Raw genomic sequence first — 57,671 nt, 5'->3', positions numbered from 1 at the left:
CGTTGGTTACCGATTTTAATTTTGTTCTTACGAAAGCAGGACCTTTTCCCGGCTTTACGTGAAGGAATTCGATTACTTTAAAAATGTCATTGCTGAATTCTATACACAGACCTTTTCTTATATCGTTACTTGTTGCCATTAATGTTGTATATGTTTTATTTTCTTTTTTTTATTTCGATACCCTGGCCCTGAGGCGTCATTCTGTTAAAGGTATTATTGTTAAATGTATTCACCTGATTCTGTAACCGGTTTACATTCATCTGAACTTCGGAATGATACGGATTGGTATTTCCCAAAACCGGACGGAAATTATCTTTCGGTTTAACAATATCATGAAGATTGCTTTTTGCAATACTGTCATTGGACCTCTCCGGAATTTTCCTTTCCAGGATGGAAGTATGGGTCGTTTTTTCAGTTTTCAACCCTTCCGTCTGCTGTCCGGATAAAAATGATGCCGCAAAAAGCATGACCGGTAAGAGTAAAATTCTCATGATTAATATTAATTATTGTCTTTTCCGGTTCCGTATCCTTTTACAATCCCTCTCGGTGAGTTCTGGATAAACTGAAGGATCTCATCTCTTTCAGCCGTCGGAAGCATTTCTTTTTCGATGTGTGAAATAGCCTGGGAAACGTTCATTTTCATCTGGAAGATCGCCCGGTAGATCTTCTGGATTTCAAAGATTTTTTCATTAGTAAATCCTCTTCTTCTCAGGCCGACCGAGTTGATCCCTGCATAGGACATCGGCTCTCTCGCCACTTTTACGTAAGGCGGAATGTCTTTTCTTACCAGAGTACCACCGGAAATCATCACATGCTTGCCGATCTTACCAAACTGGTGAACAGCAGACAGGCCTCCCATTACGGTATAGTCCCCTATTTCCACATGCCCTGCAATACCACAGCCGTTAACGATGATGACATGATCTCCGATAATACAGTCGTGGGCAATGTGCGTAGTGGCCATGATCAGGCAGTTTTTACCTATCCTTGTAAAGCCCAGGGCTTTGGTCCCCCTGTTTACGGTGACACACTCCCTTATGGTGGTTTCATCATCAATGATGACCTGGGTATCTTCACCGTCGAATTTCAGATCCTGGGGAATCGCCGAAATGACGGTGCCGGGGAAAATCCTGCAGTTCCTGCCGATTCTTGCGCCATCCATGATGGTCACATTAGGGCCGATCCACGTGCCTTCTCCGATTTCCACATCCCCTGCAATAGTCGTAAAAGGTTCTACGATTACATTTTTGCTTATTTTCGCACGCTTATCTACGGCTGCTAATTGATGAACCATTTAATCAACTTTATTTTTTGCAACTTGAGCCATTAACTCTGCTTCTACGGCTATACTGTCCCCTACATATCCGTATCCCTGCATATGTACGATCCCTCTCCTGATCGGTTCGATCAGTTCAATTTTGAAAATAAGGGTATCTCCGGGAACCACTTTCCTCTTGAATTTTACTTTATCAATCTTAATAAAATAGGTAGAATAGTTTTCAGGATCGGGAACACTTGCCAATACAAGGATACCGCCTGTCTGCGCCAGTGCTTCAACTTGTAAAACCCCCGGCATTACAGGTTCTTTCGGAAAATGCCCCACGAAGTACGGTTCGTTCATGGTTACATTTTTGAGACCCACTACATGGGAGTCCGAAAGTTCGAGAATTTTATCAATCAGTAAAAACGGCGGCCGGTGAGGCATGAGTTTCATGATTCCGTTGATATCGAAAACCGGCTCTTTTGTTAAATCAAAATCCGGAACGTTTTTCTTTTTCTGCAGTTTCCACTGGCGGTTCAGTTTTTTTGCAAACTGGGTATTGACATAATGCCCCGGTTTATTGGCAATCACCTTGCCTTTTATTTTCACGCCTGCCAAAGCCAGATCACCGATCACATCCAGTAATTTGTGCCTTGCCGCTTCGTTGGGATAGTTTAAGTTCAGGTTATCAAGAATACCGTTGGGTCTGATGGACACTTTGTCTTTCCCGAATGCCTTTTTCAGCTTTTCCGTCGTTTCCGGGGTAAGGTCCTTATCTACATAGACAATCGCGTTGGAAATATCTCCGCCTTTGATCAGGCCGTGGTCCAAAAGCATTTCCAATTCATGCAAAAAGCTGAAGGTTCTTGCAGAAGAAATCTCGTCTTTAAACTCAGAAATATGTTTAAGGGTAGCATTCTGGGTTCCTAAAACCTTGGTCCCAAAATCTACCATCGTCGTCACTTCGTAGGTATCTGAAGGAATAATGGTGATTTCCGACCCTGTAGCCGGATCGCTGTAGGTAAGCACTTCCTTGACCACCAGATATTCTCTGATCACGTTCTGTTCCACCACCCCTACGCTTTCGATAGCTTCCACGAAATATTTTGAAGACCCGTCCAGGATGGGAGGCTCGGAAGCATCCATTTCTAAAAAGGCATTGTCAATATCGCAGCCTACCAGTGCTGCCAAAAGATGCTCACAAGTGGTAATTTTTACACCCAGTTTCTCTAAGGTCGTTCCTCTTTCTGTAGCCGTAACATAATTTACATCAGCTTCCACCTGCGGATGTCCCTCCAGGTCTGTTCTTACGAATACAAAACCTGTATTTTCTTTGGCAGGTTTCATGGTTAGCTTTACTTCTCTACCAGTATGAAGTCCGATTCCGGAAAGTGTCACTTCCTGCTGAAGTGTTTTTTGCATATCACTCATTAGTTTTATCTTTTGAGGTATTCTCAAGATTATTTATTCTGTTCACAATTTCAGTGAAATTTCTGAAATGGACGTAGTTTCGAAGATAGTCATTATAACTGATAGCCGGCGAACCGTACAGCGTATCTTTATCATTAACGCTGGAATTCACACCGCTCTGGGCCTGGATTTTCACCTGGTTCCCTATTTTGATATGGCCTACAATCCCCACCTGGCCGCCGATCTGGTTCCAGTCGCCGATGGTAGTGGATCCCGCAATTCCGGCCTGGGCCGCAATAACGTTGTTTCTCCCGATCTTCACATTGTGGGCAATCTGGATGAGGTTATCAATCTTGGTCCCTTCACCGATAACGGTAGAACCGATCGTCGCCCTGTCTATACTGCAGTTGGAACCGATTTCCACATGGTCTTCAATGATGACGTTTCCTAATTGGGGAATCTTTTTGAATCCTTCGGGAGTAGGCTGGAAACCGAAGCCGTCTCCGCCGATAACGGTATTGGAATGAATAACGCAGTGATCACCGATGATACAGTAATCATAAATTCTCGCTCCGCTGTCGATTTTGCAGTTTTTCCCGATCTTCACCCCTTTGCCGATGTATACCTGCGGATAAATCTGGGATCCTCCCCCTATTTTTGCTTTTTCCGAAACATAGGTAAAAGCGCCGATATATACTTGATCGCCGATTAGAGCGGTCTCATGTATAGAAGAGCCGTCTTCCACCCCTTCTTTTCTTCCCTGCATCTCCTGGTACAGATTCATCAGTACCTGGAAGGAAAGATAGGCATCTTTTACCGAAATTACGGTAGGACCGTAATGATCTTTGGTGATAAGGTTCTCTGAAACAATGATGACCGAACATCTGGAAGTATCCAGATACTGTATGAACCGGTCTTGTGCGATGAAAGAAAGATGTCCTGTTTCCCCGCTTTCGATAGGTGAAACTCCCGTAATAAGTGCATTTCCGTCACCTATTATTTTTCCGTCAATAAAACTTGCAATTTGCGAAGCTGTAAATTCCATATTCTGCAAAGATAAGAAATTCTGTAATTCACAAACATTTTTTAGTTTTCGGATTTTGAATTTTATTATTCTTTAAGAAATAAAGCCCTCATTCTCTCTCGGAAAAGTAAGGATATACCGGGTGGTTTTGTTCACCATCAGGCCGGAAAGCAGCTGGTCTTCCGATTCCTCGAGCCTGATCTTTTTACCGTTTTTCTGCAGCAGGTAGATCGGCTGTTTCTGGGTATCATACGGGAGGAGCTTCCGTTTTATTTCATGGACCAGTTCATTGCCGTTCCCGATTCCGAAAAGGTCATTGGTGTATTGTATTTTCCCGGCAACAAATTCAGGGTCAAAAGGATGAGAGGAAATAACGGTTTTCGGAAGATTTCTCCGGATGACACACTGACACCAGTAAGACAGGATCATATCGTCTGCATTCTGCCAGCCTTTCATCGCCTGGATAATATCATTGTCATCGAGCTGCGTAAACCTTTCCACGTCTTCATCCGTGGCCGCACCCTTTTCCCTGTATAAAAAATAAGTTAGATTTTCAGTGGCCGGCAGGTTCATTCCCTGCGATACCAGATATTTTGCCCTTTCCAAAATTTTAACCAAAAGAAACTCCGCCAGGGCCGATGTTTTATGATAATATACCTGCCAGTACATAAACATCCTTGCGGTAAGGAAGTTTTCAATAGAATACACGCCTTTGGCATCGATCACCAGTTCTCCGTTTTCACAGACATTCATCATGGAAATAATCCGCTGGGTATTGATGCTTCCTTCGGAAACGCCTGTAAAGAAGCTGTCGCGTTTCAGGTAATCCAGGCGGTCAACGTCCAGCTGGGAAGAAATCAGCTGGTTGAAAAACTTCCGGTGGTATCGGCCCTGAAACATTTCAATGGCGCAGGACAATGCCCCGTTAAACTCTTCATTGAGGCGGTTCATCAGTAAAAGCGAGAGGTTTTCATGGTGCCAGTCATCCATCAGCATGCATTCCAGCGCATGGGAAAACGGGCCGTGCCCGATGTCATGCATCAGAATAGCCAGCATCGCGCCTTTTTCCTCATCTTCAGAAATTTTGATCCCTTTCTGCTTCAAAGTTTCCAACGCCGTAAACATCAGGTGCATCGCACCAAGTGCATGGTGGAATCTGGTATGGGTCGCACCGGGAAAAATCAGGTTCAGCAGTCCGGTCTGCCCTATCCTTCTCATTCTCTGGAAGTAAGGGTGCTCAATAATGTCGAATAAAATTTCATGGGGAATCTTTATAAAACCGTGAACCGGATCATTGATGATTTTTAGCTTGTTCTGCATGGAAATGTCAGTATTTGCAAACAAATTTAAGGATTTTAAATTTTAACTTAATGACGCGTGGATTAATGTTTTTAAATTATCTTTGATACCCAGTTGAACATCCTTTAATATAAACTTAACGGCAGACAATGCACATTCAGGTGAATACATTCAGGTCATAAAATCCGGATAAAAATCCGGTAAAAAAGGCCGTTTCCTGATATAAAGGCAGCGTTGTGTTTTCATTAACTAAGATTTAACTATTAAGCCCCTGTTTTTGGGAAGTTTTAAAAGGAGTTGGTCAGCAATTTGATACAATAATCATGTAAAAAATAAATTATGTCGGAAAAGATATTATGGATAGATGATGAAATAGATTTACTCAAACCTCATATCGTATTCTTAGAAAAAAAAGGCTATCACGTAACCGGTGTCAACAACGTGAATGAGGCATTGGAACTCATGGATTCTGAAAAATTCGCCCTGACCCTCATTGATGAAAATATGCCCGGAATTTCAGGCCTTGAAGCCATCCCGATGATCAAAGACAAAGACAGTTCACTGAAGATCGTTATGGTAACCAAGAGTGAAGAGGAGCATATCATGGAAGAGGCAATCGGGTCACAGATTGCCGATTATATTTTAAAGCCGGTCAATCCGAACCAGATCCTTTTATCATTAAAGAAAAACCTTCAGGAAGACAACCTGGTCGAGCAGAAAACAATCCTCCAGTACCAGCAGGAATTCAGAAATCTTTCGATGGAGCTGTCTTATTTGAGGACCTACCAGGAATGGGCTGAATATTACAAGAAGATCGTGAACTGGGAGATTAAATTTGACAAGGTAGCGGATAATGAATTTGCAGACCTCCTGCAGTCACAGAAAGAGGAAGCGAATATCCAGTTTGCCAAATTTATCGAAAACAATTATGAAGACTGGCTTCATGATTCCGACAAACCGATGATGAGCCACACGCTTTTCAAGGAAAAGATCAAAGCTGAAGTGGAAAAAGAAAAGGTTCTGCTTTTGATGGTGGACAACCTTCGTTATGACCAGTGGAAAATGATCGAGCCCCTGTTTACGAAATACTACAACAAAATTTCAGAAGATTATTATTACAGCATCCTCCCTACTGCGACACAGTATGCCAGAAACTCGTTCTTTGCCGGGCTGATGCCGTCTGAAATTGAGAAACGGTTCCCGAACAAATGGTTTAACGACAATGAGGAAGGGAATAAAAATGAATATGAACGCGATTTCCTTGAAGACCAGATGAAGAGGATCGGCCTGGGCTCAAAATCCATGAAATACCTGAAAGTCCTGAATGCTGATTTTGAGAGGAAAATCTATGATGATTTCAACCAGCATAAAAACAATGACTTATTGGTGATTGTTTACAATTTCATTGATATCCTGTCCCATGCCAAAACGGATAACCATATTGTGGACCAGCTGATCCGGGATGATAAAACCTTCCGGTCATTGACCCTGAACTGGTTTGAAAATTCATCATTGATCAAAATAATCAAACTTGCGGCTGAAAGCGGCTTTAAGCTGGTCATTACTACTGATCACGGAACGGTATATGTGAAGAAACCGAGTAAAGTGGTCGGAGACCGGGAAACCTCAACGAATATCCGTTACAAAACGGGTAAGAGTCTTACCTACGATTCCAGCGATGTCTGGGCCATTACCAATCCTGAAAAACTGTTCCTGCCGAAAGGCAACTTAAGTTCAAAGTATATTTTTGCAAAAAACAGTACGTTCCTGGCCTATCCCAAGAATTACAACCACTTTGTGAATTACTATAAAGAAACCTACCAGCACGGCGGAATTTCACTCGAAGAGTGTATTATTCCTATCAGCATCCTGGAGCCTAAATAGTTTTAAATTTTAGTTTAATATAAAAAGGAACGGAAAAAATCTATAGATTTTTTCCGTTCCTTTTTTAATGTTCCTATCTTCGCAGAAATGTAAATCTCGTTTGGTATCCGGCTTATCTGCAGCATTCTGATTCAGAATTTGTCATCAGGCCGCATATTTTAAAACTGTAGGATTTACTTCCAAATATCAGGATCAATTAAATTTTATAAAGAGCAATGAGATTAATTACATACAACGTCAACGGAATCAGAGCCGCTTTTACCAAGGATTTTTTAGGATGGCTGAAAACGGCTGACCCGGACATCATCTGTATCCAGGAGAGCAAAGCCGGCAACGACCAGATCGACATGGAAAGCCTTGAAAAACTGGGCTATCACAGTTACTGGCATTCGGCCGTAAAAAAGGGCTACAGCGGGGTCGGAATCGCTTCCAAAATAAAGCCCGGCCATGTGGAATTCGGCTGCGGGATAGAGAGCTACGATAATGAAGGCAGGATCATCCGCGCAGACTTCGACGGGTTTTCCGCGATCTCCGTCTATGTACCTTCCGCATCCAATATAGAAAGGCTGGATTTCAAGATGCAGTTCTGCAATGATTTCCTGGATTACATTAAAAATTTAAAGAAAGAAATCCCGAATCTTATCATTTCAGGTGATTTCAATATCTGCCATGAGGCCATAGATATACATAACCCGGTTGGCCTGAAAAATACATCCGGATTCCTGCCGATGGAAAGGGAATGGATGACCCGCTTTATCGAAGAATGTGAACTGATCGACAGTTTCAGGTTTTTTAATAACGAGCCCGATCATTACACCTGGTGGAGCTACAGGCAGAATGCCCGGGCCAACAATAAAGGCTGGAGGCTGGACTACAATTTTGCCTCCTACAGTTTAAAGGATCAGCTTACAAGAGCCGTTATCCTGAAAGAAGCGGCCCATTCTGACCATTGCCCTGCTCTGGTTGAGCTCAGTCTGTAAAACAGAAGCTGGCTTAAAGCCGGCTTCTGTTTATTTAAATCATAAGATTAATTGACAATTTCATATTCAACCGGAATGGTACCGCTGCCGGTATTCCCGATTTCATCGAACGCCGCTTTAGACATATCTAAAGCTCTTGATGAATGGTAAGGCCCCCTGTCGTTTATTTTCACGACTACTTCTTTACCATTTTTAAGGTTGGTGACCCTGATATTCGTTCCGAATGGGAGCGTCCTGTTGGCTGCGGTAAATTTCGAATTGCTGAAAATCTCCCCGCTTGCTGTTTTCTTACCGTTAAACTTATCGTGGTAGTACGATGCATAACTTGTTTTTTTTGCATCCGTAGCATTCATCCTGAAAGAATAAACACCAAAGGCTGAAATCATCATTATGATTACGAGAATGAATCTTTTCATCATGTTGAACTTTTATTGGTTTTAACTGGGCAAATGTATCAGGAATCTGTTATAAGGCCTATTCCAAATGTTAAAAACAGTTAAGGAAAATAAAAACAGATGTTAATAACCCTTGTAACTTACTGTTAACAGGAGTTTTAGAAAAGGGTGTTAAAAAATGTTAAAATAGATATAGAAAAGTTAACATAATTAACAACTGTATAATAACTTCGGATTCAGGAAAAATAAAATTAACTGGAAATCAATTATTTAGAATAAATTTAGCTTTAAATAACCAATAACCATTGCAATATGGTGCAGGCTATAAGCATAATTTAAGATGATAACAATAAACTATAATTAATTTTCTATATAAATTAAAAGCCAATGAGTAATCTCACCGGCTTTTTAGTATCATTGAAATTAATATTAAATCAGTTCACCGTACAGGTCAAATTCTTCTGCGGAAGTAATCATTACATCAGCAAATTCACCAATTGAAATGTAGGTGTTCTCTGCAGAAACCAAAACCGTATTATCTACATCCGGGGAATCATATTCCGTTCTTCCTACAAAGTAGTTCCCTTCTTTCCGGTCAAAAATACATTTATAAATCCTGCCTAATTTTTCTTGATTTTTCTCCCACGAAATCTGTGACTGCAATTCCATAATTTCTTCTACCCTGGCTTCTTTCACTTCCTGCGGAATATCGTCTTCCAGGACATAAGCTCCTGTATTTTCTTCATGTGAATAGGTAAAACATCCCAACCGGTCGAATTTCTGTTCCCTTACCCAGTCTTTCAGTTCCTGGAAAACTTCTTCCGTCTCTCCGGGATAGCCTACGATCAGCGTAGTCCTGATCGCCATATCAGGAACTTTCTCTCTGAACTTGCTGAGAAGGGCATTGGTTTTTTCATGGGTTGTCCCCCTTTTCATTGATTTAAGCAGATCGGAATTGATGTGCTGCAGAGGAATATCTATGTAATTGCATACTTTAGGCTCTTCCCGGATAATATCCAGGACATCTTCCGGAAAGCCGCTCGGGAAGGCATAGTGGAGACGGATCCATTCAATCCCGTCAATCTTAACCAGTTCCTTTAAAAGGTCCGCCAGCGCCCGTCTTTTGTAGATATCAAGACCGTAATAGGTAAGGTCCTGGGCAATTAAAATCAGTTCCCGGGTTCCTTTTTTGGCTAATTTCTGAGCCTCAAGCACCAGCTTTTCAATAGGCGTAGACATGTGCCCGCCCCGCATTAACGGAATGGCACAGAACGAACACGGCCTGTCACAGCCTTCCGAAATTTTCAGGTACGCATAGTGCTTAGGCGTAGTGGTCATTCTTTCCCCTACCAGCTCATGCTTGTAATCGGCGCCCAAATGCTTTAATAGAATCGGAAGGTCCCGGGTTCCGAAATACTGGTCCACATCCGGAATTTCCCTGATCAGATCCGGCTTATATCTTTCTGAAAGACACCCCGTTACGAATACTTTTTCTACTTCGCCCCTGTTTTTTGCCTCCACATAGTCCAGAATCGTATTGATCGATTCTTCTTTTGCATTATCTATAAATCCGCAGGTATTAATCACCACAATATCGCCCCTATCTTCATGAACCACTTCTTTTCCGTTGGCTTTCAGCTGGCTCATTAAAACTTCCGAGTCATATACATTTTTGGAACAGCCGAGCGTGACGATGTTAATTTTCTTTTTACCTACAGATTTTGTGCGCATCTTTTTGATTTTGAGTCTGCAAAGATACAAAATATTGAATAGTTTGAATTAAAAAATGAAAACCACTTTATCAAAGTAGTTTTCAGGAGACTGTTAAAAGTTTTTCTCGCGGAATAAGGAAGCGTTTCGATCTTTTTCTGAAAGGATCATATCTTTTTCTTCAAGTTTCCAGTCTACCTGAAGCTCGGGATCATTAAACATCACATTCCCTTCTGATTCCTTATGATAGAAATTATCGCATTTATAAGAAAAAACGGCATGATCGCTTAAAACGGAGAAGCCATGGCCGAATCCTCTGGGTACATATAATTGTAATTTATTCTCAGCGGTCAGCTCAATCCCAAACCATTTACCAAAGGTAGGCGAATCTTCTCTTAAATCTACGGCGACATCCCAGACTTTGCCCTCCAGACACGAAACCAGTTTTGCCTGGGCATGCTCTCCTTTTTGCAAATGTAAACCCCGAAGCACCCCGTAAGAAGATTTCGAAATATTATCCTGAACAAAATGCCCGTTCATTCCAGTTAATTCCTCAAACTTTTTTTCATTGAATTTTTCAAAGAAATAACCTCTGTCATCTTCAAAAACAGTAGGTTCGATAATATAGCAGTCTTTTAAAGGGGTTTGTTGTATTTTCATGAATTATTTATTCTTATAATGTGCAACATTCTACTATTATCTACTTCTTTAATACAATAGAATTCATCAACAGCTCATGAGACATGCGGTCTGTATACTTATCTTAATTAAACTTTATCAATAAATTGTAAGAACCGTTATTCAATAGAATTGCAGCATCTAAATTAAAAACATACTATAATAAATTTAATTTTCAACCTTAATTACTATTTAAAGTAAAAACGATTTTTATCGTCCTGAATACAATAAGTATGTCAAACAGAAGAGAATAATTTTTAATATAAAATAAATCGTATTCTAATTTTTCAAGATTATCCTCCGGTGTAGCCTTGGGAAGATTTACCTGTGCCCATCCTGTGACTCCGGGTTTAATTAAATGCCTGAGATCAAACATTGCATTTTCCTCATTGGAAATCTTAACGAAATGCGGCCTTTCAGGACGGGGACCAATAAGGCTCATATCACCTTTCAGAATGTTCCACAACTGGGGCAGTTCATCAATTTTGGTCATCCTTAGAAATTTCCCGATTCTGTTTACCCGGACATCATTATTGGTTGTGAAATCTCCGTTATGGCATGAAACCATGGTTCTTATTTTATAAATCGTAAAGGTTTTGGAATTTTTTCCTACCCGTTCCTGAGAAAATAATACATCTCCATTTGAGGACAGCTTTACTAAAATGAAACCTAAAATAACCAGAGGAATTACGATGGGCAACAACAGTATACTTATTGTGATATCAACCAGCCTTTTTATGTTAAATTTTTCCTGCTTTTGACCGATTGTAAAAATATCATCGGCAAGATATACATTTCTTTCAAGACGTACGAGAGGGATCCTTTTATTTACAATTTCATAAAATTCATGTGCTTCATATACCTCAATGCCATTTTTACGGGCCTTTACAATTTCATTAGCTAAATCCTTATGTAAATGACCAATATTTGATGTTTCCAAAACAATACATTTAATATTAAACTTCATTAAATACTCACTGACACTTATCCTGGAATGATTAGATTTGTATACAATGGGTTTATATTTACTCTTGAATTTTTTGTCGCTAAAAAGCTTTAATGAAATATCACTGATATTTATAAATAAACAGACTTTTAAGGATCCATTTACTTTAAAAATAGCTCTATCTCTTTTCATTTTTATGGCAATGTTATTCACTTTATTTCAATTCAAATGTGTCGATAAATATACAAAATAGATTTATTGTGTTATACAGTAAAAATACCTATAAATTTATTTTCGCGAAGCTAAGGAAGTTTTTTATAAAAGCAAAAATAAAATACTTATTTTTATTTAATTTATATTGTATTAAATATTATTAACATATATCTCGTAATTTTTTATAATAAAAATAATGAATAATAATTTGACATTACATCTATAATTACCTGTTTATCGTCATTTATTTCATCGATAGGCGAATTTTTATAAAAAATATGAAACATTCTTTTGAAAATAATTGACAGATGATTTATTCTAAAACAAGACCAATCTTATAAACAATAAAATATTTACATTATTGATTATATAGCTTAATTCCTTTACAAATATGTCTTCTGTATATGATGAAGCAATAGGCTCTGTCTGCCTTAAGGCATCAATTATTACAATCCGAACTGCTGCATAATTGCTATTAAATAATACAATCCGGAAGATCGGCATTCTTCAATACCATTTTATTGTAAGTAAAACTTTACCACTACAATACGCTTGGTAAATTGTCTCCTCCAATGGTTAACTGATTCCTATAAAAAGGCAGTGAGCTAATAGGGAGAAATAATCAGCACTGATTATTTTTTAATTTTGAGCAAACTCAATACTCACAAAATAATACTCTCTTTCAGTTACGGTATTTTTATAGTTGTATCTGTTTTAACCTTATAATGAAAATTCTATTTGCCCGGTAAAATCATCCTTTAGCAGGAAATTTATCACCTTTAAATTTCGGTCTAAGATTTAATTAATTTTTAATAACAGACCTAAACGTCTATAACAGCAACTTTTCATTTGCCTAATGCTTTCAATGTTTTCTTATTGATTCTTGCCCTTTCATGATCAAAAAACCAACCCCATTTATTAAAATAATAGATCGCTGACTGCATTCCAATTCTGGTAAGCCTCCAGGACTTATGAGATCCTTTTTCAAAATGATGGTAAATATTAACTTTAGGATAGAAAACAGTCCTGTAACCGCCGTTGATCAGTCTCCTGCATAAATCAGTTTCCTCTCCGTACATAAAAATCTTTTCATCAAAAAAACCGACCTGGCATAAGGCATCAAGTTTTAAAAACATAAAACATCCTGAGAGATAAGGTACATCCATGGTTTTATTATAACCTGTAAACCTCAGCTCAAAAATCTCATTCCTCTTTTCAACCATATTTTTAAACGGATTAAATCTTCTGCCAATCCAGTCATAAGGTGTCGGAAGCAGTTTACAGAGACGCTGTATTCTTCCGTCAGGATAAAATACTTTGGGCATTACATTTCCTATTTCAGGATTATTCTCAAGATAATCGGCCAGCCCCTTAAGTGTGTTTTCATCAAAATAAACATCAGGATTCAACACCAGATGGTACATGCTGTCTTTTTCCATCGCCAATTTAATCGCAATATTATGTGCAGCTCCGAAACCAGGATTGGAAGGATTAAAAATATACTCAACCTTCGGATGACTGATAAGCGTCTTCAACTCATCTGTTGGAGAATTGTCTATTAAATATAAAAATATGGGGAAATCCGTTTCTGAATTTAGAAAGCTGTTAATTGCTTCCAGAAGAACTTCTGTATCATTTTTATAGCAAACTATACTAGCGGTTACAAACATTTAGTCAGGTTATTTGAAAATTAAACAGATTTAAATACATTGAAATATCTTTGAGCCCTGATTTTTGCACTCCCAAATACATCAAGTCTTTTCTTACCATTTTCGACCAGTAGTTCAGGAAGCTTTTCATCGTTCAGTATCTGCATTATTTTTGTTACAATGTCTCGAGGATCAAGAGGATCAAAATAAAGTGCAGCATTCCCACAGATAGAGGTCGCAAATGAATAGTGTGAGGTAAGAATAGGAATTTCCATTTTCATGGCTTCCGGATAATTTGCAGAAAATGATTCAATCAGGGTCGGCAAAAAAAGCGCATCACACTCCGAATACAATTGCGGACAGTCCTTAACATCCACTCTGCCGAGATTGATTATTCTAAGTTTGGCTTCACTGGTAAAATACTTCTCGTACTTCTGAGGATCAATTGTCAATACAAATTTGATATCCTTTGTGACCTTCTTTTCATCTAAAATTGCTGCAATTTCGTTTATTACGATAAGATTCTTATGGATATCAAATGAGGCCAATGATAGGAATCTATATTCGTTTTCTACCGGTTCAGGCAGGAATTGTTTTTTTTTCGAAACATTTCCGGTCTCAAAATATTTATTATAGGTATTGCTGACGGTAAAAATATTGGATTTATTAATCCCTAAAAATGCAGACAGCCTTACTGACATATCTTCGGTCTCACAAATAAAATATCTGCCGTTTCTTTTCAGGAAAAAACGATGGGCAATTTTCATCAAATTAATCCGAAGCCAATCTTTAACTGGTATTTTTTTGAAAAACGGAGATTCGGGATATACGTAATAAGAGTTTGCAAAACCGGTGATATGCTTGGATTTCGGAGTCCAGCATGACGGTCCAAATACTGAAAACACAAGATCAGGATTAATCTGACTTTCCAGCATTCTCAAGCGTTTCCTTATTGAGATCCCTTTCAGGCCATACAAAGGGTGATTTTCAAATTGATGGAAATGAAAATTTTCCGGAAAATCGGATATGTCAACTTCTTTTGACACCGTTTTACTTAAAAAAACATGATAGGTATTTTCCGGAAAAGCAATACATTCATATATAAATGAAACTGCAACCTGTGTTACTCCAGTTCCGCTTAATGTAGTAGTATTAATAATCAGGTTCATATTTAATAAAAGTATTAAAATTCTTCAAGAATAGCTTTGATAATGGCTTGGTTATCGACAGCTCTAAATAACATTTTTGAATTCTGTGAAAATCGATTAAAATTATCATCGATCTCCAATATGATTTTTTTCATCTCTGAAACATCATTATCCGTACTGAAAATTTTTCCGCAATTAAATTTTTGAAAAGGTGAAGATAATCCGGGTATATTATTGCCGATCATTGGAACACCATATCCTGCATATTCAAAGATTTTATTCGGTGCACAGAAGATTTGGTTCAATGATATCGGATCATATATTAAAATCCCGACTCTTGCCAGTGAAGTTATATACAGGTGCTGAGGTGAAGGTATATAGGAAATATGTACCAAACGCGGGCATATTTTTTTGTAATGGTCCAGCATACCAAAATCTCTGCCCATAATCACGGGAATAAAATCTTCTCCCAATTCATCAACAGCCTTCAGAATAAATGAGAGATCCCTTTCCGGAGAAATCAGTCCCTGATACAATACTATTTTTCTGTTTTTTTTAATTAAATTATCATGAAGATCAGGATAATTTTTTATTAAGAACTCATCTGATGCACTTTCATCTAATAGTTGATAAGGTTTATTAGGCAATACCACCGGATATTTTTCCGGTTTAAACCAAAGATTAAAAATAGCAGCGCGATTTTCTTCACAAACGATCAATCTTCTAGATCTGGTTATATATTTATTGAGAACATATTTATAAAAAGATGAATGGTCATACATTTCCAAAATATGCATGATAAAGTTCAGTCTGTTGAAAACACTGCTGAATAAAAGAGGAGCAATGCTGTCTGCATCTACAAACCAGATGATGCTATCCTGATTCTCTGGCCGAGATAATTCCTTCAGGACTTCTTTTCTGTATTTTAACCAGGTTTCTATTTTTTTTGAAAAAGTTCTTTTCTTCAAATCTACAAAAGAAGCTAATCCCAAATCTTTAAATTCAACACCTTTACTTTCTAAATTTCTTTTCCAATACTCATTTACGCCTAATGTTACCAGCTTAACAGAAACACCTAAATCTACCAAGTGCTGAATGACCATCTGGGTCGGCGGCTCTTTCTCAATTGTGTTTTTGTGGATTATCAGAACTTTTTTCATATTTGATTTGATCACTATTACTATTCAGAATATTGCAAGTTACTTTACGGATATAACTTTAATACATTTGGGATTAACTATGATCTGAATTTATATTTATACTGCACAAATGGCTGAACTACAACTAATATGATCATGAAAAAAAGTATAGGATAAAATCCTTGGGTAATCCCTGATAATATATCCCCTCTTACAGTAAGTAAAGATGCCAGAAAACATAATAGTGCAATTAAAAGTGACACATAATTATCAGATAATAAGAATGTATCTACAATCTTTGTAAGAATTCCCGCATATAAACCCATTAGGATTGAGTACAGTATCAGGCCAAGAATCCCTTCATTTGCCCAGCCTTCACCTGCTATGCCAGCAGCGTTTGCCCATTTATGTTCAGCCAAATGCTCATAGTCAAAGTTTTGTCCGCCAAATTTAACTTCTGTTAATGCGACACCGAATCCGACAGGTTTATCCTTCCATAAACTTCGGGGAATCGGATTAAATAATACGGCTTTCAGAGTATAGTCAATAGGCAGGAACTCTACGGAAGATCCAAAGGTTTCTATGCATTTATTATAATCCGTTAATAATAAATCTCCTTCTGAAGTGTTATATTCCTTTTGTGACTGTGAAAAATCCATTTCAGAAATTGTCTGCTGCAGCATTTCTAAATTGTCAATTTCCTTATTCCGTATAGATGATAAAGCTAGAAAAGTGAATATCACAATGGTTACAGGAAATAAAAGTTTTATATTAAAGAATAAATTTTTAATTCCGAGCTTATTATTTCTAATACCTACGATTATATTTGCCAGTATAATAATGATTAATAAAGAAATAATTGCACCTCTTGTCCCCCTGGGAAAAGCAGCAAGGGCCAAAGCAAAAAAACTGAGGTTAAGATATAATGAATTTGTCTTAAACCGTGCATTGTTATAGCTTAAAACAAATATAATCAGAGATGATAATGAATATAATGAAAAGAGAATAATTGTTAAGAAAGTCGGAATATCCTCTCTTTCAGGCTGTCTGTAATAAAATCTGGTAACCGCTTTATCAAAAGAGCCATAAAGCCATGTGTTAAATGAAAAATCAAGAACTACATATAATAAGACGACTAAAAAAAGATACAGCTGTTGTTTTGATTGTAACGGTTTTATTAAAAATTTGTGAAAAGCTTTATTCTTACGGTTAATAAAACCGACAATTTTTCTATGTTGCCTTTTACGGACTAAATAAACCGTTGAAATAAAAATAATAAATGAGAGAAGCAATAAAAATTCTGATTCTTCATTAAGTTCCAAATCTTTTTTAATTCCGAAAAAAAATAAAAATATAACAATCATGTAAAACATAGGATCAATAACTGACTTATATCCTTTGTTCATAATAATTGCTAATAAGAATAATATTGCAAAAAATCCTGCAAATGTCATTATTGATTTTGTAGTTTTTTAATTAAAAATTTTAATATTTTGTCACTTGATGTTCCATCTCCATAAGGATTATTTGCCTTTGACATAGAATTATAATGTGCTTCATCATTTAATAATGAAGAGACTCCGTCTACAATATTATTATAGCCGGTACCTACTAACTGAACAGTGCCGGCTTTTACAGCTTCGGGCCGTTCGGTATTGTCACGCATCACCAATACGGGTTTCCCCAGACCGGGTGCTTCTTCCTGTATTCCTCCGCTATCGGTAAGCACTAGATAACTTTTCTTCATTAAATAAATAAAAGGCAGATAATCCAGAGGTTCAATAAAGAATATATTGTCGGGTTTCTCATTCTGAAAGATCTCGTTTATAGGCTTCCTGACCTGAGGATTCAGATGCATCGGGTATACGAAATCCACCGAAGGATATGAAATAGACAAAGTTTTTAATGCTTTGCAAATATTAAGAAATCCTTCTCCGAAATTTTCCCGTCGATGTCCTGTTATTAAGACCAGACGTTTATTTCCATTTAAACGTAAATCATCATAGCCAAAAGCATTTAACATTTCACTAATTTCCGATGATAACTCCTGGTTATTTTCTATTTTTCCAACTACCCATTGTAATGCGTCTATAACGGTATTGCCTGTTACAACAATATGGTCATCAGGTACATTTTCATCTAATAGATTCTGACGGCTGCCTAATGTCGGTGCAAAATGATAAGTTGCAATCCGTCCGGTTACCTGGCGGTTAATTTCTTCAGGCCAGGGACTGTATATATTATGAGTTCTTAAACCTGCCTCTATATGGGCTACCGGTATTCTTTGGTAAAAGGCAGACAGGGCAACTGCCATTGAAGTTGTTGTATCCCCGTGGACTAAAACCACATCCGGCTTTACTTCACTTAATACATCACGCATCCTGATCAATACTGTTGAGGTAACGTCATATAAATCCTGACCTTCTTTCATAACACTTAAATCAAATTCCGGCGTTATTTCAAATAACCTTAAGACCTGATCAAGCATCTCCCTATGCTGCCCTGTAACACAGACAAAGGTTTCAAAAACATCCCGGTGCTGTTGAAGTTTATGTACTAAAGGTGCCATTTTTATTGCTTCCGGACGCGTACCAAATACGATAAGGACTTTTTTCATATTAAATTATAATTTTAAAGGTTATAAACCCCTGTAAAATTGAATGTAAAAGATAACTTAACAAAAATGCGTAACTTAATCCTAAAGCACCTAAGTTTAAATATTCTACAAATATATAAGCTATTGTAAGAAAGCTTATTCCCCAGAACAAATTTACACCAAAGCCCAACCACATTTTAGCCTTGCTTGCTATAACCTGTCCCAGAACACTATTAACGGTCTGTAATATCGCTGCTATTAATAAAATCCGTAAAGGCAGATAACTTGTAAAGTTACGGCCATATAGCTTAAGTATAAAAGGTGCTAAACAAATAATAATTAAAGTCAATAACGTCACCACGCCACAATTTACCAAAAGATTTAATTTCAGCAGCTTATTATATTGTTTTTCGGATCCTTCTGACAAGGTATTGGATAACATAGGTAATATGATAGCCCCTATCGAATTCGGAATAAATAACACCATAAGATACCATTGTTCTGAGACATCAAAAATAGCCATTTCACCAAATCCATCGCTTCTCACCAATAAAGCTTTGCCAAACCAGATTACCGGCATTGCAACAAAAGTGGACAGCATTGCGGGAACAGAGAACTTTTTAAAAATATCTTTAATTTCCGGAGTAAAAGCCTTTACATTTTTAAATTCAGAACCAAAATGTTTTTTAATTGAAATCTGGTTTAGGATAACAAATAATCCTGAGGAAATACCTAAAAATATAATTACCCCGTTTGCCCCCCAGAAAAACGCGCCTAGTATAATTAAAAAAAACTGTGCGATACCATATATTAAATTATTAATACCCAGCTTTTTAAAATCTTCAAACCCGGTCAAAGTTCCGCTTTGTGCACTAGAAACCGTACTGAAAAATAATGCGATAATCGTTAATTTTAATGGTAATGACAGTTCCGGTGTATCAAAAGATGACTTGGAAATTTGATTATTAAAGAAAAATATAATAACAGATATAACCAATCCGAAAATTAGAGCAACTTGACTTGAAGCCTTGTAAACCTGATAAGCTTTTTCCCGATTGCTATTTCTGTAATAGGCAATATAGCGTGCCGACGTAAGCCCCATCCCAGCACTTGAAAAAACCATAAACATGGTAATAGTAGAACGTAAAACTCCTATTTTACCGTATTCTTCCTTTCCTATAATTCTGGCAACAATTATAAAAGCAACCAACATTAATAACTTCCCTGAGACAGTTCCTACCAAAGACCATGAAGCACTTTTAATAAACCTCTGAATATGTGGTAAAACTAATATATTATTTATTTTATTCTTCAAGGTATCTTATTTGGTTAGAAAATGCTTTAAAATGTCTCAATTATAAACACTTTGCGTTTTCAATTTTATTTTTAATAAATGATTTATTAAAATCAGACAATTAACTGTTTATCAAAAAAATTAATAAATATTATTTTTTAAATTTATCTCTTATTTTTTCAAACCAGCTTTTTTCTTCTGCAGCATAACCATAACCATATTTGTTACCGTATCCGAAGAAATCCTGGTCCACATCATTTAAAACAAAGCCTACATTATTAAGCTTACCACTTTCAATATTATTATTTGCAAATGCAATCAGTGCTTTCTCTGTATATTGAGAACGTGTAACATAGAGTGTAGCATCAGCCATTCCTGCAAACAGGAATGTATCTGTTACCAACATCAGCGGAGCTGTATCTAAAATTATATAGTCATATTTAGATTTTAATTGTTCCAATAATATTTCATAACGTCCGTTAGTCAGTAATTCAGTAGGGTTAGGCGGAATACTTCCTGAATAAATTACATCTAAATAAGGGTTAAAAGTCGAGACATGAATAATATCCTGTAATGCGGTCTGGCTGTCATAAAGAAATTCCGTAAGTCCTGTTAACCCTTTTCTTGCCGGGTTATACCTCTGAAGTTGGGGGTTCCTTATATCAGATCCTATAATAATTACTTTTTTGCTAGGAGTAGCCATAGCAAGAGCTAAATTAACGGAGACAAAGGTTTTGCCTTCGCCCTTTACGGTAGAAGTAATAAATACTACTTTTGCCTGTTTCTTGGGAAGCATGAAGTTCATATTGGTAATCAATATTCTGAAAGCTTCTGCCATTGGGGATAAATCATTGATGCGGATGAGTTCAGGATGCCCTTTTGCCAATCTAGGAATTTCACCGATAATTGGCTTATCAACTGCTAATTTTTCAAGATCATGTTTTGTTTTAATCTTATTATTGAATAATTCTTTAAAATAAATGATGATAAACGGTAATAATAAGCCGCCAATCAGTGCGCCAAATAAATACATCATCTTTTTCGGTGCCACCGGCTTTGGTGAAGAATACGCATAATCAACAATTCTTGCCTTATCAGCAGTGACAGCTAATGAAATCGCAGTCTCCTCTCTTTTCTGTAATAAAAGCAGATACAAACTCTCTTTAATCTGTTGCTGTCTTTCTATATCTCTAAAGAGTTTTTCCTGGCTCGGAATTTTTAAAATTCTTGAAGAAACATTACTTTGTTCCGCAAGATATTGGTTCTTGGCAAATTGAAGTCCGCTTCTGCTTTTATTAAGGCTCTCAATAACAGAAGTACGTAAGGAGGAAATCTGGTTATTAAGATCAATAACCAAGGGATTTTGAGGTGTTGCATTTTCCAGCAACCTATTACGCTCTATGACCAATTGATTGTATGCTGAAATATTATTGGATGCTTCCGAACTCTGCAATCCGACATTGGTAGGAAGTACCTGCCCATTTCCCTGTTTAGACATAAAACCGATTAATGCATTGGTAAGATCCAACTGAGAATCTACCTCAATTTGTTTTGCACGAGCTTCAGCAGAGCTTTCCAGTCCGATCTTTGCCTCAGTAGTAAGGTCAGTAATATGGTTTGAACTTTTAAAACGTTCTTTGCGGTTTTCAACCTCTCCTAAATCATTGGCAATAATATTTATTCTCTCATCAATAAAATCACGTGTTATTTCCGATTCTGAATTTTTATCTTTAATAGCTTCATTATTATATATTTTTACCAGATTATTAAGAATATCTTTAGCCTTATCTATATTCTCATAAGTTAATGATAGGCCTATTACTGTGGCATCTTTATTAACCAAACTGACATTCAGTATTTTTTGTAATGCATTTACAGTACCCTCTTTAGTAGAATACATAAAGGAAAAATCATCTAAATTACCGGCTTTCGAGCTGTTGAAATTCTGATTTTTTACAATGATAATATTTGCATAAGGCAAACTGATTGTTTTATTATACCCTGTAATAATATCTTTAGGAAGTTCTTTTGAGCTTAAGGTAATATTATTTTGTGAAAATTTTATATGTACCGCCTCATCAGGTAATTTTGTAAAAGGTTTTTCATTAACCACTTTAATTTCAAAAGGAGACGTATCAGCATATAATTCTTTTGAAATGACCCCTTGTTTAGCAAAAACAGAGATTTGCAGATGCAGGGTTTTTACAACATCCTGAATGAGTTTTTTAGATTTAAAAATTTCAATTTCATTTTGGATACTGTTTGTACCCATACCTCCAAATCCCGACAAATCCTGCAAAACTGAAAATTCTTCCCCTACTGAAGGTGTGCTTTTTGCATCTTTAATAAGGACAGATGATTTTACATTAAAAACCGGAGTAACAAATTTTAGGTAAACGTAAGTAAGTAACAATGTAAGAACAGGAATAATAATAAACCATACCCAGTTTTTGAGATAGGGCTTAATGCTTTCCTGTATGTTTATTTCTTTAATTGATTCGTCTGATTGTGAGTTATTCATTTAAACGATATTGTATTATGATTCTTAATAATAATGGTTAATGGTTTACAAATATAATCTGCATCTACGATACTTCCGTCAAATATTAGCCAGTTCATTTACAGATAAAATATTGACATATCTCTTTGTATTCTTTATCGCTTTTTACGCTACTGCCGCTTTAATACTAAGAGCAATATGAGTTCGGGGAGTAATTATTTTTTTGTACAAATTATTTACTTTGACAGCAACTTCTGGAGTTGATGTAGAACTAACTTTGATTACTGACGTCAAAGTATTGATTTTATCACCTGGATTTATTCTTTCAGAGGAATATCCCACAAAAAAATATTTATTGAATTTTAAGCTTGAAAATTTTTCCAACACCGGAACACATTCTTCTGCTGTACAACCGGAATATGCTGTAGATTCATAAATTATAATATCTCCCCTTTTAATAATTCCTCTGAGCATATCAGATGCAGACATCAATGGTTTCAAATTCGGCGAATTATATTGGTCAATAGGTGTCGGAACGTTTACAATAAAGACATTTGAATCTGAAATCTCAGCCAACTCGTTTGTTGCCTTATATCCTTTTTCTCCTTGTGATATTTTATAAATGCTAAGATTTTCAACAAGTTTTTCACTATCTGATTCAACGGTGATGTCAAAACCTTCATTGAGTTGTTTAATTCTTTCCGAATCAATGTCAAATCCCAATACAGAAAAGTATTTTGCAAATTCAAGTGCTAACGGAAGACCTACATATCCCTGACTGATAATTGCTATTTTATAGAATTTCATTATTATACTGATATTATATCAATTTAAACTTTGATAAAAAAGCTTTATCAAAATCTTACTTTCTTATTAAAGAAACGACTACAGCGGCAGCAGTTATTGCAATAGACGCTGCTGTAAGATAAATGCCGGTATTAGGATTCTGTTTTGCCTGTATATCTTTAGTATTATTTGTCGATACAATAATTGCATCTCCCTGTTTCAGATAATAATATGGTGAATTTATAAGATTGGCATCTCGTAAATTTACTTTTCCATGTGATACAACACCGTTTTCCGTTCTGACAACCAATATATCTTCTCTCTTCCCATACATTGTTAAATCACCAGCCATTCCGAGGGCATTCAAGATCGTTCCCTGACCGTTCGAAATAGTGTAATCCCCCTGTCTGTTAACCTCCCCCAATACAGTTATCTTAAAATTCGCCAATCTGATATTTACAGAAGGATTAATTACATATTTCTGCATTTTCTCTCTTAACTCTTGTTTTAAATCAACTAATGTTTTTCCATTTGTGTTGATAATCCCTAAGATCGGAAAATCAATATTTGAGTTTGAATCGACAATATAGGTAGGTCCTGCTATAGAAGTCATACCTTGATTGGGCGTATTCCCACCAGCGGTAATATTACTTTGAATGGTTTCTGATGACGAATAGTTCTGATTAAAAGGTTTTACAACATCCATATCCTTGGCTGTTATAAGAATAACCAGTTGGTCGCCAGGCTGAATTTCTGACTTAGAATTTTGCAGTGAGTTCTCTACAGCAATCTGTTCTATATTCTGCATATAGTTCAAATCATTGTTAGCATTCTGATTCACCTTGCAAGAAAACAAGATCAGAGTGAGGGCACTGCAGATAAAAAATTTAAAATTCATTTTTGATATTTTCCACAAAAATAGCATTATTTATTAATTATCTTATATGTTTTCCTTTGCAATTGCTTTATTGTCCAGAACTTCAAATTCTGAATTGTTACTTATAAATTCAGGAACTATATTCTTGAGCAAACTTACAACCCGCAGTTTATCCCTTTTTACTGCAGAAATAATGATTTCTTTAAAAAGAATCTCTACTTCATCAAATTCCATCACCGGATCCCTTGAAATCATAATTTTTTCATGATGAGTAGGAATAGTAGTTGAGTTATTACTTAAAAGTTCTTCATATAATTTTTCTCCTGGTCTTAATCCTATAAACGTGATTTTGATGTCTTCATCGGGTATAAAGCCCGAAAGCCTGATCATTCTCCGCGCCAGATCCAGGATTTTCACAGGTTCTCCCATATCAAAGACATAAATTTCGCCTCCCGAACCCATGGTCCCGGCCTGAAGCACAAGCTCGCAGGCTTCGGAAATCGTCATAAAATAACGAATGATATCAGGATGGGTAATGGTTACCGGCCCTCCCTTTTCAATCTGCTTCCTGAAATGTGGGATGACTGAACCGTTTGATCCCAACACGTTTCCGAACCGGGTAGTAATAAATTTAGTAATATTGCCCGGCGAATTCTGAAGTGACTGTACAAACAGCTCTGCAGCTCTTTTGGAAGCTCCCATAACATTGGTGGGATTAACGGCCTTATCGGTAGACACCATGACAAAACGGTTGACTTTATATTTTTTAGCCAATAAAGCTACATTTTTAGTCCCTAATATATTGACAAAAACAGCTTCATGCGGATTATCTTCTATTAACGGCACATGTTTATAGGCTGCGGCATGATATACCATAGAAAACGGGTAGGTTTCAAACAGCTTTTCAAGCCGGTAATTATTTGAAATATCCGACAGAACAAATTTAAAATTCTGATCCGGAAATTTCTCATGCAGCTCAAGCTTGAGTTCATATAAAGGAGATTCAGCCTGATCCAGTACTACAATCAATGACGGGCTGAACTGTGAAACCTGTCTTACAATTTCACTGCCGATAGAACCTGCACCTCCGGTAACCAGTACAATTTTTTCAAAATGTCTTTTCCTTACTTCTTCGCTTTCTATTTTAATGGGTTTACGGTTCAATAAATCTTCGATCTGAAGCTGGCTGATACCGCCCACCAGGTCCGAGTCTCTCATCTTGCTCAGGGTCGGGGCTTTCAGTACCTTCAGTCCCTTATCCAATGCTAACGTCATCCATTCTTCAATCTCCTGCTTGTTCATAATGTCTTTGATCAATAACAGAGCATCAAACTGCTTGATGAGTTTTTCATCGCTGAAAAAATGGTTTTTAGTATAGATTTTATAACCTAATAATATAGCTTTACGGGAATCTGACCTGTTGGTAAGGAATCCTGCCAGGCGGTAAGGATAATTGGGATTGTGCATGATCGCCCTGGCTACAGCCACAGATACTTCCCCTACCCCTACCACAGCTACCCTTACTTTCGAAGAAGATCCTTTAATATCGATCAACGCATTAAAAAACTGTTTGGTCACCATCCTGAAGAAAAACATAATGGAAACGGAAATAAGAAAATAAAGGAAAAGATTCGGGTACAGATATAAAGATTTATCCAGTATCGACACACTCACATAATTGATCAGTAAAAGGGTAATCAGCGTGCTTCCTGAAGATAATATAATTTTAAAAAAATCGAAAAAAGTAGAATGCCTGATAATTCCAGCATAAGTTTTGAATACATACATAAACAAAACATTAACGAAGATAAGAATAAGTCTTTTTTCCATACGGTATTCAGGAAAATTAACCTTCACATCCAGGTTATCTAAAAATATACGAGAAAGAAATAAAGAAAATAGAATAATCAGAATATCAATAGTAATGACCAGCCATCTGGGCACATATCTTAACTCCGTGATTTTCACTATGTTATCACCATTATAAAGAGCACTAAAAGCGTTATATAGCTTTTTCATCCAATGTTAGTTTGTTTTTTAATTTTGTAAAGTTAATTGATATTATTCGTTTTAAAGCGCGGTAATTGATTTATTTTTACATAGCATTTATTGATACGACTTAAATTAAAAAAGACGGCGTGCATTATTCGTGCCAATAATTCGAGCTTATTTTAGTTATAAATTAATTAAAAATATCAACTGCTTAAAAATTAACCTGTTTAAGCTTAAAAAGGCATTGAAAAATTATTTATTTTTTATTTTAAATAATGGTTAAGAACTTTTAGATTTAATTATTATAATAAAATCTGCAATTTATAAGTGAAGTTTATTATTAGGTAAAATTCTTTACCTGTTGTTGCCTTTTTCAACAGTTTACATTTGCATCAATTTTCAAGGCTATCGAGAATTGCTTCATATTCAAAACCGCGGCCCATCAGGTATTTTATCGTTTTTGATTTACGCTGGTATTCTTTTAATCCCTGTTGTCTTGAATAATAGTCTTCGTAGATTTTCCGGATGGTTTTTTCATAATCGTTTTCATCAATTTCGTCGAAGCATTTACTGATCAGTTTTTCGGGTACCTGCTTTTGCTTAAGGTTCATTTTAATCTTGGTCCTGCCCCAGTGCTTGATGTAGAATTTGCCACGGATGTAGCTTCGGGTAAACCGTTCTTCATTTAAGTAATTTTCCCTGAGAAGATAAAGCATAATGTCTTCCCTGGCTTCATCGATCAGCAGAAACTCTCTCATCTTCTGTTCCACTTCCGCATGACACCGGTCCTGATATACGCAGTAGTTGGCCAGCTTCAGCTTGATCTCATCAAAAGTATAGGATTTCTTTTCCATCATAATAAAAAAAAGAATGGACAAAAATGCCCATTCTCTGTATTTCAGATTCGGGCCAATGCTAGTAATTAAACAGCGCCTTCCCTTCCATCAGTTCGTTTACTTTCTTCCGTACAGAAGCTATGGCTTCTTCATTTTTAATATTGCTGACCACTTCGGAAATCAATTCCGCAATGGTATCCATATCATTTTCTTTCAGTCCTCTCGTCGTGATCGCTGCCGTTCCCAGCCTGATTCCTGAAGTCGTAAACGGAGACTTGTCATCAAACGGAACCATATTTTTGTTGCAGGTAATATCAGCAAGCACCAGGGCCTTTTCGGTTTCTTTACCGTTTACCCCTTTATTCCTGAGGTCAACCAGCATCAGGTGGTTATCCGTTCCGCCGCTGACAATATCAAATCCTCTTTCCATCATGGCTTTGGCCAGTGCCTTGGCATTAGACTGAACCTGCTTGGCATAGGTTTCAAACGGCGCCTCCAGCGCTTCACCAAAAGCTACGGCTTTACCGGCAATCACGTGCTCCAGCGGGCCACCCTGGATTCCCGGGAAAACAGCACCGTCCAGAACCTGGCTCATCATTTTGGTTTCTCCTTTCGGCGTTTTATGGCCGTAGGTATTTTCAAAGTCTCTGCCCATCATGATCATTCCTCCTCTCGGGCCTCTTAAAGTCTTATGCGTCGTGGTGGTCACCAGATGGCAGTGCTCAAACGGGCTGTTCAGCAATCCTTTGGCGATCAGGCCGGCCGGGTGGGCAATATCCGCCCAAAGCGTAGCGCCGATTTCATCGGCTACCTCCCTGAACTTCGCATAATCCAGGTCTCTTGAATAGGCGGAGAATCCTGCGATCAGCATTTTCGGCCTTTCTCTCAGGGCCACTTCCCTCATCTGGTCGTAATCGATAAGGCCGGTTTCCTGCTGCACACCATAGGAAACCACCTTGTACTGGATCCCGGAAAAGTTCACCGCGGAACCGTGGGTCAGGTGGCCGCCCATGGAAAGGTCCATTCCCATAATTTTATCCCCCGGTTTCAAAACTGCAAGATAAATGGCTGCATTCGCCTGGGACCCGGAATGGGGCTGAACATTGGCATAATCCACTCCGAAAAGCTCTTTCGCCCGGTTAATGGCCAAAGTTTCCACCTCATCCACCACTTCACATCCTCCGTAATATCTTTTTCCGGGATATCCTTCCGCATATTTATTGGTCAGCACGCTTCCCACCGCCTTCATCACATTTTCAGAAACAAAATTTTCTGAGGCAATCATTTCAATGCCATGGGTTTGTCTTTGTCTTTCTTTTTCAATCAGGTCGAAAATAATATCCATTTTACTTTTAGTTTTGAAATTTTTCACTCCAAAAGTACGAAATTTTCGCCGAGATTCTGATATTGTGAAATATGATTTTTAAACTTAAAGGAGGATCCGCTTCTTTACGGTTCCTTAATCATATAGGTTTACTGATGAACGGTTTACCCTACAATTAATGGGGTCCCTGGCCCTTTTGAATTCCCGATTAATTTCTTTACCGGCTCTGACCGCCATAGCCGGATTTTTACCATCCTGATGAAAAGGTTTAACAGAAGCATAAACGTAAGAACCGCTCTTTTATGCATGGCTGCAAACCGTAATGACACTGTACCGCTCATTTACTTACATCAATTGAAATTCTTCTTCACAGAGTTCCCGGTTCACCAGTGCCCCTGTCATGTTTCCCTGGGCCACGGCATTGGCCACGGAGCGCATTAAAGTAACATTGTCCCCGCAGGCAAAAACCCCGTCGACACTGGTCTTATGGAAATGGTCGGTCTTGATAAAGCCATGTTCGGTAAGCTCAAGGCCCAGATCCCCCGGATTGATATTCTGCTCAAAAGGGATCTTCGCATACAAAGCGTCTAAAGGAAGCTCTTTTCCGTTCCTGAACACCAGTTTTTTAATCTGTCCGTTTTCATGGACCACTTTTTCTATCTCATCTTCCAGGATACGGATGTTGTTCTGCTTAAACCGGGCGGCCTGTTCTCCGGTGAGCGCTGATGTCCCGTTGGTCAACAGCGTAAGGTCCTTGGTTAAATTGAAAACAATCTTTGAGAATTCAAAGGCCATGTCGCCATTGGAAAGAATCCCGGTGGTTTTATTTTTCACTTCGTAACCGTGGCAGTACGGGCAATGGATCACGGAAATCCCCCAGCATTCTGAAAACCCGTCAATGTCAGGCATCAGGTCTTTTACACCCGAGGCAAGAATGATTTTTTTGGCATAGAGCTTTTCATTATTTTCCGTAATCAGTTCAAAGCCTTCAGTAATTTTAGAAGTTTTCACCACCGTGCCTTCAATAAAGTTTACGGTATTGTATTTCAGGACCTGCTCTTTGGCAAGATCGGAAATTTCTTTCGGTGTTTTACCGTCCTGGGTAATGAAATTATGCGAATGCGGGGTCTGGCGGTTGCACGGCTTTCCGCCGTCTATAACCAAGGCATTCCTTAATGACCTTCCCAAAGCCATCGCTGCCGACAGTCCGGCATAGCTTCCCCCGATGATGATAACATCAGCTGTATTTTCCATAATCTTAATTTTTTTATTGTCTGTATGATGGTGTGGAATGTAAAACCTATTCCTTTTATGGGGACAAAGTTAGAATAAATTTCATTATTGCGATCTGGTCGCAATAATAATTTTTATATTTGCAGGATGGCAAAAAGAAATACAGCTTCCAAACAGATAATTCTGGAATCTCTGAAAAAATCCGGTTCGGCGGTAAGTCAGGAAACCTTACAGAAAGAGCTGGGGGAAACGGTAGACCGGGCCACGATTTACAGGGTGTTAAACAGTTTCTGCGAAGACGGAATTGTTCATAAAGTATTGGGTGATGACGGAAAATTTTATTTTGCCGTCTGCATGAACTGCTCGGGAAAAAACCACAGGCACAATCATTTCCATTTCAAATGCATCACCTGCGGAAAAATAGAATGTTTACCGAATGAAGTGGAAATCCATCTGCCGGAAGGCTATCAAACGGTTGCGTTTAACGGGTTTATTTCCGGATACTGCAAACAATGTTCAGGCCGGTAACCTGAAACTGACAGGATGTGAAATTTCTGACGCCTTATTTCTGCTTTTATCCCTGACCTCTGTCCTGCCCGGTAACCGCCCTTTCCATTGATCAGGAAATTCCGTTTCTGCCCCTATTCCGACAGGCCGTTAACTCATGCGGCTATCTGTTCAGGCTATTGTTCAGGTAAATGCCTGCATAAAACGGTGCCTACAAAATAACCATCCCGGCTGCAGTGAAAAGAGAATAAAAAAACGAAACATACAACAGCAATAACAGCACCGACCGGAAGTAAAAACGACATAGGAGTCTGAAGCGTTAAAAAACCTCAGGGAGGTTCGCCGATTCGTTACGTATATAAACAATCAGAGGCAAATGGAGCCTGTGAACGTTAAGAAAATTCTAGTGTCCGAAGTGCGAGGCCAACACTCCTATACTCACCCAATAGATCATTTCGCACAAGTTTAGAATTTTTAGTGAACAGGGTTGATTTTTAGCGGAAGGATCCAAGTCTTGATCTTTTGGTTCTTTTGCATCAAGGCAAAAGAACTCAATAAACATAAAATGCCTTCATAAAATGATTCATACAGAATAACAACACCCACTACGAGTAAAAAATGACCTGGGATTCTGGAGCATGAAGAAAATCTCAGAGAGGTTCGCCGATTCATTGATTGTATAAATAATCAGAAGCAAATGAGGCCTAAGAACGTTAAGAAAATTCTACTGTCCGAATTGCGAGGCCAACACTCCTATACTCACCCAATAGATCATTTCGCACAACTTTTAGAATTTTTAGTGAACAGGGTTCATTTTTAGCGGAAGAATCCCAGTCCTGATCTTTTTTTTGGTTCTTTTGCATCAAGACAAAAGAATAAATAAAAATTAAACAGAACAGAAGCAAAATGAACAATTGTACGTAGTTTAACAGTTATCTATATGCTTTATTATCCGTAGTTCACCATTGAAAATACAAGCCTTTCCACAGCAGGAATTTCTATCGGTCATTATCCGGGAATAGAATTGTATAAATTTACGAAATCTTCAAATAAATATATAAAAAATTAACAATATATCAATAACCTACTGGAAAGGCCCGGTTTTACAGGCATTCTTCGACAGTTCTTCGGGTCTTCTTCGACAGTTCTTCGGAAAAACCCCCTGTTTTCCGAAGCCGACCCGAAGAAGACCCGAAGCGGACCCGAAGAAATGCAGGTTAATACCGGTCATAGGCTGCCAAAACCTGCCAAAACCGGACACAAGCTGCCAAAACCGGTTTAGGCCATGGCCCATTCAAAAACCGGTGATACCTTTGTTCCGTTAACCCCAAAAAAAGCAGCACCATGGCACCAATCGCAAGAGGGATCCCGGGCGGATTCTCAGGAAAATCAGGAACGGCAGCGGGCATCGGCCGGTGCGGACAGGACCTCATCAGGAGGATACCAAAGTGCAGCCGCAGGGCTACAGACCACATCAAGGCGGGCTTCTCTGCAGACCGTAAACATGATCAGGCTGGCATGGCAGGGTCATGAATCGGTAACGGACAAGGCCAGTCCGTGTGCTGCAGCGGAGCTTCGGGCACGTCTGAAATTTTCGAATCGGTTGCGGCCAGGACCGGCTCAAAAGCAGACATCACGTTGCCGCATGGGGTATAATGGCCAGAAGATCCAGGTATGGTGTACTTCACACCGAAGAAAATTCGGCGTCCGACAGCTCTTATCTCGCAGCACTGACTCTCATTTAACATACCTGCTGACTTGGTTTGATCTCTACCCGAAGGGGCAGGGATTTTTTGTGCTTTGCATTCAATGCTCCCGATGGCGGAGCGGAGCCGAAGCTACGGTATCACCGGAACAGCATTTCAGCCGTCCGTCACCCATAGATCTTCCGGTTGTCTGTTTAAGTAATTTTTCATTTTTCATTTTCCATTTTCTTTACCTCCACAAAAACGGATGGGTCAGATTTTAAAATTGATCAGAACCTGTTTATTTAAAATTCAAATTTTACTACCAAATAATAAAAATATGACAAAGCTGTAGCGATGGCTGAAGAGAAAATTCTTTTTGAAAAAAGAGGGCAGCAGAAAACAGGACGCCGCTTCTGTTAAAGAAAGCCGTTTGGAATATAAAAAGCCCCGGGAAAATTCCCGGGGCTTCCGCTTACAGCGTATCATGCAGTTTATTATTTCTTGGATTTATCTTTCAGTTCTTCTTTATCTTTATCCGAAGGGTTCCAGACTTTGACCTCGGAATTTTTATTGATTGGCGACCCCGGAAGCACCTGAACGTTGATCCCGTCGCTGGCCCCGAGTTTTATATATTCTTTTTTGAATTTGCCGTCTTTTTGTTTCACTTCTACAAACGGAACATCTTTACCGTTTTTCTTTTCGTACTGAACCAGGGATTCATCCAGTAAAAGTGCGTTTTTCTGAGAGTTCAGCACAATTTCCCCGTTGGCGGAGAACCCGGCTCTGATGTATTCATTGTTCGGGTTGTGCACATCGCCTTCCACCGGGAATTTGATGGTCCCGTTGTTGTCTTTCCCTTTCGGGGCGATCATGGTCAGCCTTCCGGGAAACGTTTTGTTCTGAAGGGCCCCGATCACAATATTCATATCCATGCCCTGCTTCAGTTTTCCTGCCTGTGCCTCATCGATTTCCCCCTGGAAGATCAGTGAATTAAGGTCTGCAATCGAACAGATGGTAGTCCCGGCATTGAAGGAGTTGGCCTCAATTACCTGGCTCCCTACTTTTACAGGCACTTCCAGCACCGTTCCGGATGCTTTGGAACGGATCTGCGTGGTCGCAAGGCCCTGCAGTTCAGGGATCGCACCGGTTTTGGCGATCTGTAAGGCTTTCTGTGCCGTTACCAGCTGCTGGTTTGCATTTTTCAGCGCCTGCTGCTGGGCAAATAGCTGCTGCTGCGAATTCAGGTATTCCTGTCTGGATATGACCCCCTGCTTAAACAGGCGCTCCTGCATTTCGAACTGTTTGCGCATGTTTTCAACATTCATTTTGGCATTACTGATCTGCAGCCGGGCATTCTGAACGTTTTGCTGGGAATTGTTTACATCGGCAAGGTTCGGGACAATCCTAACGGTAGCGATCAGCTGCCCTGCGTCTACCCGGTCCCCTTCTTCCACCAGGATTTTATCAATGATCCCCGCTATGTTCGGTTTGATTTCAATTTCTTCTTTCGGAACAATTTTTCCTGTGGCCATTACCTTGTCATCCATATTCTGAATGGTCGGTTTCCGCGTAAGGAAAGCTTCGCTCTCTGTGGAATTGGATTTCACAAGATACCTGATCCCGGAGAATAAAGCCACTGCAAATAAAAGCCCCAGGACAATGTAAACAGCTTTTTTCCAAGTGAATTTCTTTTTCATATGTATAGTTTATTTTTTATTTAAGTGATATAAAATATAATTGTTTAAAAATAATGCATTCCAGAACCCATAACTTACTCCGTTCTCAATGCTTCGATCGGCCTGATCTTCACCGCCCGTTGCGCCGGGATCATCCCGATAATCAGCCCCAGGATTACCATGACCGACATTGCGGCAAAGACATTCCCGTAATTAACGGTAGGGTTGTAAAACGGAAAAGAATCCTGGCCCTGCGTAGCCATATTTAAAATCATCAGGACAAAAATACCGAACATGAACCCGAGCAGCCCGGATGAAAGCGTAATCACTACGCTCTCGAGCAGAATCTGGTTCCTCACTTCCGAAGGTTTTGCCCCTAAGGCCCTCCGGATCCCGATTTCCTTGGTCCGTTCCTTTACGGTAATCAACAGGATGTTGGAAATGGCAATTACCCCCGCAAGAATCGTCAGGGTCCCTACGATAATGGTAAGGAGCTGCATCCCGGTTAAAAATCCAGTCAGTTTTTTAAACTGTTTTCCGAGGTTGAAACTTCCGAAGGCATTCGTATCCTCGGGAGACACTTTATTTTTAGCTTTCAATTCGAGCTTTACGCTTTCTTCCACAGAATTGACGCTGGCATCCGGCTTGCTCACGATGGCAAACATATCAATCTGGTCTGCGGCATTGTACATTTTGGTATAGGTGGAAAGCGGAATGAAGACCGTCTGGTCATTTTCAAAACCGCCGCCTTTTTTCACCCTGAAGACCCCGATCACATTGAAGAAAATCCCTTTAATGTTCACCGATTTGCCCAGCGGGTTTTCATTCTTTTTGGCATCGAAAAAGTTTTTATAGATCTCCTCTCCTATAACCGCCACATTTTTATTTCCTGAAACGTCGGCATCATTGATGTAACGCCCGAAAATCAGTTTTTTCTCAGAAATCTTATTTCCTACGGGATAATCCCCCGTTAATGAATAGGTCCCGTTTTTGCCGTTCCGGGACATCGCTTCTCCCGGTGTTCCTGTAAAGCTCCCTCTTGAATTCTGGGGGGAGATATAATCGATGCTGGGGATTTTCCTTTTCAGCATATCAATATCGGAAAGGCGGAGATGCACCTGTCTGCCTTTGGGGAAACCTTCATAAGGAATCGATGTATTCTGGGCCCAGAGGAAGATAGAATTGGTGGCAAACCCTGAAAACAGTTTATCGAAACCGTTTTCCATTCCCTTTGCCGATCCTAACAGGACAACATATAAAAACATACCCCAGCCTACCCCGATCATGGTAAGGAAGGTCCGGAGCTTATTATTTTTAAGGGAATAATAAATTTCCTGCCAGGTATCTTTTTTTAGTAGTATGTTCACTGTACTGTATTTGGTTATAAATGAATGATGGTTGTTTTATCCGGTGGCGTTTTCAAACCGTTATTCCGTCCTCAATGCTTCAATCGGTTTGATCCTTGACGCCCGGTATGCCGGGACGAAGCCTGCGATAAGACCGGAGAACACGAGCGCGATAAATGCCGTGAAGATGGTCCCCCAGCCCACACTCGGGCTTTTAATAAAATATTCTTCCAGGTTGTCACCGATCAGGTGCAGAGCCAATACGCCCAGCCCCACGCCTACAAATCCCGATATCACGGTAATCACCACACTTTCCTGTACGATCAGCGCGACAATGCTCCGGGGCTTGGCCCCGATCGCTTTTCTTACGCCTATTTCTTTGGTTCTCTCTTTTACGATATAGACCATGATATTGCTGATCCCAATAATTCCCGCCAGCAGCGTCCCCATCCCGATAAACCCTACAATGGCTGTAAGAACCGCCATAAACGTGAAGGTATCATTCATATTCTGGGCATTGTTCCAGATTCTTACGCCGTTTTCATCTTCGGGCGATACATTCTTCCTCGATTTTAACCTCTGCTTCAGCTCATCGCCGTATTTGATCGCCTGCTGCGGATCCATCTTCTCATCATAGGCAATGTAGACCGTGCTCACCGTATCGGAGCCTTTCTTCATCTGCTGAAGCGTAGAAATAGGGACTGTGATATGCCTTTCGTCCCAGTCTCCCCCGTCATCGGAGAACACGCCGACCACTTTAAACATGGTGCCGTTGATATCCAGTTCCTTTCCTACCGGGCTTCCGTTTTTAATCAGGTCCCTCTGCACCATTCTCCCGATAACCGCAACGTTTTGTTTCCGGTCCAGGTCGGTCGGCGAAAGGTAACGGCCTTCCAGAATTTTACGGTTCTCAATATACTGTTCTCCCATATCCGCGCCGTTGATCTGGTAGCTGCCGCTTTCCTTACCGTATTTCACCAATAAATTAGACGTATACCTGGGCGTGGAACTTCCCACTTTCTTTTTATCGACGTTAATCAGGAAATCATAATCGTCATTGTTCATGGTAACCACCCTGTCCGACTGCAAGCCGTTATATGCAATGGTCGTTTTGCCTGTAGAAACCGAAATCAGATTCTGGGCATCCCGGGCAAACCCTTCCGTAAAAGCATTCCGCAACCCCGTACCGATCCCGAAAAGCACGATGAAGATAAATAATCCCAACGCTACGGTAAAACCGGAAAGTACCGTCCGCAACACATTGCTTCGGATGGAGCTGAATATTTCCTGCCAACGATCTAGGTCGAACATATTTTTTAAGTTTGAAGCGGAAGACGGGTGACGGAAGTCTCCGATCCTGCCGCTGTTTTTTTAATTTAATTTATTACAATATTTTCGGTTTCAGGGGAATAGTAAAGAACAGGATGTAAAATATAAGTTCTTTAATCAAGTTCCGAAACCTCAGGCTTACCGCTACAGCACAATCTGCTTGATAAACGCATCGCTTTCAATAATCCCGTCACGAAGGATCACGTTTCTTTTGGTCTGTGCGGCTACGTCCGGCTCATGGGTAACCACGATAATGGTCTTGCCTTCATTGTTGATATCCTGAAGAAGCTTCATGATATCATGGGTGGTCTTGGAATCCAGGGCACCGGTAGGTTCATCGGCAAGCACTACTTTAGGGTCCGTGATCAGGGCCCGCGCAATAGCGACCCTTTGTTTCTGTCCGCCTGAGAGCTCGTTCGGCAGATGGGTAGCCCATTGGGCCAGGCCTACTTTTTCAAGGTATTCCATCGCCTTTCTTTCCCGCTCCTTCCTGGGAACATTCTGGTAATACAACGGCAGCGCCACGTTATCCAAAGCCGTTTTATACCCGATGAGGTTAAAAGACTGGAAAATAAACCCTAAAAATTTACTCCGGTATTCTGCCGCTTTCACTTCGGATAAATGTTCGATCGGAACATTGTCCAGTTCATAAGTACCGGTATCTTTCTCATCAAGAATCCCAATAATATTAAGCAGGGTAGATTTTCCGGAACCGGAACTTCCCATGATCGAAACAAACTCGCCCTCGGAAATATTAAGATTAATTCCCTTCAGCACGTGAAGCTTGCTTTTCCCCGTGTCGTACGATTTATGTAAATCCTGAATGATTAGCATTAATGATGGTTGTATGATGTTTATGCCTAATAAGTAGAAGATATTTCCGATTTGTTACAACAATATAATTTTCTTTATATGAATTAATGTTTAACAGGATTGCTGTTTATTAACAGTCCATTACAAAAAAGTGTTTAATTGCATTCCGCCGATAATGCTTATTTTTTTACAACAATCCTGTGTAAGTCAGTACCTAAGCGGTTTTCATGTAAATGTGGAAAACTTTTAAGGTTAAAATTCAGCCATTTAGTGTTCGCCCCTTTCAAATACAGTTCCTGTTGCCTAACTTTGTACCTGTATATCACAGAGGTATACAAAAAATTCCGGAGTAAGCATTTTTACCCGCAATTAACAAACAGTCAGCACGTTGGATATTGACAAGCCTATTCAATCTGATGCAGTCATTTAATTTAAGATCTTCTAAATATGGGAATTTTTGACAAAAGAGTAAGTTATAAGCCATTCGAGTATCCTGAAGTTCTTCAGTTTACAGAAGCCATCAACAAATCATTCTGGGTACATTCGGAAGTGGATTTTACTGCCGACGTTCAGGATTTTCAGTCGCAGCTGGAACCGCACGAAAAAAACGCGGTAAAAAATGCACTTCTGGCCATTGCTCAGATTGAAGTTTCGGTAAAGTCATTTTGGGGGAATCTGTATAATCATCTTCCGAAGCCTGAATTGAACGGTTTGGGAGCCACTTTTGCAGAATGCGAATTCCGTCATTCGGAGGCTTATTCAAGATTGCTTGAAGTGCTGGGCTACAACGAAGAATTCCTGACTGTTGTGGAAGTTCCTGCACTGAAGAAGCGGATTCAGTTTTTATCCAATGTCCTGAAGCATGCCAATTCCGCAACGCCGAAAGAATATGTTTCCTCTTTGCTTTTATTCAGTATCCTGATTGAAAACGTGTCATTGTTTTCGCAGTTTGCCATTATTCTATCGTTCACCCGGTTTAAAGGGTTCATGAAAAATGTTTCCAATATTATCGCCTGGACTTCTATTGATGAGCAGATTCACGCCAACGGCGGGATTTATTTAATCAATAAAATCCGTGAAGAGCAGCCGGATCTTCTGACTGATTCTGATATTGAGGATATTTACACCTTAGTCGATCAGTCGATCGAACTGGAAGGTGAAATCCTTGACTGGATCTTCGAGTTGGGCGAACTGGATAAATTCTCTAAACAGGACCTGATCAATTTTATGAAATACCGGGTTGATGAAAGCCTGGATAAGATCAACATGGAAAAACGCTATAACATCACGGCAGAACAGTACAGCCCGATGAAATGGTTCGAAGAGGAAGTTTTCGCGAACTCTATGGATGATTTCTTTGCCAAAAGACCGGTGGACTATACAAAACATGACAAGAGTATTACGGCGAACGATTTGTTTTAAATTAATTGAACAATTATTTATTGGGGCGCCTTTTCCGCCTTCCGTTCCCGCTTTTTTGTCATTGCGGGCAAAGTGAAGCAATCTGTTGAAATATTGATGAATCGCCATAACAAAAAGAGCTTCATTCAAGTCGGGCGCGAGCGGGCAAAGCAGTTAGTATTACTTCGTTCCTCACGATGACGAAAACAGATAATTGGGCGATAAAAAAAAACCTAACGGGTTTTGAAAACCCGTCAGGTTTGATTGGGATTCCAATAGAAACGGACTTTAACCCATTTTAAAAAGCAAAGAAGTTCATTTGGCTTTAGCCAAAACTTATCAACAGATTGCATCGTTCCTCGCAATGACGGGATTCAGAAGTAAGGAATACAAAATGTTATCTTAGCCCTGATGGCAGCGGCATCTTTTTTTTGAGTGACTAAGCAAAACCAAAGGCACCAAAAAAAGATATAGCGGAAAGCAGGCAGACCAGCGAGGAGAAAAAACAAAATTTTCTGCTCCTAAAAAAAATAACAAAACGATGTACCCGGTACATTTTACAATATAAAATCTATGGACGAACAAAACAACAACATATGGTGGCTCAACGAAGAATCTGAGCAAATGCTGAACAGAGGATACCTGCTGAAAGGGGAAACCGTAGACGGCGCGATTGACCGGATCACCACGGCAGCGGCAAAAAAATTATACAAACCTGAACTTCAGCCGGCTTTCAAGGAGATGATCATGAAAGGATGGATCAGTTTTTCTTCTCCGGTCTGGGCCAATATGGGAACACAGAGAGGCCTTCCGATCTCCTGTTTCAATGTTCATATTCCGGACAGCATTGAAGGGATTACCCATAAAATGGGCGAAGTGATCATGCAGACGAAAATCGGGGGCGGAACTTCAGGATATTTCGGGGAGCTTCGTAACAGAGGGACGGCCGTAACCGATAACGGGAAATCTTCAGGGGCGGTTTCTTTTATGAAACTGTTCGATACCTCTATGGATGTCGTTTCCCAGGGTGGTGTAAGAAGAGGTGCTTTTGCGGCGTATCTTGATGTAGACCACGGTGATATTGAAGAATTTTTATCCATTAAAGACATCGGAAGTCCGATCCAGAACCTGTTTACCGGAATCTGTGTACCGGATTACTGGATGCAGGATATGATTGACGGCGATGCCGATAAGCGTAAAATCTGGGCAAGGGTTCTGGAAAGCCGCCAGCAGAAAGGCCTTCCTTACATTTTCTTTACCGATAATGTCAACAGGAACAAACCTCAGGTGTATAAAGATCTCGGATTAACCATCAATGCAAGTAACCTGTGTTCTGAAATCATGCTTCCGTCCACAAGACAGGAGTCTTTCATCTGCTGTCTGTCGTCAATGAACTTAGAACTGTACGATGAGTGGAAAGATACCAACGCTGTTCAGCTGGCGATTTATTTCCTGGATGCTGTTCTGTCTGAATTTATCGAGAAAACGGAAGGAAACTATTATCTTCAGGGAGCGAGGGATTTTGCCATGCGTCACAGAGCATTGGGCTTAGGCGTTTTAGGGTATCACTCTTACCTGCAGAAAAATATGATTCCTTTTGAAAGTTTTGAAGCGACTCAGTTTAATGCAAGGGCTTTCAAACACATCAGGGCACAGGCAGATATCGCCTCAAAAGAACTGGCCAATATCTACGGGGAACCGGAGTTGCTGAAAGGATACGGAATGAGAAACACGACCGTAATGGCCATTGCTCCTACGACTTCAAGCTCTGCGATTTTAGGGCAAACTTCACCGGGAATCGAGCCGTTTGCCTCGAATTATTACAAAGCCGGACTTGCCAAAGGAAACTTTATGCGTAAGAATAAATACCTGGCAAAACTGCTTGGGGACAAAGGCTTAGACAATGAAGAGACCTGGAGAACGATCATGCTGAACCACGGTTCCGTACAGCACCTGAACGAATTATCTGACGAAGAGAAAGCCGTATTCAAAACATTCAGGGAGATTTCCCCGATGGAAATTATTTCCCAGGCTGCGCAGAGACAGCAGTATATCGACCAGGCACAATCGCTGAATCTTCAGATCCCTTCGACCATGCCTGTAAAAGACGTTAACTATCTTTATATTGAAGCATGGAAAAAAGGAGTGAAAACCCTTTATTACCAGAGAAGTTCATCCGTTTCCAAGGAAATGATGGTGAATTTTGTGACCTGCTCGGCCTGTGAAGCTTAGTGATAAACCTTTAAAAATGCATATTAAAAACCATAGTATCCGTACTGTGGTTTTTATTTGTAACAAAAAGTAAAATAAACTTTACATTTTGTAAAATATTTATTACATTTGTTGTATTAAAACTTTACACATGAAAGCATTATCACTTCTTCCCAGCCGTTTCAAAAAAGCAGGCTGGTGTATTTTTCTTCCGTCACTGGTATTGGGTATATTATCCCTTACAGGTCTTTTCAGTATGCCGGAGATCTCTTTACCTGTTGTCTACAATTCAGGATTTCCTTTAAGCCAGGAGGAATCAGGGTTTTTTGTAAACACTGAAATAGCGGTATTCCCCAATCTGTTCGGAATACTGATCATTATCGGCGGCCTGTTGGTGGGCTGCTCAAAAGAAACCATTGAAGATGAATATATTTCAGGCTTACGACTGAAATCCGTTTTCTGGAGCCTTATGGTGACCTACTCTGTTATTCTGATCTTATTTTTAACCGTTTTCGGAACTGCATTTCTTACCGTGATGATCCTGATCATGTTCCTGCCACTGGTATTATATGTATTCAGATTTAATTATTTATTGCTGAAGAAATGAAGAATACCATTAAAATTGAAAGGGCTGTAAAAAATATAACCCAGGAAGATCTGGCCAAAACAATCAGTGTTTCAAGGCAGACCATTAATGCGATGGAAGCCGGAAAATATGTACCTTCTACGGTTCTGGCACTGAAAATAGCAAAATATTTCGATAAGAAGGTAGAAGATATTTTTGAGCTTGAATCTGATGATTAATTAGCGGTACACCAACAAGATTAAAATTAAACTGCAGGAAATTTCTGTAATTTTGGTTTTATATTTGTTGAACCAGTTAATCACTAAAGACTTCATATGAAATTCGGAAAACTGGAAGACGCTTCGCACATCGATTTTACATTACCCAAAGACCACCCTGACACCAGGGATGCGCTGAGCCGGAATACGGAGGGGCTGGGCCATGTCTCAATCGGGTGTGCCAAATGGAGCAGGACCGATCTGAAAGGCTTTTATCCGAAGGGCACCAGGGACGAGCTTTCCTATTATGCGACCCAGTTTAATTCCATCGAGCTGAATGCCACCTTTTACGGAATGCCGGCCCCGGCACAGATCCTGACCTGGAAAGATAAAACGCCCGCACCCTTTAAATTTTTCCCGAAAATCCCCAATACCATTTCCCATTTCAGAAGACTGATCGACGTTACAGACCCGGTCACCCGGTTTGCCACTTCCATCATGAATTTTGAAGAGCAACTGGGAATGGCCTTCCTTCAGCTTCATGACAATTTCAAACCTCAGGATTATGCAAGGCTTGAAAAATTCGTCAGGGAATGGCCGGAAGAGATCCCGTTGGCCATAGAACTCAGAAATATGGAATGGTTTACGGATGAAAACGTATTCAATGACCTATGCACGCTTTTCGCACAGCATCAGATCACCAACATTATTGTGGATACCGCCGGCAGAAGGGATGTGCTCCACATGCGGCTTACGACGCCTGATATTTTCATCCGTTATGTAGCCACCAATACGGAAACCGATTACCGGAGACTTGACGACTGGGCAGAACGCCTGACCGAATGGAAAGAACAGGGCCTGCGGAATGTCGCTTTTTTTATCCATCAGGATATTGAAGCCACCTCCCCGCTTTTGTTCGCTCATTTTATCCGGCAGCTCAATGAAAGGTGGAAGATGAATCTTCAGATTCCGAAAATGGCAACGGAAAGTACGGGAACCCTGTTTTAAAGATAAATGATTTCCGGATAGGCAAATTTTTAAACACCGGAAGAAATCAGATTGAGATTTAAGTAAATCGATTTAGGTTCACTTAACTAAATATATCGGTATAATTTAGGGCTTGCAAAGCAAGCCCTAAATTATGGCTTTTTCCTGATCAGCAATACCAGATTCAGGAACAGCAGAAGAAAATCCAGGGTAATCCAGATCCCGACCTTAATATTTTCATAATTGTAGGCTTCAACCTGTTTCTTGGCCAGGTCCGAAAGCTTTACACTCTGATTGATATAGTTCTGGATTTCGATAATCTGGTCAATATTTTTATTCGGCAGGGCATGCTGTGAGAAATAGACCAGGTTTTTCTTTCCGAGATACCCTACGATCCAGTATTCATCAGACCTGTCCATTCTGAGGTATTCTATTCTGTAATATTCCGGGCGTACCTTTCCAATATGCTTGGTGTCAATGACCTTGCCGGCTTCAGAATCGTTTAAAGTCACTACGTAAAAATCAAGAGGCTGAGGCAGTTTATTGATCACCTGCAATGCAACTGAATCTTCCACAATCCCGACCGCGCTTTTTTTGACAAACCAGTAGGTAAAAACAGAAATTGAAAAAATAACGGTAACCACGCGGAACAATTTCGCCCATTCAGCAGCTTTTCCCCTCTTTGTTTTTGATAAAAAAAGAGAAAAAATTAAAGCCCAGAAGATCATCAGAACCGTGAATACCATGCTGCAAAGATACTTATTTTAAAAGGTTTTGAACGGTATGTCAGTCAACATTCCATTCTTTATAAAACTGGTCGAGGAAATTCAGTATAAAATCATGCCTTTCCCCGGCTATTTTTTTTCCTTTTTCGGTATTCATCAGGTCTTTTAATAACAACAGCTTTTCATAAAAATGATTGATCGTTGTCCCGTTTGATTTTTTGTATTCTTCTTTGGACATATTCAGCTTGGGCTCAATATGCGGATCGTACATCAGGTTATTTTTAAAACCACCGAAATTAAATGTCCTGGCAATGCCGATGGCGCCGATGGCATCAATCCGGTCGGCATCCTGAACGATTTTAAGTTCAATGGGAAGATTTTCGGGAGCTTCTCCCCTGTTTTTGAATGAAATATTCCTGATGATAAACAGTACCTGCTCAATAATGTCTTCAGAAGCATCCCAGCTTTCCAGAAATTCCCGTGAAACATTTAATGCCAGCGTTTCGTCCCCGTTATGGAATTTAGGATCTGCAATATCATGGAGAAGGGCTGCGAGTTCCACGACCTCAAGATTGCAGTCTTCCGTTTCCGCAATTTTCTTTGAAAGCTTCCAGACCCGTTCTATATGAAACCAGTCATGCCCGGCTTCGGCCCCTTCCAGCTTTTTCTTTACAAATTCTACCGTGTGTTCAATCAGATCCTGCATTTTATTTCAGTTTAATTCGTTTAAAATAATATCCCAAAGCTTGTTATTGTAGCTCCTGAAAAAATTAATGTGCCCGATTTCCCCTTTCTCCGATTCTGAAGCCTTTATCAGCCTGTAAACCGGTTTAAGATACGGATACGTATCATTCAATAAGCTCTTAACCCCTTTCTCAGTTAACCAGGCATCATCTTCCGCGCGGATAACAAAAACTTCCTGGGTTAAACTTTTGGAATAATCGCCGGTTTTTTCCAATAAGGCACCGGTTGATTTTTTGTTTAAAATTAAGGTTCTCCAGTCAGATGCACAATTTTTCGGCAGACTTTCTCCCAGCCCGAACCAGTGTGCGGGAAAATATCCTAAAAACGCAGTCATTAAAGGCTGTACTATCCCAAAGCCCATATACGCCTCCATTTTTGTCCTGCATTTTAAATTTCCGACAAAAGCATTCTGAATGCCTACGAAAATAAATTTCTCAAATATTTCCGAATCTTTATTCATCCCTATAATCAAAGCTCCGACGGAATGCCCCAGGCAGTATTTCCGGTACTCTTTAAAATTGACTTTGATATACTCCGTCACCGCCTTATAGTCTTCGGAACCCCAGCTTCTCATCGAAGCTTTAAAGCCTTTCAGGTTTTCAGGTTTTGAAAGCCCGATCCCGCGGTAATCATAAGTAATCACGGTAAATCCCATTCCGGAAAAATACCGCGCAAATGAGAAATACACCTGCTGCCTTACCCCTGTTGCGGAATTGATAAGCAAAAGCCGGCCGTTGCTTTTTCCGGGATGAAAGACATGAACCGCAACCGGGAAACCGTTTGAAAAAAGGATGAGCTCTTCCATACATAAAAAAAGAAAAATTCCACTGTAAAAGTGAAATTTTAAACTGTATTACAGGCTATGTTTTTAAGTTTTCGATATGCAGGAAATAACTTAAAGAAAATCAGACACTCTCGGAAGTCCCGTCTGGGAACCCTTCCTGACAGAGACCATTGATGAAACCTGATTACCGAACCTCACACATTCTTCAATATCATTGTTATGGCACAATGCAATGGAAAACCCGGACGTGAAAGCATCCCCCATTCCCATGGTGTACGCATTTTTATCGTGATCATTCCTGCAGTATTTCATTTCTGTCCCATCGAAATAAACGGTAGAGTTGATATCGTCCCTCACAAAAAGCTTATTGAAATATTTTTTAAGAATATCTTCTCTCTGGTCCTCGCCAAAAACAATATGCAGTTCATTGCTTTTCACCACAATAAAATCAACCGCTTCCAGCACCTCCTCGCTCAGTTTCTGTGCAGGAGATGCATACAGGCCTATTTTTTTATGGTATTCCTTGGCTTTTCTGATCGTATATTCAATCACGTCCATTGAAACTTCAAGCTGAAGGAGGATAAGATCTGCCGTATGAAAATGCTGATCTGCTGCCTCTACATGTTCACTGTTCAGGTGATTGTTGGCCGCAGGCACCACTACAATCGCGGCGCTTCCCCCGGATGTTGTCACGTAAGCCGTTCCTGTGGCTTCGCGGTCGGTTTCAAATACAAAATCAACGTTAACATTCTCGCTTACCATATTCTTCGTGACCTGCTGGCCGAGAGGATCTGCCCCGACACAGCCGATAAAATACACACTGGCCCCTAACCTCGCGGTTCCCACCGCCTGATTGGCTCCTTTCCCTCCGAAATAACGCTCTGAATAATGGGCAATGACCGTTTCATTTCCGCACGGGACTTTTTCAGTTTCTAAAACAAGATCAATCGAGGAGCTTCCTACAACGATGATTTTCGGCTGTTCTGATGAGAAATTCATTGTATTTATTATTTTGTGTTGACCAAGCAATACCCCATGCATAAGGCGGGAATTCTATTGCAGATCAATAATGCTGATTAACTGATTTCAATAAATTCAGTGACTACCTTTACCGGCACCTGGTTTTTATCATACGCAATATAACTTGCATAAAAACCTTCGCCGTATCCGGTTTCAAAGGCAAAAATGGTTCCAGGATGATGATCCGACGGTTTTAAGAACGCATACTGGTCAATGGCCCCGTTTTCATCAAAGAAATGCTCATGGAAAAACTCTTCATAAATCCCCATGAAATCCACCCCTTTGCTGTGATACAGCCTTTGTTCAAGCTCATTCAGGATATTCTGGGTATCGCCATCCATGAAACACCCCATTCCGCTTTCCACAGGGTATCCGAAAATTTCGCCTTCCGCCAGATCTTTCACGCGCTGCCCTTCGGTTGTCGCCAGCTGCCAGCCTGAAATTTCAGAACTGCTGAAAATTATTTCGGCATACGCGACACAATTGCTTTCCCTTTCCTTGTGCAGCAAAACAGTGAAATCGCCTTTCGGGAATACCGTGGTAAACGGCTGCATATCATTGGTAATCACAGGATCACAGGCCACCAGTTTCCCGCTGGAAAGATAGATTTTCCCAACTTCGAAGCTTTCCAGTAACGGGCTTTCCACGAAGTCTTTTGAGAATAATTTTTGTATGTTTTCTATGTGTGTCATGTATTTATATTCATTTCGGTATCAGGTGAACATGAAGCATGTATCGTTCATCCTATTATATTCAGCCTGATATTCAATAAATCGTTTAAAATCATTCCGGACCCGTTATAAGCTTTTCAGTTTTTCTTCCAGAATGGCAATTTTGTCCCGGGCATCTTTCTGTTTTCTGCGCTCCACTTCTACGATTTCAGGCTTTGCATTGGCAACGAATTTCTCGTTAGACAATTTTTTATCAACAGAAATTAAAAATCCTTTCAAGTATTTTAATTCCTCTTCTGTCTTTATTTTTTCTTCTCCCAAATCTAAGTTTTCGCTTAACGGGATTGAAACTTCCGTTGACCCGACCAAAAATGTAAAGCTCGGCTTGTCTGTTTTTGTTCCGAAATGAATTTCTGAAACATTGGCCAGTTTTTTAATAACCGGTTCATTGGCAAACCCGGAGGCATTGGTAAAAATCTCTGCTGCTTCTTTCGGGGAAATCCCCTTGGTCTGGCGGTAATTTCTTACCCCCGAAATCACCTCTGTTGCCGTTTCAAAGTTCTTAATAATATCTTCATTAAATGCTTCCGCTTTCTTTTGCTGGGCGATCACCAAAGCCTCATCGGTTTTTCTTTCCGAAATCAACTGCCAGATTTCTTCTGACTGGAACGGTAAAAACGGATGGACCAGTTTCATTAATTCTTCGAAAAGGGCAACGGTCTTATGGTAAACTTCTTTGGAAATTCCTTCACCATAATTCGGCTTGATCGCTTCAAGATAGTAACCGCAGAAATCATCCCAGATTAATTTATAGATCAAATGCAAGGCATCGGAAATCCTGAACTTTTCAAACTGATCATCAATATCAATGATTGTCTTGTTTAATTTATTTTCAAACCATTCGATGGCCTGAGTCTCTGCGGGATTTGCAGGTTTATCTTCATGGCTCCACATATTGATCAACCGGAATGCACTCCAGATTTTCGACATGAAATTTCTTCCCTGCAGCATTAAATCTTCATCAAAAAGAAGGTCGTTTCCGGCGGCAGAACTCAATAAAATCCCTACACGAACCCCATCGGCACCATACTTGTCCATCAATTCCAGCGGATCCGGCGAATTCCCTAAAGATTTCGACATTTTCCTTCGCTGGCTGTCTCTTACGATCCCCGTGAAATAAACATTTTTGAACGGAACCTCTTTCCGGTATTCCAATCCTGCCATGATCATTCTCGCAACCCAGAAGAATATGATATCCGGACCGGTTACCAGATCGGAAGTGGGATAATAGTAATTAATATCTTTATTTTCAGGATCGTTCAGGCCGTCAAATACAGACATCGGCCATAGCCATGATGAGAACCAGGTATCAAGGGCATCTTCATCCTGGCGCAAATCTGAGATCTGAAGATCTGCGATCTGCGATTTTTCTTTGGCCAGAACCAGCGCTTCAGCGATGCTTTCAGCAACGACGAAATCATGTTCTCCGTCTCCGTAATAAAATGCAGGAATCTGCTGTCCCCACCATAATTGGCGGGAAATATTCCAGTCGCGGATGTTCTCCATCCAGTGTTTGTAGGTATTTTTAAACTTTTCAGGATAAAACTTCACCTCATCGTCCATGACAACATCCAAAGCCGGTTTTGCGATTTCAGACATTTTCAGGAACCACTGAACTGAAACTTTAGGCTCAATAACGGCGCCTGTCCTTTCGGAAGTCCCTACTTTATTTACATAATCTTCTGCTTTCAGCAAAAGATCTTTTTCCTGTAATTCTTTTGCGATCTGCTTTCTTACGTCAAACCTGTTTTTTCCGGCATAATGCTGGCCGTGGTCATTTAAGTTTCCGTCATCATCCAGAGAATCAATCATCTGAAGATGGTGCTTCTGCCCGATCTCGTAGTCATTCACGTCATGAGCCGGCGTAATTTTCAATGCACCTGTCCCGAATTCAATATCCACATATTCATCTTCAATAATCGGAACCACTCTGTTGACGATCGGTACGATTACTTTTTTGCCTTTCAGGTGAGCATACCTTTCGTCATTGGGATTGATACAAACGGCAGTATCCCCGAAAATCGTTTCAGGACGCGTGGTAGCTACCGAAAGGAACTCTTCCGTCCCTTCAATTTTATATTTAAGGAAATATAATTTTCCGTTCTGTTCTTTAAAGATGACCTCTTCGTCGGAAATATTGGTCTTTGCTTCGGGATCCCAGTTCACCATCCGGTACCCACGGTAAATCAATCCTTTATTATACAGATCGACAAAACTTTTAATCACCTGCTGAGAAAGAGATTCTTCCATCGTAAAACGGGTTCTGTCCCAATCGCATGAACACCCTAATTTTTTCAGCTGCTCGAGGATCGTTCCGCCATATTTGTCGGTCCATTCCCAGGCATGCTTTAAAAATTCTTCACGGGTAATATCCGATTTATTGATTCCTTCAGATTTCAGTTTGGCAACCACTTTTGCCTCGGTAGCAATAGAAGCATGATCCGTTCCCGGAACCCAGCAGGCATTAAAGCCCTGCATCCTTGCACGGCGGACCAGAACATCCTGAATGGTATTGTTCAGCATGTGCCCCATGTGCAAAATCCCCGTAACGTTGGGAGGAGGAATGACAACAGTGTAAGGCGGCTTTTCATTCGGCTCTGAATGGAAATATTTGTTTTCCAACCAGTAATTATACCACTTCTGCTCTGTTTCCTGTGGATTGTACTTTTCTGAAATCTGCATAAATTCTATTACTTTACTTTACAATGTGCAAAAATAGTCTAAAGAAAAAAAATTTTGAGTATGAATTAAAATAATTTTTAACTTTGTTTCTCAAAATTTATCTAAGAACGTATTTAATAACATTCAAGAATATGAAAAAATTAATTGCAGGAATTGCATTATTCGGAACATTTGCATTAGCATCTGCACAAACCATCACGTTTGACAGGACCACTTATGATTACGGTACCATCAAACCCAGTTCAGACGGTACAAGATTTTTCACGGTAACCAATACCGGTGACAAGCCTCTGGTACTTTCTAATGTAAAAGCATCTTGCGGATGTACAACGCCTGAATTTAAGACAGACCCTATTATGCCGGGAAAATCTGCTCAGATTAAGGTAGGATACAACACGGCTATTAACGGCGGGTTCAACAAAATGATCGAAGTATTTTCCAACGATCCTGCGAACAGCAGAAGCGTCATCTACATCAAAGGAAACGTAGACGCGAATGCTCCTGAACCAAAACCGTTAACTCCTGAAGAACTGAAAGCGAAAGCAAAAGCTGACAAAAAAGCGGCAAAGCAGGCTAAAAAAGTAGCTTCTGTGAAGTAATCTCTACTTAAAAAATAAAGAAACCGTCTCCGTTGAGGCGGTTTTTTTATTATATTTAAGTAAGAAATTAGATGTTATAAACCGGATGTTAGGCTTATAGCTTTATGTTTTGGATTTAGAAATACATTAAATCATTAAATCAACTATTAAAATATGAATACCGATTTGTCAGACGATTTTTTAATCAAAGGAAAATTTTCTATTAAAAAAGCACCCACCGCATATGAAGGCAAAATGACTAAAGAAGAAGGCGTAGCGCTTCTTACCCAGGAACAGGAAAAACTCCGTGAGCTTCAGGAAAAACTGTACGCAGACGGCAGCCAGTCGCTGTTGGTCGTGCTTCAGGCTATGGATGCCGCAGGAAAAGACAGCCTGATCGAGCATGTTTTCGGCGGGGTAAACCCACAGGGGTGCAATGTCATGAGCTTTAAAACACCCAGCTCCAAAGAATATTCCCATGATTTTTTGTGGAGACATTACCTGGCCTTGCCTCAGAAAGGGATGATCGGGATCTTCAACCGTTCGCATTATGAAAGCGTACTGGTATGCAAGGTACATCCTGAATATAATTTAAGTGAAAAGACCTGGGATTCCGTAAAGGATTTTGACAAGACATTCTGGGAAAACCGGTATGAGAGCATCAGGAATTTTGAAAAGCACCTTACGCAAAACGGAACAACGGTTGTTAAAATATTTTTAAATGTCTCCAAAGACGAGCAAAAGAAAAGACTGATTGCCAGAATTGATGAGCAGGAGAAAAACTGGAAATTTTCAGCGGCAGACCTTCCGGAAAGGGCTTTATTCGACCAATATATGGAATGCTACGAAACAGCGATCAACGAGACCTCAAAGGAAAACGCACCCTGGCATGTCATCCCGGCAGACAACAAATGGTTTGCCCGCTTAGCCGCTATACAGATCATTATTGATGCTCTGGAAAAAATGGACCTGAAATATCCTCAGCTTTCAGAAAAAGACCGGGCAGGTCTGGATGATGCTAAAAAGCAACTGGAAAAAGAATAAATTCAGATGAAGGATGGAGGATGGAAGTTGTAAGAAAAATTCACTGTATCAAAACTTCCCTCTTCCAGCTTTTAAAAAAACCACGAGAAAATCTGTAAGCCGGATTTTGTACTTTAAAAAGTGCCTGTTATTTATCTGCGTCGTGCATTGCTGCAAAACTTGAGCTGATTACCCCTCGGCTTTCAGAGCGAGCCGCTCCTATTTCCATTGCTGAAAAGAACCGATATACTTATCATTGCACCGCAAAGAGTTTACCTGGTTTCACTACAGCCGAACTGTACCTGCTTTCTGTTGCACTTGTCCTACCCTCACGGGTGACGGATGTTATCCGCTTTGCTGCTCTCTGGTGTCCGGACTTTCCTACCCTTACCGAAGCAAGAATCAACAGGCCGATTTTCTCGTGGCTGCAAAGATAGGTAAATTGAAACAAAATGTAACAATTTACCAATGCAGCCGTCTAATAATGCAAAATTTAACTGATAACTATTTTTTACATTGTTAGATTATTACATTGTTAAATTAATATTTTGTCTTTATCTTCGTGCAACAATTTACTAACCGGCATTGGCTTCAAAAGAAAAGGAATTTGCGCAGCTTATCAAGGATAATCAGGGCCTGATTATCAAGGTATCACGCCTGTATACCAATTCTCTGGAGGATGAGGAAGACCTATTCCAGGAAATCGTCCTGCAGCTGTGGAGAAGCTATGAATCATTTAAAGGAAATTCCAAGATTTCCACATGGATGTACCGCGTCGCCCTTAATACAGCCATTACCCTTTTCAGGAAAAAAATCAAAAGCCTGCCTACCAATGAGCTGGACATCAATCATTCAGATTTTATAGAAGATGATGACGAAAAACAACAACAGGTATCACTTTTGTATACGGTAATAAAAACGCTTCCGAGTGTGGAAAGAGCCATCGTTACGATGTACCTGGATGACCTGCCCTACAAGGATATTGCGGAAAACCTCGGAATAACAGAGGTGAATGCCCGGGTAAAAATGAACAGATTAAAGAAAACCCTTAAAGAACAGATGGAAAAATATGCCTGAATTTGATTTAGACAGCTTTAAGAAGACGTGGCAGGAACAGCCTGTTCAGCAAAAGTATGACCACCATGAGATCCTTCAGATGTTAAACAGAAAATCACGGAATTACGTGAAATATATCTTCTGGATCAGCGTAGCGGAATTCTCATGTTTTTCGCTGATCGGATTATTCTATATCATCCAGGGTAATGAATCCAATACATTCATCAGCATTCTTGAAAAAATGGGCATCCGGAAAACAACGGAGCTGGAAATGACTTTTGACCACATTTACCTGACCTTAAAAATTTTAAGCTTAGCCGTAACCGCCTATTTTGTCTATAAATTCTATCAGAACTATAAGGATATCAAAATTGAGGAGAACCTTAAAAAATTCATCCTTAAAATCATTCAGTTTAAGAAGACCGTTAATGCTTTTATCTTAATCAATATCCTGCTGTTGATTACCTTCACTTCTATTTTTACTGTTTTCGTTTGTTATATTGTAAATACCCAGAATATAGAAATCACCAGTTCCACAATTACAGGATTCATAGCCGGCATTATCATCAGTACGGTTTTTACCGTGTTGATTGTCTGGCTGTATTACAGGGTGGTGTACGGTATTATTATCAAAAAACTCGGCCGGAACTTAAAGCAGTTGCAGGAAATAGACTCTCAGGAATAATAAGAGATTCATTTTTAAGAAATCCGGATAAAACATTTATTATCGGGCATAAAAAAAGCATTTCAGATCGAAATGCTTTTTTTTATTTTTATAGTTCTTTCCTGAGCCTTGCCACCGGAATATTAAGCTGTTCGCGGTATTTGGCGATCGTCCTCCTGGCAATATTATAGCCCTGTTCTTTCAGAATGACTACCAAGGCATCATCGGTTAACGGCTTTCTTTTATTTTCCTTGCTGATGACTTCCTGCAGGTGCATTTTGATCTCTTTTGTGGAAACCTCTTCCCCGTCATCATTTGTCAGGCTATCTGAAAACAGATCCTTTAAATAAATAATACCGTTTGAAGTATCGGCATATTTGCTTTTTACCACCCTTGAAATGGTGGAAATATCAAATCCGGTAATATCTGCAATATCTTTAAGGATCATCGGTCTTAAAGATTTTTCATCCCCTGTAATAAAATAGTCTTTCTGAAACTTTACGATGGCTGTAATTGTCTGCAATAAAGTATTCTGGCGCTGATTGATGGCATCAATATACCATTTTGCGGCATCCAGTTTCTGCTTGATGAACAGAGCGGCCTGTTTATGCTCAGAAGAGTTTTTATCGTGGGAATAAGTGGTTAAGATATCCTTATATTCCTCCGAAACCCTTAAAGTCGGAGCATTTTTACTGTTCAGCATAGGAATCACCTGTCCGTCTTTTACCTGAATTACAAAATCCGGAATAATTTCCTGGTTGATGGTGATGGTCTGGGTATCAAAGTTCCCTCCTACTTTAGGGGACAATTTAGAAATTTCCTCCAGGGCATCTTTCAGGTCTTCCTCTTCAATATCGTATTTCTGGATAATCTTGTTATAATGCTTATTGGTCAGCGCATCAAACTGGAACCTTAGGATATTGGCAGCCAGGGAAACCGCTTTGTTGGAGCTCACTTTCTTTTCAATCTGTAAAAGAAGGCATTCCTGCAGGCCTCTTGCGCCCACTCCCGGCGGATCAAGCTTCTGTACATAATTTTCAAGAATATCTTCAATTTTTTCCTTGGTCGTATAAACACCCTGAGAGAAGGCAAGGTCATCAACAATGGATTTGATTTCCCTTCTTAAATAACCATCCGTATCAAGGTTGCCGATCAGGTATTCCGCGATTTTTTCATCCTCGTCACTGATATTGATCAGGTGGATCTGCTCCAGCAGATAATCGTAAAGGGACTGCCCTTCCGTTAAGAGGCTTTCGTTATCGAATTCTTCATCATCAGGGGAATAGTTGCTGGATGCCGTTTTATAAGTCGGCTCATCGTCATAAAGGTACTGGTCAACATCAAAATCCGTTTCAATAGTATCTGTGCCTTCGCTTTCATAAGATTCCTCCAGCGAAGCATAATCATCTTCTTTGGATTCCTCTTTTGCAATTTCCAGGGCCGGGTTTTCTTCCAATTCTCTCTCAAGTTCCTCCTCAAATTCCAGCGTGTGAAGCTGGATCAGTTTCATCAGCTGAATCTGTTGAGGAGCCAGCTTTTGTCCTAATTTGAGTTGTAAGTGTTGTTTAAGCATATTTTACTAGATGGTGTTAACATAACATATTCTACGAATTTAATAAATATTTTTGATAAAATAACATTTTAGCACGATTTTTGTATAATCGACCAAATAATAATGACTTTTTAAAATAAACAAAAAGCCTTACAGATAACTGTAAGGCTTTTTTATATCTAAAATTCAGCATTTTTAGGCGTTCTCGGAAAAGGAATCACGTCCCTGATGTTGGTCATTCCCGTTACGAAAAGTACCAGTCTTTCCAACCCTAATCCGAATCCGGCGTGCGGCACGGAACCGAACTTCCGGGTATCCATGTACCACCAGAGCTCATGTTCGTCAACCTGCATTTCTGCCATTTTCTGTTTTAAAACATCCAACCGCGCTTCTCTTTCCGAACCTCCGATGATTTCACCGATTCCCGGGAAAAGCACATCCATTGCCGCAACGGTTTTGTTATCGTCGTTGAGCTTCATATAGAACGCCTTAATCTCTTTCGGATAATCAAATAAGACCACCGGGCTTTCAAAGTGTTTTTCAACCAAGTACCTTTCGTGTTCAGACTGAAGGTCGGTTCCCCAGCTTTCAACCGGATACTGGAATTTTCCTTTTTTGTTTTCTTTTGAGTTCATCAGGATCTCAATGGCTTCTGTGTAAGAAACCCTTTTAAAACGCTTGGCCACTACATTTTCCAGTTTTTCAATAAGGCCTTCTTTGGCTCTGTCTTTTTCCGCTTTTCCTTTTTGCTCTTCTGCAAAACGTTTATCCAAGAAGTCCAGGTCATCTTTACAGTGGTCCAATACATATTGAATAACATATTTTAAGAAGTCTTCCGCCAGATCGATGTTATCCTCAAGGTTGTTGAACGCCACTTCCGGTTCAATCATCCAGAATTCCGCAAGGTGCCTTGTCGTGTTGGAGTTTTCTGCCCGGAACGTAGGTCCGAAGGTGTAGATCCTCCCCAATCCCATCGCGGCGGTTTCTCCTTCAAGCTGTCCTGAAACCGTCAGGTTGGTTTTCTTACCGAAGAAATCCTGGGCAAAATCAATATCGCCCTGCTCATCTCTCGGGATATTGTTTAAATCGAAGTTGGTCACCCCGAACATTTCTCCTGCGCCTTCCGCATCAGCACCTGTTACGATGGGTGTGTTGATATAAAAGAACTGGTTCTGGTTAAAGAACGAGTGGATGGCAAAACTCACGGCGTGGCGCACTCTGAAAACGGCCCCGAATAAATTGGTCCTGAACCTTAGGTGAGCCTGATCTCTCAACGTTTCCAACGTGTGTTTTTTAGGCTGAAGAATGGTTTTATCTCTTTCTTCCGTAAAGTTATCTCCTAAAATAATAATTTTTTTAGCGATAATTTCCACAGCCTGTCCGGCTCCCTGGCTTTCCACCACTTCACCTACAACTTTCAGGGACGCAGCTGTACTGATTTTATTTATAATCTCTTCGTCAAAATTTTCGAAATCAACAACAATCTGCAAATTATTAATCGTAGAACCATCATTAAGCGCAATAAAACGATTGGCACGGAACGTTCTTACCCAGCCGTAAACCGTGATGTCATGATGTAATACTTTCCTGTAATCCTGTAGGACTTCCTTAATTGTCTGCTTTTTCATTTTGTCGATAATAAATTTTTGTATAAAAATTAATGTGGGCAAAGTTACAAAAAAACAGCGCAATATGATGATGACGCTGTGTTTTTACCCAATCATTTATCAATAATTTAACCGGAAAATCCGTTTTAAATGCGAATCAATTAAAGAAAACCGTCTTTTTTCTCTGTTTCCCCTGGCGGATCTTCCAGGCATGATAGGAACTGGGAACATCATACTGCCATTTCGGGAGCAGCAAAACAATAAGGATCACATCAATGTGGGAAATGAATCCTAACGCTACCGTCAGATAAAAAGCCCAGCCCGCCTGTTGAAAGCCTATCAGATAGGTAAAAGCAATCAGCAGGCTCAGGCCCCACATTTTTGACAAAAAGGCATGGGTACAGGTTTCTTTACCGAATTTCAGGAAACTGACAAGATAGCAGAGGGCTTCCATCCCAAAGATCAAAAGGATTCCCGGCCATTCGTTTGTAATGAGTTCAGGAGCCATAAAATAGGAAGCAAAGCCCAATGAAAGCCAGAACACCAGATCGGTCTGGCTATCCAGTCTTCTCAGCTGTTCAGATGAGACACCGGCTTTCCGGGCAATAATTCCGTCGAAAATGTCGGTAAGCAATCCGGTATACATCAATCCTAAAATCAAAAATCGGGATTCTTCTCCTTGGAGATACGCTAAAGCCATAATAACCGGCGCCAGGATAAATCTTACCGCAATTAAAATATAAGGTACTGTTTTCATGACTTTTTGGTTTTAGCTTTAAAATTCCAGTTGATCAAAGGCAGTTTCCTCTTTTCGTTGACATTCCACAATCCAAGCTGAAACCCTTTAAGATTTCCGGCCTTGTTCACCAGCCCGATCTGCACCCCTCTCATCTTTTTGGATTCATTGAACCCGGAGACCTGCAGCCCTTTGAAATCATCTGAATCGTTTCCGATAAAAGCCATGTGCAAACCGTATCCTTTTTCAGAACTGTTAGCAAATCCAGAAATATGGATCCCTGTTAGATTTCCCGAAGTATTATTGTAAAAATTTACAGAAACTCCATTGGTAACCCGTGCATGATGATAGATCGAAATCCCGACCCCGTTAAGTTTTTCACCATCCACCATCCCGCCGGTAGAAATATGCAGTCCGTTTACCGTAACCGTTGATGTTTCTTCTGTAGGAACGGGGATGGCTTTAGGAATAAGGGGATAAATCAGGCTAAGCGGGTTCGCCTGCAGATTCAGGCCGTTAATTTTTTGTTTTTTGTAAATATCTAATACCCCAATGTTAATTCCTGACGTATTTCTTGTCACTGACTTTTTAGGATTTACCGAAAATACAGCAGGCTTTATCTTAACGCTGTCGTGGTCCTGGCCATGCAATACCATGCTGATGAGCACATTCAATAGTATTAAATTCTTATTCATGATATCTTGTTTTAAAATTATACTTCAAAAGTATCTGTGAAAATCACCAATCCGAATGCGGAAAAAAATTAAAATAAAGAAGTACATTTGTGAAAATCACAAAAACATGCATCAGGAGCTTTTACTTAAAGAAATCCGCAGAAGGATTGGCGACAAATCATTGAATGACGAGATTGCCAATATTCTTGACATCAGCTATGATGCGGCACACCGCCGGACTTCCATGAAGGCAAAGTTCAGTTTTGAGGAAGCATTGGAACTGGCGAAATACTATCAGATCTCCCTCAATCAGTTTATCACTTCAGACCGGCAGCTCGTGGTCCAGAAAACATCAGCGGTAAATACAACAGAAGATCTGCAGTCTTTTTTTCAGAATAACCTCAGCATTTTTGAAAACCTCCCGTTTACTGATGAGATGACGGTGTATTACTCTGCTAAGGATATTCCGTTTTTCTATACGCTTTCAGATACCCTGCTTTCCCGTTTTAAGATTTATGTCTGGATGAACCTGCTGAACGCAAAACAGGTTTTTATTCCTTTTCTGCATTTTTCGCCGCCATATTCCGAATCAAATACCCAGAAACTCAGGAAAAAATATGAAGCACAAAATATAGTGGAGCTCTGGAATGACCTGACCATCTCCAGTATTCTGCAACAGATTTTATTTTATTATGAAACGGGACTTTTAGAAAAAAACGAAGCAACAGTTATCCTGAAAGAATTAAAAGAACTGATCGCCTATATTGAACAGAAGACAGAAAACAATCCGAAGTTTCACCTGTACGAAAACGAACTGATGCATCTTTCCAACGACATTTTTTTTCACCATCCGCAACAATCCCTTTTTGCGATCCCTGTGAATATGTTTGGCTATATTCTGATTAATGATGAAAAAACCTGTGGTGAAACACGAAATTATTTTGAGCACCAGATCAAAAATTCAAAATCGCTGAACACTTCGGGAAACCGTGACAGGAAAATATTTTTCAATAAAATGTATGGTCAGATTGAAAATTTAAAACAAAAACTATAATATGAAAAGCCTCCGTCATGGTGAATTTTTCGGGCAAACCAATGAAACCCTCCATTTAGACGGTTTAACTATTACCGATACTGAGTACACCCATCCTTTTGTCGACTGGCATTATCATGAAAACCC

53 protein-coding genes and 1 other RNA gene (2 of these 54 cut by a window edge) are annotated in these 57,671 nt (G+C 39.7%); 15 read left to right on the top strand and 39 right to left on the bottom strand.

The window, feature by feature from the left end; translation table 11 throughout:
- The 6 genes from efp to H561_RS0103220 form a co-directional block, all read right to left on the bottom strand.
- Nucleotides 1–139 carry the beginning of an elongation factor P gene (gene efp, locus H561_RS0103245; protein ID WP_027385715.1) on the bottom strand. The gene continues 428 nt to the left of window position 1, outside the view, so only the first 139 of its 567 coding nucleotides appear in the window; it begins with the start codon at nucleotides 137–139; its stop codon lies off the left edge, out of view.
- A gap of 16 nt (nucleotides 140–155) precedes the next feature.
- Nucleotides 156–491, bottom strand: coding sequence for a hypothetical protein (locus H561_RS0103240; protein WP_228372214.1), 336 nt, complete (start codon nucleotides 489–491; stop codon nucleotides 156–158).
- A gap of 8 nt (nucleotides 492–499) precedes the next feature.
- Complete coding sequence (gene lpxA / locus H561_RS0103235) at nucleotides 500–1,294, bottom strand: acyl-ACP--UDP-N-acetylglucosamine O-acyltransferase (protein ID WP_027385713.1); 795 nt, start codon at nucleotides 1,292–1,294, stop codon at nucleotides 500–502.
- A complete protein-coding gene (locus H561_RS0103230) occupies nucleotides 1,295–2,692 on the bottom strand; it encodes a bifunctional UDP-3-O-[3-hydroxymyristoyl] N-acetylglucosamine deacetylase/3-hydroxyacyl-ACP dehydratase (protein ID WP_027385712.1) in 1,398 nt (465 codons plus the stop codon).
- Entirely contained in the window at nucleotides 2,685–3,716 is a 1,032-nt protein-coding gene (gene lpxD, locus H561_RS0103225; protein WP_027385711.1) for a UDP-3-O-(3-hydroxymyristoyl)glucosamine N-acyltransferase, read from the bottom strand. The genes H561_RS0103230 and lpxD overlap by 8 nt, the downstream gene beginning before the upstream one ends.
- Before the next feature lie 72 nt (nucleotides 3,717–3,788).
- A complete protein-coding gene (locus tag H561_RS0103220) occupies nucleotides 3,789–5,015 on the bottom strand; it encodes an HD domain-containing protein (protein WP_034761282.1) in 1,227 nt (408 codons plus the stop codon).
- A gap of 318 nt (nucleotides 5,016–5,333) precedes the next feature.
- On the opposite strand from H561_RS0103220, the gene porX reads away from it, so the two are divergent.
- Together porX and H561_RS0103210 are read left to right on the top strand one after the other, a co-directional pair.
- The gene (gene porX / locus H561_RS0103215; RefSeq protein WP_027385709.1) at nucleotides 5,334–6,878 is read left to right on the top strand and encodes a T9SS response regulator signal transducer PorX; all 1,545 of its coding nucleotides are present in this window, start codon (nucleotides 5,334–5,336) and stop codon (nucleotides 6,876–6,878) included.
- A gap of 215 nt (nucleotides 6,879–7,093) precedes the next feature.
- Nucleotides 7,094–7,858, top strand: coding sequence for an exodeoxyribonuclease III (locus tag H561_RS0103210; protein ID WP_027385708.1), 765 nt, complete (start codon nucleotides 7,094–7,096; stop codon nucleotides 7,856–7,858).
- A 47-nt stretch (nucleotides 7,859–7,905) separates the two neighbouring features.
- Here H561_RS0103210 and H561_RS0103205 read toward each other — a convergent pair whose 3' ends face one another.
- The 18 genes from H561_RS0103205 to H561_RS0103120 all read right to left on the bottom strand — a co-directional run bounded on the left by H561_RS0103205 (nucleotide 7,906) and on the right by H561_RS0103120 (nucleotide 29,195).
- Nucleotides 7,906–8,277, bottom strand: a complete 372-nt coding sequence (locus H561_RS0103205) for a septal ring lytic transglycosylase RlpA family protein (RefSeq protein WP_027385707.1) — start codon at nucleotides 8,275–8,277, stop codon at nucleotides 7,906–7,908.
- Nucleotides 8,278–8,682: 405 nt separating this feature from the next.
- A complete protein-coding gene (gene rimO / locus H561_RS0103200) occupies nucleotides 8,683–9,984 on the bottom strand; it encodes a 30S ribosomal protein S12 methylthiotransferase RimO (RefSeq protein WP_027385706.1) in 1,302 nt (433 codons plus the stop codon).
- A gap of 93 nt (nucleotides 9,985–10,077) precedes the next feature.
- Entirely contained in the window at nucleotides 10,078–10,623 is a 546-nt protein-coding gene (gene rfbC, locus H561_RS0103195) for a dTDP-4-dehydrorhamnose 3,5-epimerase (RefSeq protein ID WP_027385705.1), read from the bottom strand.
- 199 nt (nucleotides 10,624–10,822) lie between these two features.
- Complete coding sequence (locus tag H561_RS0103190; RefSeq protein WP_228372213.1) at nucleotides 10,823–11,581, bottom strand: sugar transferase; 759 nt, start codon at nucleotides 11,579–11,581, stop codon at nucleotides 10,823–10,825.
- A gap of 1,064 nt (nucleotides 11,582–12,645) precedes the next feature.
- Nucleotides 12,646–13,470: a glycosyltransferase family 2 protein gene (locus H561_RS0103185; protein WP_027385703.1), complete on the bottom strand. Its 825-nt coding sequence runs from the start codon at nucleotides 13,468–13,470 to the stop codon at nucleotides 12,646–12,648.
- Between the two features lie 20 nt (nucleotides 13,471–13,490).
- Complete coding sequence (locus H561_RS0103180) at nucleotides 13,491–14,618, bottom strand: glycosyltransferase (RefSeq protein ID WP_027385702.1); 1,128 nt, start codon at nucleotides 14,616–14,618, stop codon at nucleotides 13,491–13,493.
- Between the two features lie 14 nt (nucleotides 14,619–14,632).
- Nucleotides 14,633–15,757: a glycosyltransferase family protein gene (locus H561_RS0103175; protein ID WP_034761279.1), complete on the bottom strand. Its 1,125-nt coding sequence runs from the start codon at nucleotides 15,755–15,757 to the stop codon at nucleotides 14,633–14,635.
- Between the two features lie 77 nt (nucleotides 15,758–15,834).
- The gene (locus tag H561_RS0103170) at nucleotides 15,835–17,190 is read right to left on the bottom strand and encodes a hypothetical protein (RefSeq protein ID WP_027385700.1); all 1,356 of its coding nucleotides are present in this window, start codon (nucleotides 17,188–17,190) and stop codon (nucleotides 15,835–15,837) included.
- Complete coding sequence (gene wecB, locus H561_RS0103165; RefSeq protein ID WP_027385699.1) at nucleotides 17,190–18,353, bottom strand: non-hydrolyzing UDP-N-acetylglucosamine 2-epimerase; 1,164 nt, start codon at nucleotides 18,351–18,353, stop codon at nucleotides 17,190–17,192. Before wecB ends, H561_RS0103170 begins: the two co-directional genes overlap by 1 nt.
- A gap of 1 nt (nucleotide 18,354) precedes the next feature.
- The gene (locus tag H561_RS0103160; RefSeq protein WP_027385698.1) at nucleotides 18,355–19,647 is read right to left on the bottom strand and encodes an oligosaccharide flippase family protein; all 1,293 of its coding nucleotides are present in this window, start codon (nucleotides 19,645–19,647) and stop codon (nucleotides 18,355–18,357) included.
- 130 nt (nucleotides 19,648–19,777) lie between these two features.
- Entirely contained in the window at nucleotides 19,778–22,147 is a 2,370-nt protein-coding gene (locus H561_RS0103155) for a GumC family protein (protein ID WP_027385697.1), read from the bottom strand.
- Between the two features lie 144 nt (nucleotides 22,148–22,291).
- Entirely contained in the window at nucleotides 22,292–22,933 is a 642-nt protein-coding gene (locus tag H561_RS21955) for a nucleotide sugar dehydrogenase (RefSeq protein WP_051349288.1), read from the bottom strand.
- A gap of 55 nt (nucleotides 22,934–22,988) precedes the next feature.
- Nucleotides 22,989–23,720, bottom strand: coding sequence for a polysaccharide biosynthesis/export family protein (locus H561_RS0103145; protein WP_228372212.1), 732 nt, complete (start codon nucleotides 23,718–23,720; stop codon nucleotides 22,989–22,991).
- A gap of 132 nt (nucleotides 23,721–23,852) precedes the next feature.
- A complete protein-coding gene (locus H561_RS0103140) occupies nucleotides 23,853–25,808 on the bottom strand; it encodes a polysaccharide biosynthesis protein (protein ID WP_027385695.1) in 1,956 nt (651 codons plus the stop codon).
- A 365-nt stretch (nucleotides 25,809–26,173) separates the two neighbouring features.
- Complete coding sequence (locus H561_RS0103135) at nucleotides 26,174–26,635, bottom strand: regulatory protein RecX (RefSeq protein WP_185095972.1); 462 nt, start codon at nucleotides 26,633–26,635, stop codon at nucleotides 26,174–26,176.
- A 61-nt stretch (nucleotides 26,636–26,696) separates the two neighbouring features.
- Nucleotides 26,697–27,962 (bottom strand): serine hydroxymethyltransferase, encoded by a 1,266-nt coding sequence (gene glyA, locus H561_RS0103130; protein WP_027385693.1) that lies wholly within the window; start codon nucleotides 27,960–27,962, stop codon nucleotides 26,697–26,699.
- A gap of 143 nt (nucleotides 27,963–28,105) precedes the next feature.
- Nucleotides 28,106–28,282: a hypothetical protein gene (locus tag H561_RS23835; protein WP_155845722.1), complete on the bottom strand. Its 177-nt coding sequence runs from the start codon at nucleotides 28,280–28,282 to the stop codon at nucleotides 28,106–28,108.
- Between the two features lie 4 nt (nucleotides 28,283–28,286).
- On the bottom strand, nucleotides 28,287–29,195 hold the full coding sequence (locus tag H561_RS0103120; protein ID WP_027385692.1) for an NAD(P)/FAD-dependent oxidoreductase: 909 nt from the start codon (nucleotides 29,193–29,195) through the stop codon (nucleotides 28,287–28,289).
- 126 nt (nucleotides 29,196–29,321) lie between these two features.
- On the opposite strand from H561_RS0103120, the gene H561_RS0103115 reads away from it, so the two are divergent.
- Both H561_RS0103115 and H561_RS23825 read left to right on the top strand, forming a co-directional pair.
- Nucleotides 29,322–29,702, top strand: coding sequence for a Fur family transcriptional regulator (locus H561_RS0103115; protein ID WP_027385691.1), 381 nt, complete (start codon nucleotides 29,322–29,324; stop codon nucleotides 29,700–29,702).
- A 1,323-nt stretch (nucleotides 29,703–31,025) separates the two neighbouring features.
- Nucleotides 31,026–31,214 (top strand): hypothetical protein, encoded by a 189-nt coding sequence (locus tag H561_RS23825; RefSeq protein ID WP_155845720.1) that lies wholly within the window; start codon nucleotides 31,026–31,028, stop codon nucleotides 31,212–31,214.
- Between the two features lie 649 nt (nucleotides 31,215–31,863).
- Here H561_RS23825 and H561_RS0103085 read toward each other — a convergent pair.
- The 4 genes from H561_RS0103085 to H561_RS0103070 all read right to left on the bottom strand — a co-directional run bounded on the left by H561_RS0103085 (nucleotide 31,864) and on the right by H561_RS0103070 (nucleotide 36,554).
- A complete protein-coding gene (locus tag H561_RS0103085) occupies nucleotides 31,864–33,066 on the bottom strand; it encodes an efflux RND transporter periplasmic adaptor subunit (RefSeq protein WP_027385689.1) in 1,203 nt (400 codons plus the stop codon).
- A 74-nt stretch (nucleotides 33,067–33,140) separates the two neighbouring features.
- On the bottom strand, nucleotides 33,141–34,412 hold the full coding sequence (locus H561_RS0103080; RefSeq protein WP_027385688.1) for an ABC transporter permease: 1,272 nt from the start codon (nucleotides 34,410–34,412) through the stop codon (nucleotides 33,141–33,143).
- A 60-nt stretch (nucleotides 34,413–34,472) separates the two neighbouring features.
- Entirely contained in the window at nucleotides 34,473–35,702 is a 1,230-nt protein-coding gene (locus H561_RS0103075; protein ID WP_027385687.1) for an ABC transporter permease, read from the bottom strand.
- A gap of 162 nt (nucleotides 35,703–35,864) precedes the next feature.
- Nucleotides 35,865–36,554 (bottom strand): ABC transporter ATP-binding protein, encoded by a 690-nt coding sequence (locus tag H561_RS0103070; protein WP_027385686.1) that lies wholly within the window; start codon nucleotides 36,552–36,554, stop codon nucleotides 35,865–35,867.
- Nucleotides 36,555–36,980: 426 nt separating this feature from the next.
- Here H561_RS0103070 and H561_RS0103065 point away from each other — a divergent pair, with 426 nt between their 5' ends.
- The 5 genes from H561_RS0103065 to H561_RS0103045 all read left to right on the top strand — a co-directional run bounded on the left by H561_RS0103065 (nucleotide 36,981) and on the right by H561_RS0103045 (nucleotide 41,936).
- Nucleotides 36,981–37,955, top strand: a complete 975-nt coding sequence (locus tag H561_RS0103065; protein WP_027385685.1) for a ribonucleotide-diphosphate reductase subunit beta — start codon at nucleotides 36,981–36,983, stop codon at nucleotides 37,953–37,955.
- Between the two features lie 552 nt (nucleotides 37,956–38,507).
- On the top strand, nucleotides 38,508–40,166 hold the full coding sequence (locus tag H561_RS0103060) for a ribonucleoside-diphosphate reductase subunit alpha (RefSeq protein ID WP_027385684.1): 1,659 nt from the start codon (nucleotides 38,508–38,510) through the stop codon (nucleotides 40,164–40,166).
- 130 nt (nucleotides 40,167–40,296) lie between these two features.
- Nucleotides 40,297–40,752: a hypothetical protein gene (locus H561_RS0103055; RefSeq protein WP_027385683.1), complete on the top strand. Its 456-nt coding sequence runs from the start codon at nucleotides 40,297–40,299 to the stop codon at nucleotides 40,750–40,752.
- A complete protein-coding gene (locus H561_RS0103050; protein WP_027385682.1) occupies nucleotides 40,749–40,949 on the top strand; it encodes a helix-turn-helix transcriptional regulator in 201 nt (66 codons plus the stop codon). The genes H561_RS0103055 and H561_RS0103050 overlap by 4 nt, the downstream gene beginning before the upstream one ends.
- A 96-nt stretch (nucleotides 40,950–41,045) precedes the next feature.
- On the top strand, nucleotides 41,046–41,936 hold the full coding sequence (locus tag H561_RS0103045) for a DUF72 domain-containing protein (RefSeq protein WP_027385681.1): 891 nt from the start codon (nucleotides 41,046–41,048) through the stop codon (nucleotides 41,934–41,936).
- Nucleotides 41,937–42,067: 131 nt separating this feature from the next.
- Here the strand turns inward: H561_RS0103045 and H561_RS0103040 are convergent, their stop codons facing one another.
- The 6 genes from H561_RS0103040 to H561_RS0103015 all read right to left on the bottom strand — a co-directional run bounded on the left by H561_RS0103040 (nucleotide 42,068) and on the right by H561_RS0103015 (nucleotide 48,601).
- Entirely contained in the window at nucleotides 42,068–42,661 is a 594-nt protein-coding gene (locus tag H561_RS0103040; protein WP_027385680.1) for a hypothetical protein, read from the bottom strand.
- A gap of 40 nt (nucleotides 42,662–42,701) precedes the next feature.
- Nucleotides 42,702–43,346, bottom strand: coding sequence for an HD domain-containing protein (locus H561_RS0103035; protein ID WP_027385679.1), 645 nt, complete (start codon nucleotides 43,344–43,346; stop codon nucleotides 42,702–42,704).
- Between the two features lie 6 nt (nucleotides 43,347–43,352).
- Nucleotides 43,353–44,189: an alpha/beta hydrolase family protein gene (locus H561_RS0103030; protein WP_027385678.1), complete on the bottom strand. Its 837-nt coding sequence runs from the start codon at nucleotides 44,187–44,189 to the stop codon at nucleotides 43,353–43,355.
- Nucleotides 44,190–44,279: 90 nt separating this feature from the next.
- Complete coding sequence (locus H561_RS0103025) at nucleotides 44,280–45,167, bottom strand: ribokinase (RefSeq protein WP_027385677.1); 888 nt, start codon at nucleotides 45,165–45,167, stop codon at nucleotides 44,280–44,282.
- 77 nt (nucleotides 45,168–45,244) lie between these two features.
- Nucleotides 45,245–45,880, bottom strand: a complete 636-nt coding sequence (locus H561_RS0103020; RefSeq protein ID WP_027385676.1) for a DUF4241 domain-containing protein — start codon at nucleotides 45,878–45,880, stop codon at nucleotides 45,245–45,247.
- 105 nt (nucleotides 45,881–45,985) lie between these two features.
- Complete coding sequence (locus tag H561_RS0103015) at nucleotides 45,986–48,601, bottom strand: valine--tRNA ligase (protein WP_027385675.1); 2,616 nt, start codon at nucleotides 48,599–48,601, stop codon at nucleotides 45,986–45,988.
- A gap of 131 nt (nucleotides 48,602–48,732) precedes the next feature.
- On the opposite strand from H561_RS0103015, the gene H561_RS0103010 reads away from it, so the two are divergent.
- Both H561_RS0103010 and H561_RS0103005 read left to right on the top strand, forming a co-directional pair.
- Nucleotides 48,733–49,200, top strand: coding sequence for a DUF1573 domain-containing protein (locus H561_RS0103010; RefSeq protein WP_027385674.1), 468 nt, complete (start codon nucleotides 48,733–48,735; stop codon nucleotides 49,198–49,200).
- A 153-nt stretch (nucleotides 49,201–49,353) separates the two neighbouring features.
- The gene (locus tag H561_RS0103005; RefSeq protein WP_027385673.1) at nucleotides 49,354–50,223 is read left to right on the top strand and encodes a polyphosphate kinase 2 family protein; all 870 of its coding nucleotides are present in this window, start codon (nucleotides 49,354–49,356) and stop codon (nucleotides 50,221–50,223) included.
- A 79-nt stretch (nucleotides 50,224–50,302) separates the two neighbouring features.
- Here H561_RS0103005 and rnpB read toward each other — a convergent pair.
- Nucleotides 50,303–50,624, bottom strand: an RNA gene (gene rnpB, locus H561_RS23220) — RNase P RNA component class A.
- Nucleotides 50,625–50,787: 163 nt separating this feature from the next.
- Between rnpB and H561_RS0103000 the strand changes: the two genes are divergently transcribed.
- Together H561_RS0103000 and H561_RS0102995 are read left to right on the top strand one after the other, a co-directional pair.
- A complete protein-coding gene (locus H561_RS0103000) occupies nucleotides 50,788–51,279 on the top strand; it encodes an RNA polymerase sigma factor (RefSeq protein ID WP_027385672.1) in 492 nt (163 codons plus the stop codon).
- Nucleotides 51,272–51,943: a hypothetical protein gene (locus tag H561_RS0102995; RefSeq protein WP_027385671.1), complete on the top strand. Its 672-nt coding sequence runs from the start codon at nucleotides 51,272–51,274 to the stop codon at nucleotides 51,941–51,943. Before H561_RS0103000 ends, H561_RS0102995 begins: the two co-directional genes overlap by 8 nt.
- A gap of 88 nt (nucleotides 51,944–52,031) precedes the next feature.
- On the opposite strand, the gene rpoN is transcribed toward H561_RS0102995, so the two are convergent.
- From rpoN to H561_RS0102975, 4 genes are all read right to left on the bottom strand, one after another.
- A complete protein-coding gene (gene rpoN, locus H561_RS0102990) occupies nucleotides 52,032–53,495 on the bottom strand; it encodes an RNA polymerase factor sigma-54 (RefSeq protein WP_027385670.1) in 1,464 nt (487 codons plus the stop codon).
- Between the two features lie 158 nt (nucleotides 53,496–53,653).
- Complete coding sequence (asnS, locus tag H561_RS0102985; protein WP_027385669.1) at nucleotides 53,654–55,102, bottom strand: asparagine--tRNA ligase; 1,449 nt, start codon at nucleotides 55,100–55,102, stop codon at nucleotides 53,654–53,656.
- A gap of 136 nt (nucleotides 55,103–55,238) precedes the next feature.
- Nucleotides 55,239–55,838 carry a CDP-alcohol phosphatidyltransferase family protein gene (locus H561_RS0102980; protein WP_027385668.1) on the bottom strand — a complete coding sequence of 200 codons (600 nt, stop codon included), beginning with the start codon at nucleotides 55,836–55,838 and terminating at the stop codon, nucleotides 55,239–55,241.
- Entirely contained in the window at nucleotides 55,835–56,512 is a 678-nt protein-coding gene (locus H561_RS0102975) for an LA_2272 family surface repeat-containing protein (RefSeq protein ID WP_027385667.1), read from the bottom strand. The genes H561_RS0102980 and H561_RS0102975 overlap by 4 nt, the downstream gene beginning before the upstream one ends.
- A 106-nt stretch (nucleotides 56,513–56,618) precedes the next feature.
- Between H561_RS0102975 and H561_RS0102970 the strand changes: the two genes are divergently transcribed.
- Together H561_RS0102970 and H561_RS0102965 are read left to right on the top strand one after the other, a co-directional pair.
- Nucleotides 56,619–57,545 (top strand): helix-turn-helix domain-containing protein, encoded by a 927-nt coding sequence (locus tag H561_RS0102970; RefSeq protein ID WP_027385666.1) that lies wholly within the window; start codon nucleotides 56,619–56,621, stop codon nucleotides 57,543–57,545.
- A gap of 1 nt (nucleotide 57,546) precedes the next feature.
- Nucleotides 57,547–57,671, top strand: the 5' portion of a protein-coding gene (locus H561_RS0102965; RefSeq protein ID WP_027385665.1) for a helix-turn-helix transcriptional regulator. The gene runs 679 nt beyond the window's last position; only the first 125 of its 804 coding nucleotides appear in the window; it begins with the start codon at nucleotides 57,547–57,549; the stop codon falls past the right edge of the window.

This window comes from Chryseobacterium gregarium DSM 19109 (assembly GCF_000430845.1).
In the GTDB taxonomy this organism is placed as follows: Bacteria; Bacteroidota; Bacteroidia; order Flavobacteriales; family Weeksellaceae; genus Chryseobacterium; species Chryseobacterium gregarium.
The sequence above is the reverse complement of the archived record's forward strand: the minus strand, read 5'-3'. Positions and strand labels throughout refer to the sequence as shown.

Coding starts and splice junctions, on each gene's coding strand:
- H561_RS0103240 (WP_228372214.1), bottom strand. CDS start 491: ATGAGAATTTTACTCTTACCGGTCATGCTTTTTGCGGCATCATTTTTA.
- lpxA (WP_027385713.1), bottom strand. CDS start 1,294: ATGGTTCATCAATTAGCAGCCGTAGATAAGCGTGCGAAAATAAGCAAA.
- H561_RS0103230 (WP_027385712.1), bottom strand. CDS start 2,692: ATGAGTGATATGCAAAAAACACTTCAGCAGGAAGTGACACTTTCCGGA.
- lpxD (WP_027385711.1), bottom strand. CDS start 3,716: ATGGAATTTACAGCTTCGCAAATTGCAAGTTTTATTGACGGAAAAATA.
- H561_RS0103220 (WP_034761282.1), bottom strand. CDS start 5,015: ATGCAGAACAAGCTAAAAATCATCAATGATCCGGTTCACGGTTTTATA.
- porX (WP_027385709.1), top strand. CDS start 5,334: ATGTCGGAAAAGATATTATGGATAGATGATGAAATAGATTTACTCAAA.
- H561_RS0103210 (WP_027385708.1), top strand. CDS start 7,094: ATGAGATTAATTACATACAACGTCAACGGAATCAGAGCCGCTTTTACC.
- H561_RS0103205 (WP_027385707.1), bottom strand. CDS start 8,277: ATGATGAAAAGATTCATTCTCGTAATCATAATGATGATTTCAGCCTTT.
- rimO (WP_027385706.1), bottom strand. CDS start 9,984: ATGCGCACAAAATCTGTAGGTAAAAAGAAAATTAACATCGTCACGCTC.
- rfbC (WP_027385705.1), bottom strand. CDS start 10,623: ATGAAAATACAACAAACCCCTTTAAAAGACTGCTATATTATCGAACCT.
- H561_RS0103185 (WP_027385703.1), bottom strand. CDS start 13,470: ATGTTTGTAACCGCTAGTATAGTTTGCTATAAAAATGATACAGAAGTT.
- H561_RS0103180 (WP_027385702.1), bottom strand. CDS start 14,618: ATGAACCTGATTATTAATACTACTACATTAAGCGGAACTGGAGTAACA.
- H561_RS0103175 (WP_034761279.1), bottom strand. CDS start 15,757: ATGAAAAAAGTTCTGATAATCCACAAAAACACAATTGAGAAAGAGCCG.
- H561_RS0103170 (WP_027385700.1), bottom strand. CDS start 17,190: ATGACATTTGCAGGATTTTTTGCAATATTATTCTTATTAGCAATTATT.
- wecB (WP_027385699.1), bottom strand. CDS start 18,353: ATGAAAAAAGTCCTTATCGTATTTGGTACGCGTCCGGAAGCAATAAAA.
- H561_RS0103155 (WP_027385697.1), bottom strand. CDS start 22,147: ATGAATAACTCACAATCAGACGAATCAATTAAAGAAATAAACATACAG.
- H561_RS21955 (WP_051349288.1), bottom strand. CDS start 22,933: ATGAAATTCTATAAAATAGCAATTATCAGTCAGGGATATGTAGGTCTT.
- H561_RS0103145 (WP_228372212.1), bottom strand. CDS start 23,720: ATGCAGAATATAGAACAGATTGCTGTAGAGAACTCACTGCAAAATTCT.
- H561_RS0103140 (WP_027385695.1), bottom strand. CDS start 25,808: ATGAAAAAGCTATATAACGCTTTTAGTGCTCTTTATAATGGTGATAAC.
- H561_RS0103135 (WP_185095972.1), bottom strand. CDS start 26,635: ATGGAAAAGAAATCCTATACTTTTGATGAGATCAAGCTGAAGCTGGCC.
- glyA (WP_027385693.1), bottom strand. CDS start 27,962: ATGGATATTATTTTCGACCTGATTGAAAAAGAAAGACAAAGACAAACC.
- H561_RS23835 (WP_155845722.1), bottom strand. CDS start 28,282: ATGAGCGGTACAGTGTCATTACGGTTTGCAGCCATGCATAAAAGAGCG.
- H561_RS0103120 (WP_027385692.1), bottom strand. CDS start 29,195: ATGGAAAATACAGCTGATGTTATCATCATCGGGGGAAGCTATGCCGGA.
- H561_RS0103115 (WP_027385691.1), top strand. CDS start 29,322: ATGGCAAAAAGAAATACAGCTTCCAAACAGATAATTCTGGAATCTCTG.
- H561_RS23825 (WP_155845720.1), top strand. CDS start 31,026: ATGGCACCAATCGCAAGAGGGATCCCGGGCGGATTCTCAGGAAAATCA.
- H561_RS0103085 (WP_027385689.1), bottom strand. CDS start 33,066: ATGAAAAAGAAATTCACTTGGAAAAAAGCTGTTTACATTGTCCTGGGG.
- H561_RS0103075 (WP_027385687.1), bottom strand. CDS start 35,702: ATGTTCGACCTAGATCGTTGGCAGGAAATATTCAGCTCCATCCGAAGC.
- H561_RS0103070 (WP_027385686.1), bottom strand. CDS start 36,554: ATGCTAATCATTCAGGATTTACATAAATCGTACGACACGGGGAAAAGC.
- H561_RS0103065 (WP_027385685.1), top strand. CDS start 36,981: ATGGGAATTTTTGACAAAAGAGTAAGTTATAAGCCATTCGAGTATCCT.
- H561_RS0103060 (WP_027385684.1), top strand. CDS start 38,508: ATGGACGAACAAAACAACAACATATGGTGGCTCAACGAAGAATCTGAG.
- H561_RS0103055 (WP_027385683.1), top strand. CDS start 40,297: ATGAAAGCATTATCACTTCTTCCCAGCCGTTTCAAAAAAGCAGGCTGG.
- H561_RS0103050 (WP_027385682.1), top strand. CDS start 40,749: ATGAAGAATACCATTAAAATTGAAAGGGCTGTAAAAAATATAACCCAG.
- H561_RS0103045 (WP_027385681.1), top strand. CDS start 41,046: ATGAAATTCGGAAAACTGGAAGACGCTTCGCACATCGATTTTACATTA.
- H561_RS0103040 (WP_027385680.1), bottom strand. CDS start 42,661: ATGGTATTCACGGTTCTGATGATCTTCTGGGCTTTAATTTTTTCTCTT.
- H561_RS0103035 (WP_027385679.1), bottom strand. CDS start 43,346: ATGCAGGATCTGATTGAACACACGGTAGAATTTGTAAAGAAAAAGCTG.
- H561_RS0103030 (WP_027385678.1), bottom strand. CDS start 44,189: ATGGAAGAGCTCATCCTTTTTTCAAACGGTTTCCCGGTTGCGGTTCAT.
- H561_RS0103025 (WP_027385677.1), bottom strand. CDS start 45,167: ATGAATTTCTCATCAGAACAGCCGAAAATCATCGTTGTAGGAAGCTCC.
- H561_RS0103020 (WP_027385676.1), bottom strand. CDS start 45,880: ATGACACACATAGAAAACATACAAAAATTATTCTCAAAAGACTTCGTG.
- H561_RS0103015 (WP_027385675.1), bottom strand. CDS start 48,601: ATGCAGATTTCAGAAAAGTACAATCCACAGGAAACAGAGCAGAAGTGG.
- H561_RS0103010 (WP_027385674.1), top strand. CDS start 48,733: ATGAAAAAATTAATTGCAGGAATTGCATTATTCGGAACATTTGCATTA.
- H561_RS0103005 (WP_027385673.1), top strand. CDS start 49,354: ATGAATACCGATTTGTCAGACGATTTTTTAATCAAAGGAAAATTTTCT.
- H561_RS0102995 (WP_027385671.1), top strand. CDS start 51,272: ATGCCTGAATTTGATTTAGACAGCTTTAAGAAGACGTGGCAGGAACAG.
- rpoN (WP_027385670.1), bottom strand. CDS start 53,495: ATGCTTAAACAACACTTACAACTCAAATTAGGACAAAAGCTGGCTCCT.
- asnS (WP_027385669.1), bottom strand. CDS start 55,102: ATGAAAAAGCAGACAATTAAGGAAGTCCTACAGGATTACAGGAAAGTA.
- H561_RS0102980 (WP_027385668.1), bottom strand. CDS start 55,838: ATGAAAACAGTACCTTATATTTTAATTGCGGTAAGATTTATCCTGGCG.
- H561_RS0102975 (WP_027385667.1), bottom strand. CDS start 56,512: ATGAATAAGAATTTAATACTATTGAATGTGCTCATCAGCATGGTATTG.
- H561_RS0102970 (WP_027385666.1), top strand. CDS start 56,619: ATGCATCAGGAGCTTTTACTTAAAGAAATCCGCAGAAGGATTGGCGAC.